General features: G+C 68.9%; 52 protein-coding genes and 1 pseudogene (2 of these 53 running past the window's edge). 17 read left to right on the forward strand and 36 right to left on the reverse strand.

What is annotated here, in order from left to right; genetic code table 11:
- The 3 genes in view from ESP70_RS01790 to ESP70_RS01800 are tightly spaced (each overlapping or abutting the next) and all read left to right on the forward strand, a layout consistent with a single transcriptional unit that may run on beyond the window.
- Window positions 1-698, forward strand: partial view of an ABC transporter ATP-binding protein gene (locus ESP70_RS01790; RefSeq protein WP_246161750.1) — the 3' portion only. It extends 238 nt beyond the left edge of the window; 698 of the gene's 936 nt are visible here — the last part of the coding sequence; the start codon falls outside the window, past its left edge; its stop codon occupies window positions 696-698.
- A complete protein-coding gene (locus ESP70_RS01795; RefSeq protein WP_149687663.1) occupies window positions 695-1,471 on the forward strand; it encodes an ABC transporter permease in 777 nt (258 codons plus the stop codon). The genes ESP70_RS01790 and ESP70_RS01795 overlap by 4 nt, the downstream gene beginning before the upstream one ends.
- Window positions 1,468-2,388 (forward strand): COX15/CtaA family protein, encoded by a 921-nt coding sequence (locus tag ESP70_RS01800; RefSeq protein WP_246161751.1) that lies wholly within the window; start codon window positions 1,468-1,470, stop codon window positions 2,386-2,388. Before ESP70_RS01795 ends, ESP70_RS01800 begins: the two co-directional genes overlap by 4 nt.
- Here the strand turns inward: ESP70_RS01800 and ESP70_RS01805 are convergent.
- From ESP70_RS01805 to ESP70_RS01820, 4 genes are read right to left on the reverse strand one after another with little or no spacing between them, the layout of a single operon-like run.
- The gene (locus ESP70_RS01805; RefSeq protein ID WP_149687665.1) at window positions 2,324-3,127 is read right to left on the reverse strand and encodes a hypothetical protein; all 804 of its coding nucleotides are present in this window, start codon (window positions 3,125-3,127) and stop codon (window positions 2,324-2,326) included. The two genes, ESP70_RS01800 and ESP70_RS01805, sit on opposite strands and share 65 nt — an antisense overlap.
- 27 nt (window positions 3,128-3,154) lie before the next feature.
- Window positions 3,155-4,225, reverse strand: coding sequence for a glycosyltransferase family protein (locus tag ESP70_RS01810; RefSeq protein ID WP_149687666.1), 1,071 nt, complete (start codon window positions 4,223-4,225; stop codon window positions 3,155-3,157).
- Window positions 4,226-4,242: 17 nt separating this feature from the next.
- Complete coding sequence (locus tag ESP70_RS01815; protein ID WP_223148581.1) at window positions 4,243-4,698, reverse strand: GNAT family N-acetyltransferase; 456 nt, start codon at window positions 4,696-4,698, stop codon at window positions 4,243-4,245.
- A gap of 4 nt (window positions 4,699-4,702) precedes the next feature.
- Window positions 4,703-5,641 carry a heme o synthase gene (locus ESP70_RS01820; protein WP_223148582.1) on the reverse strand — a complete coding sequence of 313 codons (939 nt, stop codon included), beginning with the start codon at window positions 5,639-5,641 and terminating at the stop codon, window positions 4,703-4,705.
- A 93-nt stretch (window positions 5,642-5,734) separates the two neighbouring features.
- Between ESP70_RS01820 and tkt the strand changes: the two genes are divergently transcribed.
- The 6 genes from tkt to pgl are packed head-to-tail and all read left to right on the forward strand — an operon-like array spanning window position 5,735 to window position 13,734.
- Window positions 5,735-7,909, forward strand: a complete 2,175-nt coding sequence (gene tkt / locus ESP70_RS01825) for a transketolase (protein WP_149687668.1) — start codon at window positions 5,735-5,737, stop codon at window positions 7,907-7,909.
- A gap of 29 nt (window positions 7,910-7,938) precedes the next feature.
- Entirely contained in the window at window positions 7,939-9,027 is a 1,089-nt protein-coding gene (tal, locus tag ESP70_RS01830; RefSeq protein ID WP_149687669.1) for a transaldolase, read from the forward strand.
- Between the two features lie 3 nt (window positions 9,028-9,030).
- Complete coding sequence (locus tag ESP70_RS01835; RefSeq protein ID WP_149687670.1) at window positions 9,031-10,611, forward strand: glucose-6-phosphate isomerase; 1,581 nt, start codon at window positions 9,031-9,033, stop codon at window positions 10,609-10,611.
- The gene (zwf, locus tag ESP70_RS01840; protein WP_149687671.1) at window positions 10,608-12,131 is read left to right on the forward strand and encodes a glucose-6-phosphate dehydrogenase; all 1,524 of its coding nucleotides are present in this window, start codon (window positions 10,608-10,610) and stop codon (window positions 12,129-12,131) included. The genes ESP70_RS01835 and zwf overlap by 4 nt, the downstream gene beginning before the upstream one ends.
- Window positions 12,131-13,036 carry a glucose-6-phosphate dehydrogenase assembly protein OpcA gene (locus ESP70_RS01845; protein ID WP_149687672.1) on the forward strand — a complete coding sequence of 302 codons (906 nt, stop codon included), beginning with the start codon at window positions 12,131-12,133 and terminating at the stop codon, window positions 13,034-13,036. Before zwf ends, ESP70_RS01845 begins: the two co-directional genes overlap by 1 nt.
- Window positions 13,033-13,734 (forward strand): 6-phosphogluconolactonase, encoded by a 702-nt coding sequence (gene pgl, locus ESP70_RS01850; protein ID WP_149687673.1) that lies wholly within the window; start codon window positions 13,033-13,035, stop codon window positions 13,732-13,734. The genes ESP70_RS01845 and pgl overlap by 4 nt, the downstream gene beginning before the upstream one ends.
- Before the next feature lie 111 nt (window positions 13,735-13,845).
- Here pgl and ESP70_RS01855 read toward each other — a convergent pair whose 3' ends face one another.
- The 10 genes from ESP70_RS01855 to uvrA form a co-directional block, all read right to left on the reverse strand.
- The gene (locus tag ESP70_RS01855) at window positions 13,846-14,199 is read right to left on the reverse strand and encodes an RNA polymerase-binding protein RbpA (RefSeq protein WP_082530724.1); all 354 of its coding nucleotides are present in this window, start codon (window positions 14,197-14,199) and stop codon (window positions 13,846-13,848) included.
- Window positions 14,199-14,435 (reverse strand): preprotein translocase subunit SecG, encoded by a 237-nt coding sequence (gene secG / locus ESP70_RS01860; RefSeq protein ID WP_082582024.1) that lies wholly within the window; start codon window positions 14,433-14,435, stop codon window positions 14,199-14,201. The genes ESP70_RS01855 and secG overlap by 1 nt, the downstream gene beginning before the upstream one ends.
- Before the next feature lie 18 nt (window positions 14,436-14,453).
- Window positions 14,454-15,254 (reverse strand): triose-phosphate isomerase, encoded by an 801-nt coding sequence (gene tpiA / locus ESP70_RS01865; RefSeq protein WP_149687674.1) that lies wholly within the window; start codon window positions 15,252-15,254, stop codon window positions 14,454-14,456.
- Window positions 15,251-16,450, reverse strand: coding sequence for a phosphoglycerate kinase (locus tag ESP70_RS01870; RefSeq protein WP_149687675.1), 1,200 nt, complete (start codon window positions 16,448-16,450; stop codon window positions 15,251-15,253). Before ESP70_RS01870 ends, tpiA begins: the two co-directional genes overlap by 4 nt.
- Window positions 16,451-16,453: 3 nt before the next feature.
- A complete protein-coding gene (gene gap / locus ESP70_RS01875; protein ID WP_149687676.1) occupies window positions 16,454-17,458 on the reverse strand; it encodes a type I glyceraldehyde-3-phosphate dehydrogenase in 1,005 nt (334 codons plus the stop codon).
- A gap of 95 nt (window positions 17,459-17,553) precedes the next feature.
- Window positions 17,554-18,537, reverse strand: coding sequence for a DNA-binding protein WhiA (gene whiA / locus ESP70_RS01880; protein ID WP_149687677.1), 984 nt, complete (start codon window positions 18,535-18,537; stop codon window positions 17,554-17,556).
- 51 nt (window positions 18,538-18,588) lie between these two features.
- Window positions 18,589-19,566, reverse strand: a complete 978-nt coding sequence (locus tag ESP70_RS01885) for a gluconeogenesis factor YvcK family protein (RefSeq protein WP_149687678.1) — start codon at window positions 19,564-19,566, stop codon at window positions 18,589-18,591.
- Window positions 19,563-20,426, reverse strand: a complete 864-nt coding sequence (rapZ, locus tag ESP70_RS01890; RefSeq protein ID WP_056213615.1) for an RNase adapter RapZ — start codon at window positions 20,424-20,426, stop codon at window positions 19,563-19,565. Before rapZ ends, ESP70_RS01885 begins: the two co-directional genes overlap by 4 nt.
- Window positions 20,423-22,366 (reverse strand): excinuclease ABC subunit UvrC, encoded by a 1,944-nt coding sequence (gene uvrC / locus ESP70_RS01895; protein WP_149687679.1) that lies wholly within the window; start codon window positions 22,364-22,366, stop codon window positions 20,423-20,425. Before uvrC ends, rapZ begins: the two co-directional genes overlap by 4 nt.
- 9 nt (window positions 22,367-22,375) lie before the next feature.
- Window positions 22,376-25,240, reverse strand: a complete 2,865-nt coding sequence (gene uvrA, locus ESP70_RS01900; RefSeq protein WP_149687680.1) for an excinuclease ABC subunit UvrA — start codon at window positions 25,238-25,240, stop codon at window positions 22,376-22,378.
- Window positions 25,241-25,437: 197 nt separating this feature from the next.
- Between uvrA and ESP70_RS01905 the strand changes: the two genes are divergently transcribed.
- The 3 genes and pseudogenes from ESP70_RS01905 to ESP70_RS01915 form a co-directional block, all read left to right on the forward strand.
- Window positions 25,438-26,091, forward strand: a complete 654-nt coding sequence (locus ESP70_RS01905; RefSeq protein ID WP_149687681.1) for an MBL fold metallo-hydrolase — start codon at window positions 25,438-25,440, stop codon at window positions 26,089-26,091.
- Window positions 26,092-26,144: 53 nt separating this feature from the next.
- A complete protein-coding gene (locus ESP70_RS01910; RefSeq protein WP_188110437.1) occupies window positions 26,145-26,594 on the forward strand; it encodes an Imm26 family immunity protein in 450 nt (149 codons plus the stop codon).
- Window positions 26,594-26,791: pseudogene (locus ESP70_RS01915) on the forward strand (MBL fold metallo-hydrolase); the annotation flags it as partial. The gene ESP70_RS01910 and the pseudogene ESP70_RS01915, both read left to right, overlap by 1 nt.
- Before the next feature lie 10 nt (window positions 26,792-26,801).
- On the opposite strand, the gene ESP70_RS01920 reads toward ESP70_RS01915, so the two are convergent.
- The 6 genes from ESP70_RS01920 to ESP70_RS01945 form a co-directional block, all read right to left on the reverse strand.
- Entirely contained in the window at window positions 26,802-27,041 is a 240-nt protein-coding gene (locus ESP70_RS01920; RefSeq protein WP_149687683.1) for a hypothetical protein, read from the reverse strand.
- Window positions 27,042-27,105: 64 nt separating this feature from the next.
- A complete protein-coding gene (locus ESP70_RS01925; RefSeq protein ID WP_149687684.1) occupies window positions 27,106-27,294 on the reverse strand; it encodes a hypothetical protein in 189 nt (62 codons plus the stop codon).
- 129 nt (window positions 27,295-27,423) lie between these two features.
- Entirely contained in the window at window positions 27,424-27,720 is a 297-nt protein-coding gene (locus tag ESP70_RS01930; RefSeq protein ID WP_149687685.1) for a hypothetical protein, read from the reverse strand.
- Between the two features lie 19 nt (window positions 27,721-27,739).
- The gene (locus ESP70_RS01935; RefSeq protein ID WP_149687686.1) at window positions 27,740-27,976 is read right to left on the reverse strand and encodes a hypothetical protein; all 237 of its coding nucleotides are present in this window, start codon (window positions 27,974-27,976) and stop codon (window positions 27,740-27,742) included.
- A gap of 38 nt (window positions 27,977-28,014) precedes the next feature.
- Window positions 28,015-28,998, reverse strand: a complete 984-nt coding sequence (locus tag ESP70_RS01940) for a hypothetical protein (protein WP_149687687.1) — start codon at window positions 28,996-28,998, stop codon at window positions 28,015-28,017.
- A 1-nt stretch (window position 28,999) separates the two neighbouring features.
- Window positions 29,000-30,280 (reverse strand): cytochrome P450, encoded by a 1,281-nt coding sequence (locus tag ESP70_RS01945; protein ID WP_149687688.1) that lies wholly within the window; start codon window positions 30,278-30,280, stop codon window positions 29,000-29,002.
- Between the two features lie 97 nt (window positions 30,281-30,377).
- Here ESP70_RS01945 and ESP70_RS01950 point away from each other — a divergent pair, with 97 nt between their 5' ends.
- Window positions 30,378-31,802 carry an APC family permease gene (locus ESP70_RS01950; protein ID WP_149687689.1) on the forward strand — a complete coding sequence of 475 codons (1,425 nt, stop codon included), beginning with the start codon at window positions 30,378-30,380 and terminating at the stop codon, window positions 31,800-31,802.
- A gap of 7 nt (window positions 31,803-31,809) precedes the next feature.
- On the opposite strand, the gene ESP70_RS01955 is transcribed toward ESP70_RS01950, so the two are convergent.
- From ESP70_RS01955 to uvrB, 4 genes are all read right to left on the reverse strand, one after another.
- Window positions 31,810-32,796: a TerC family protein gene (locus ESP70_RS01955; RefSeq protein ID WP_149688533.1), complete on the reverse strand. Its 987-nt coding sequence runs from the start codon at window positions 32,794-32,796 to the stop codon at window positions 31,810-31,812.
- A 223-nt stretch (window positions 32,797-33,019) separates the two neighbouring features.
- Window positions 33,020-33,505 (reverse strand): beta-class carbonic anhydrase, encoded by a 486-nt coding sequence (locus tag ESP70_RS01960; protein ID WP_149687690.1) that lies wholly within the window; start codon window positions 33,503-33,505, stop codon window positions 33,020-33,022.
- A 107-nt stretch (window positions 33,506-33,612) separates the two neighbouring features.
- Window positions 33,613-34,398, reverse strand: coding sequence for an aldose 1-epimerase (locus ESP70_RS01965; RefSeq protein WP_149687691.1), 786 nt, complete (start codon window positions 34,396-34,398; stop codon window positions 33,613-33,615).
- A gap of 85 nt (window positions 34,399-34,483) precedes the next feature.
- On the reverse strand, window positions 34,484-36,565 hold the full coding sequence (gene uvrB, locus ESP70_RS01970; protein ID WP_149687692.1) for an excinuclease ABC subunit UvrB: 2,082 nt from the start codon (window positions 36,563-36,565) through the stop codon (window positions 34,484-34,486).
- 50 nt (window positions 36,566-36,615) lie between these two features.
- On the opposite strand from uvrB, the gene ESP70_RS01975 reads away from it, so the two are divergent.
- Window positions 36,616-37,275: a TetR/AcrR family transcriptional regulator gene (locus ESP70_RS01975; RefSeq protein ID WP_149687693.1), complete on the forward strand. Its 660-nt coding sequence runs from the start codon at window positions 36,616-36,618 to the stop codon at window positions 37,273-37,275.
- Here ESP70_RS01975 and ESP70_RS01980 read toward each other — a convergent pair.
- The 3 genes from ESP70_RS01980 to ESP70_RS01990 all read right to left on the reverse strand — a co-directional run bounded on the left by ESP70_RS01980 (window position 37,267) and on the right by ESP70_RS01990 (window position 41,259).
- Window positions 37,267-38,652, reverse strand: coding sequence for a pyridoxal phosphate-dependent decarboxylase family protein (locus ESP70_RS01980; protein WP_149687694.1), 1,386 nt, complete (start codon window positions 38,650-38,652; stop codon window positions 37,267-37,269). The two genes, ESP70_RS01975 and ESP70_RS01980, sit on opposite strands and share 9 nt — an antisense overlap.
- A 66-nt stretch (window positions 38,653-38,718) precedes the next feature.
- Window positions 38,719-39,684, reverse strand: coding sequence for an SDR family NAD(P)-dependent oxidoreductase (locus ESP70_RS01985; protein ID WP_149687695.1), 966 nt, complete (start codon window positions 39,682-39,684; stop codon window positions 38,719-38,721).
- 168 nt (window positions 39,685-39,852) lie between these two features.
- Window positions 39,853-41,259: an acetyl-CoA C-acetyltransferase gene (locus ESP70_RS01990; protein ID WP_149687696.1), complete on the reverse strand. Its 1,407-nt coding sequence runs from the start codon at window positions 41,257-41,259 to the stop codon at window positions 39,853-39,855.
- A 147-nt stretch (window positions 41,260-41,406) separates the two neighbouring features.
- On the opposite strand from ESP70_RS01990, the gene ESP70_RS01995 reads away from it, so the two are divergent.
- Genes ESP70_RS01995 through ESP70_RS02005 form a run of 3 tightly spaced genes read left to right on the forward strand, consistent with a single transcriptional unit; the run spans window position 41,407 to window position 45,577 of the window.
- Window positions 41,407-42,756, forward strand: coding sequence for a 3-oxoacyl-ACP reductase (locus tag ESP70_RS01995; RefSeq protein ID WP_149687697.1), 1,350 nt, complete (start codon window positions 41,407-41,409; stop codon window positions 42,754-42,756).
- A 1-nt stretch (window position 42,757) separates the two neighbouring features.
- Complete coding sequence (locus tag ESP70_RS02000) at window positions 42,758-43,639, forward strand: MaoC family dehydratase (protein WP_149687698.1); 882 nt, start codon at window positions 42,758-42,760, stop codon at window positions 43,637-43,639.
- 51 nt (window positions 43,640-43,690) lie between these two features.
- A complete protein-coding gene (locus tag ESP70_RS02005) occupies window positions 43,691-45,577 on the forward strand; it encodes a CocE/NonD family hydrolase (RefSeq protein ID WP_149687699.1) in 1,887 nt (628 codons plus the stop codon).
- A gap of 56 nt (window positions 45,578-45,633) precedes the next feature.
- Here ESP70_RS02005 and ESP70_RS02010 read toward each other — a convergent pair whose 3' ends face one another.
- The 9 genes from ESP70_RS02010 to ESP70_RS02050 form a co-directional block, all read right to left on the reverse strand.
- Window positions 45,634-46,506: an acyl-CoA thioesterase gene (locus ESP70_RS02010; RefSeq protein WP_149687700.1), complete on the reverse strand. Its 873-nt coding sequence runs from the start codon at window positions 46,504-46,506 to the stop codon at window positions 45,634-45,636.
- A 77-nt stretch (window positions 46,507-46,583) separates the two neighbouring features.
- On the reverse strand, window positions 46,584-47,480 hold the full coding sequence (locus ESP70_RS02015; protein WP_149687701.1) for a proteasome assembly chaperone family protein: 897 nt from the start codon (window positions 47,478-47,480) through the stop codon (window positions 46,584-46,586).
- A gap of 16 nt (window positions 47,481-47,496) precedes the next feature.
- Window positions 47,497-49,377: a 1-deoxy-D-xylulose-5-phosphate synthase gene (gene dxs, locus ESP70_RS02020; RefSeq protein WP_149687702.1), complete on the reverse strand. Its 1,881-nt coding sequence runs from the start codon at window positions 49,375-49,377 to the stop codon at window positions 47,497-47,499.
- Between the two features lie 74 nt (window positions 49,378-49,451).
- The gene (locus ESP70_RS02025) at window positions 49,452-49,970 is read right to left on the reverse strand and encodes a flavin reductase family protein (protein ID WP_149687703.1); all 519 of its coding nucleotides are present in this window, start codon (window positions 49,968-49,970) and stop codon (window positions 49,452-49,454) included.
- Between the two features lie 30 nt (window positions 49,971-50,000).
- Window positions 50,001-50,660, reverse strand: coding sequence for a TetR/AcrR family transcriptional regulator (locus tag ESP70_RS02030; RefSeq protein ID WP_149687704.1), 660 nt, complete (start codon window positions 50,658-50,660; stop codon window positions 50,001-50,003).
- On the reverse strand, window positions 50,657-52,339 hold the full coding sequence (locus tag ESP70_RS02035; RefSeq protein WP_149687705.1) for an allophanate hydrolase: 1,683 nt from the start codon (window positions 52,337-52,339) through the stop codon (window positions 50,657-50,659). Before ESP70_RS02035 ends, ESP70_RS02030 begins: the two co-directional genes overlap by 4 nt.
- Window positions 52,336-55,989, reverse strand: a complete 3,654-nt coding sequence (gene uca / locus ESP70_RS02040; protein ID WP_149687706.1) for an urea carboxylase — start codon at window positions 55,987-55,989, stop codon at window positions 52,336-52,338. Before uca ends, ESP70_RS02035 begins: the two co-directional genes overlap by 4 nt.
- Complete coding sequence (locus ESP70_RS02045; RefSeq protein ID WP_149687707.1) at window positions 55,986-56,705, reverse strand: urea amidolyase associated protein UAAP2; 720 nt, start codon at window positions 56,703-56,705, stop codon at window positions 55,986-55,988. Before ESP70_RS02045 ends, uca begins: the two co-directional genes overlap by 4 nt.
- Window positions 56,702-57,339, reverse strand: partial view of an urea amidolyase associated protein UAAP1 gene (locus tag ESP70_RS02050; RefSeq protein WP_149687708.1) — the 3' portion only. Its footprint extends 202 nt past the window's final position; only the last 638 of its 840 coding nucleotides appear in the window; the start codon falls outside the window, past its right edge; the stop codon is at window positions 56,702-56,704. Before ESP70_RS02050 ends, ESP70_RS02045 begins: the two co-directional genes overlap by 4 nt.

The following is a 57,339-nucleotide window of genomic DNA, read 5'->3' on the forward strand; positions in this document are numbered from 1 at the left end:
AGCTCAAGCCGCGCGTCGGCGTCATGCTCCAGTCCGGCGGCGCCTGGTCCGGCGCCCGGGCGTACGAGATGCTGCGCCACATCGCCTCTTTGCACGCCAACCCGCTGGATGTCGACGCGTTGATCGAGCGGCTCGGCATGCAGGGCTACGGCACGACACCGTTCCGCAGGCTCTCCGGCGGCCAACAGCAGCGCCTCAGCCTCGCGATGGCGATCGTCGGCCGCCCCGAGCTCGTGTTCCTCGACGAACCGACCGCAGGGCTCGACCCGCAGGCCCGACACGCCACCTGGGACCTGGTCTCGGAGCTGCGCGACAGCGGCGTCACCACCGTGCTGACGACGCACTTCATGGACGAGGCCGAGACGCTGTCCGACCAGGTCCACATCGTCGACGCCGGCCAGGTCATCGCCTCCGGCACACCCCAGGCGCTCGCGTCCTCAGGCGCCAAGAACACCGTGCGTTTCACCGCTCGTCCCGGCCTCGACGTCGTGAAGCTCATGCATGCGCTTCCCCACGACACCAAGGTCGACGAGGTGTCCCCCGGCGCGTACGTCATCGCCGGCGATGTCGACCCCGCACTGTTGGCGACCCTGTCCGCGTGGTGCGCCGGCGAGGGCGTGCTGACCGAGTCGGTGCTCGTCGAGCGGCAGACCCTCGAGGACCGGTTCCTCGAGCTCACCGGCAAGGCGCTGCGATGACGAAGCTGGACCTCTCCCCCAGCCCGGGCGCCGCGGCGACCCCGGCGATGCTGCGCTCGCAGGTCGCGATGGAGCTGCGCCTGCTGTCGCGCAACGGCGAGCAGCTGCTCCTGACCCTCGTCATCCCGCTCATGCTGCTCGTCCTCGGCACCCATTCCAACGACGTCGTCGACCTCGGCAAGGGCCGGTCCATCGACATCATCACGCCCGGCATCCTCGCTCTCGCGGTCCTGTCGACGTCGTTCACGTCCCTCGCCATCGCCACGGGATTCGAGCGTCGCTACGGCGTCATCAAGCGGCTCGGCGCCTCGCCGCTCCCCCGCTGGGGCCTGATGCTCGGCAAGATCGGCGCGATCGCCGCCGTCGAGATCGCCCAGCTGACACTGCTGTCGGTCGTCGGCCTGCTGCTCGGCTGGGAGCCGCACGGCGGTGCGACGGCATTCGCCCAGATGATCGTGCTGGCGGTGCTCGGCACGGCGGCATTCGGCTCGCTCGGGCTGCTGATCGCCGGCACACTCCGGGCCGAGGCAACACTCGCCGTCGCCAACCTCGTGTACGTCCTGCTGCTCGTCGGTGGCGGCCTCCTCGTGCCGCTCAGCCGCTATCCCGAAGCCGCGCGGCACGTCCTCGAGCTGCTGCCGTCCGGCGCGCTGGGCCAAGGCCTGCGCGACACCTTCGCCGGTCAGGGACCCGGCGCCTTCTCCATCGTGGTGCTGATCGTGTGGGCCGTCTGCTGCGGCCTCGGAGTCGCAAGGACGTTCAAGTGGGAATGACAGCAAGCCTTCGGGCGCCCGTCCAGTCATCCGTCGAGAAGTGGGCGTGGGCGGCCGTCGTCGCCAACACCGTGATCGTCCTGACCGGTGGGCTCGTACGCCTGACCGGCTCGGGACTCGGCTGCCCGACGTGGCCACGATGCACCGACAATTCGTTCGTGCCCCATCGCGAGCTCGGCAGCCACGGCGTCATCGAGTTCGGCAACCGCATGCTGACGTACGTCCTCGTCGCTGTCGTCGTGGGCACGTTCATCGCCGTCCGGCGCTGGTCGGGCTCCACCCGCGAGCAGCGCCGCCTGGCCCTGGTCATCGCGCTCGGTGTGCCGTTCCAGGCGGTCATCGGCGGCATCAGCGTGCTGACCGATCTCAACCCGTGGGTCGTGTCGCTGCACCTGATCCTGTCGATGCTGCTGGTCGCCACGTCGATCCTGCTGGTGTTCCGCGTACGCGGTGTCGCCTCCGGCGGTCTGGTCCGGGCCGCGACCGGTCGCGTGATCTCGATGTACGTCGTCCTGTGGGTCGTGGTCTACCTCGGCACCGTCGTGACGGGCAGCGGCCCTCATGCTGGCGACGCCAAGGCACCTCGCAACGGGCTCGACCCCCACGTCATGAGCCACGTGCACGCGGCCAGCGTCTATGTCCTGGTCGTCCTGACGGCGTTGCTCTGCTTCGAGCTCCGCAAGTTCCCGGAGGGCCGGCTGGCATTGCTGCTGCTCGGGGTCGAGCTCGCCCAAGGCACGATCGGATTCGTGCAGTACTTCACCGACCTCCCGATCGCGCTCGTCGCTGCCCACCTGGTCGGCGGGGCGGTGCTGATCGCCACCGGCACGTTCGTGCTGCTGGCCGTGGTGTCTAGCTCACTCGCCCCGGGAACCGGGGAGACTTCTCGGCCGGCGCGACCGACCCGATCTCGCTGAGGTCGATCGGCTCGAGCTGATAGCCGAACGTGTAGCGGTTCGCCGGGTCCAGCTCGCGGATCAGGTCGACCAGCGCGCGCTGGATCTCGATGAGCCGGCGGTTGTCACCCTCGGACACCTTGCCCATGCCTGCATCGACCGGAGCGAACCAGGCCCTGAAGTCCTCGTCGCTGCGGTATCGCTTGACGAACGCGGCGTAGCCGTCGACATGCGGCAGGCGGGTCGTGGAGTCGGGGATGAACTCCCACGACACCATGAGCTCGCCGATCGCCCGCTGCTCGGCGGCGAAGAACAAGAAGCCGTCGCCGGACTCGCTGCGGCGCAGCGTCGCGGTGACGCCGTCGATCAGCTGCTGCACCGACTCGTCGCGCCGGCCCTTGCCGCTCGACGACAACACCGCCTCACGCCGAGCCTCGATCCAGCCGAAGTAGTGCGCGAACAGGAACGCGGTGCTGGTCACGGCATAGTCGCCGTGACTCTCGTAGCGCTTGACCAGAGGGACCCAGCCGGTCTCCACGATGTTGTAGATGCGGGACTGCAGCTCCGCGGCAGCCTGGGCGAGCGGTTCGTAGACCTTCTCGGCCGCCTTGATCGCGGTCTCCTCCTCCTTGCGCCGCTCGGCCTCGATGCGCAGCTTGTGGCCCATCTTGGCCGTACGCACGGAGAACCAGCCGGAGAGCACCACACTCACGAGGCTGAACAGCAGGCCGATCACGGCAACCGTCTGTTGGCTCGTCATGCCCGGCATCCTAGGGCGGAACAGGCGTCAGGACGGGTCGTTTGGCGCAGACCGCCAGCGGTCGGCGTCGATCGCGTAGACCCAGCGCCGACCCGGCCACTCCGTCAACGACCACAGCCAGCGGCGCTGCGGCAGGTAGGTGATGTCCTCCGGTCCGGTCGGCAGGACGCCCTGGTGCCGCGTGTAGTTGCCGGGCGTGCCGACCCACAGGTCACCGGGATTGCCCTCGCCGTTGCTCGACGTGATGGCCCACGTGCCCTCGAACACGACGGCGCCCTGCATCCGGGCGATCTGCCGGTCGTGCAGCTCCGTGGCGACCGCCCAGCCCCGGTCGTCGCTCCGAAGCAGCTGGGTGTCCCGGTCGATCGCGTAGCGGATCAGCCGGTGACTGCCGCCCTTGCGGCCGTACTCCCCTGCCACGAGATGGTCCTCGTCGCCGGCCCGGTCGAGCGACATGAACGAGTACGTCATGCGGTCGCCGTCGTCGTCGTGTTCGGCGGCGTAGAACGAGTACTGCGGCAGGACGTAGCGATAGCCCTTGGTCCGCAGCCGGTTGCGCACCCGCACGATGTCGTCGAGACGGAACACCCGCACGCCCGACGAGCTGCCGGCGACGAACAGGTGGTCGCCGTACCAGACAATGCCGCCGGCATGCACGCGTACGGGCCGCAGCCGGTGGAAGAAGCCGAACCGTTTGGGCGCGGTGAGCAGGACGTGCCGATAGCGCGGCGGGTCGTCGTCGCTCCAGTCGATGACCGAGATCCGCGAGCCGAGCTGCAGCCAGCCGCGCCACCCATGGGCGTACCAGCTCGCGATGACGACGTCGTGCCCCTCGAACATGCCGCCGCTCGGGTCGGCGCCGTATGCATCGGCGGACGTCGTGATGCCTTGCGGGTACCAGCGCTCGGTGTCGCGGTCGTCGTCCTGCCACGTCATCCCGGCGATCGCCGCCTCACCGGGTACGTCCGCGTGGGCGCCGGTGCGGTTGAGGTCGGCGAGCACACCGCGCAGGCCGACTCGACGGAATCTGCGGAAGAACCCGTCCGAGAGATTGAGCTCGCGTGCGGCGGCGACGAGACGGTACCCCGGTGAGCTCACCGGGCCAGCGTACGCATTCAGGCCGGGCGCAGCATCCGGCGACAGCCCTCGCCGTCGATGTCGTCCTGCAGCACGAAGCCCTGTCGCTCGTACGCCGTGACCGCCGGCGCGTTGCCGTCCATGACCCGCAGGCTCAGTGGGCGTCCGTCAGCCCAGGCGACGACCCGCTCGATCAACGTCCGTCCGATGCCACGACGACGCGCCTCTGGGGCGACCCACATCGAGATCAGCTCCGCGGCACCGCCGACGACACGGCCGGCGACCATGCCGACGGGCCGCTCGTCGTCGTAGGCGATGAAGCACGGTCCGTCGGCCAGCCGGGCCCGCCAGCGCTCCTCGGTGTCGTTGGCTCCGGTCCACATCGCCGTCGACGACGAGAATGCGTCCGGGTCCTCGCTCAGCGATCGCTGCCGCAGCTCGCGCCAGTCGGCCCAGTCGTCGGGACCCGCGAGGCGGACCGTCACTCCGGCCACAGGACTAGCGCAGGAAGGGGTCGACCGCAGCGGCCACGAACAGCAGCGCCAGATAGGCGTTGGAGTAGTGGAACAGCCGCATGGGCTTGAGGATCGCGAGGTCCTCGGTGTCCATCGCACGGGACTTCAGGTCGTAGGCCTCGACGAGGAACACGATGCCGAGCGTGATCGCGACCGCCGGGTAGAACCAGCCGGTCGGGGTGATCGGCCACAGCAGCAGCGACGTGCCGACCATGACCCAGGAGTAGGCGACGATCTGCTTGGCGACCTCGGCAGAGGTGGCGACCGACGGCAGCATCGGCACGCTGGCCGCCGAATAGTCCTCGCGGTAGCGCATCGCGAGCGACCAGAAGTGCGGCGGCGTCCAGAAGAACACGACCATGAACAGCACGACCGGTGCCCACGCCAGCTCGTTGGTGATCGCGGTCCAGCCGATCAACGCCGGGAAGCAACCGGCCGCGCCGCCCCAGACGATGTTCTGGGTCGTGCGGCGCTTGAGGATCATGGTGTAGCCGACGACATAGAAGACGTTGGCGGCCAGGGCCAGCATCGACGACAACGGGTTGACGAGCATCCACAGCCAGACCGTCGACACGACGCCGAGGGCGAGGCCGAACCAGAGCGCGCCACGGGTGCCGACCTGATGACGTGGCAGCGGCCGGCGGGACGTGCGGCGCATGAGCTGGTCGATGTCGGCGTCGACGACGCAGTTGAGCGCGTTGGCGCTGCCGGCCGACAGGGTTCCGCCGACGACCGTGGCGACGACGAGCCAAGCCGAGGGCACGCCCCGCTCGGCCAGGAACATGACCGGAACGGTCGTGAGCAGCAGCAGCTCGATGATGCGCGGCTTGGTCAGCGCGACGTACGACTTGAGGACGTCGGTGTAACTCGGCGTTGTGGGTACGTCAGCGCCATTGGCTCGTCTCACGTCCACGGCGGTCACGTGCAGCAGTCTAAAGGACGCGAGTAGGCTCGACGTGACGGCCTACGAAGCCGCCCGACCCAGACCCTCGTTCGAACAACAGGAGCCAGAGCTGTGACGTCCGGAACCCCCTCGCTGGAGTGGACAGACCTCGACAAGAAGGCCGTGGACACCGTCCGTCTCCTGGCCGCCGACGCAGTGCAGAAGGTCGGCAACGGCCATCCCGGCACCGCCATGAGCCTGGCCCCCGTCGCCTACCTGCACTACCAGCGATTGCTGCGCCACGACCCCACCGATCCGCACTGGGCCGGTCGCGATCGCTTCATCCTCTCGTGCGGCCACTCGAGCCTCACGCAGTACATCCAGCTCTACCTCGCCGGCTACCCGATGACGCTCGACGACCTCAAGAGCCTGCGCACCTGGGGCAGCCAGACGCCCGGTCACCCCGAGTACAACCACACCCCCGGTGTCGAGGTCACCACCGGTCCGCTGGGCCAGGGCGTCGCCAACGCCGTGGGCATGGCCATGGCCGCCCGTCGCGAGCGTGGCCTGCTGGATCCCAGCACCGCCAACGGCGAGAGCCCGTTCGACCACCGCGTCTACGCCATCGCGTCCGACGGCGACCTGCAGGAGGGCGTCTCGGGTGAGGCGTCGTCGCTGGCCGGAGTCCAGAAGCTCGGCAACCTGACGCTGCTGTGGGACGACAACAAGATCTCGATCGAGGACGACACCAACGTCGCGTTCACCGAGGACGTCGCCGCGCGCTACGCCGCTTACGGCTGGCACGTGCAGACCGTCGACTGGACCAACGGCGGCACCGGGTACGTCGAGGACGTCCAGGCTCTCTGGGAGGCCTACCAGGCCGCCGAGGCCGTCACGGACAAGCCGAGCTTCATCCAGCTCCGCACGATCATCGCCTGGCCCGCTCCGACGGCCCAGGGCACCGGCGGCTCGCATGGCTCGGCTCTCGGCGCCGACGAGATCGCGGCGACCAAGGAGCTCCTCGGCTTCGACCCCGACAAGTCGTTCATCGTCGACGACGACGTCATCGAGCACACCCGCAAGGCTCGCGACCGTGGCGTCGCCGAGCACGAGGCGTGGCAGAAGACGTTCGACGCGTGGGCCACTGCTTCGCCCGACGGTGCTGCTCTCCTCGAGCGGCTGACCAAGCGCCAGCTGCCTGACGGCTGGGACGCCGACCTGCCGACCTACCCGGAGGACGCCAAGGGCGTTGCGACGCGAGTCGCCTCCGGTGAGTTCCTGTCGGCCGCGGCACCCCAGCTCCCCGAGCTGTGGGGCGGCTCGGCCGACCTCGCGGGCTCCAACAACACGACGCCCAAGGGCGAGCCGTCGTTCCTGCCGCCCGAGCACTCCACCGCCAAGTTCCAGGGCGACTGGTACGGCCGCGTGCTGCACTTCGGCATCCGCGAGCACGCCATGGGCGCGATCATGAACGGGATGGTCCAGCACGGGCTGACCCGGCCGTACGGCGGCACGTTCCTGGTGTTCAGCGACTACATGCGGCCGGCCGTGCGCCTGGCCGCCCTGCAGGAGCTGCCCGTCACGTATGTGTGGACGCATGACTCGATCGGCCTCGGCGAGGACGGACCGACGCACCAGCCGGTCGAGCACCTCGCGGCCCTGCGCGCGATCCCTGGCCTCGACGTCATCCGGCCCGCCGACGCCAACGAGACCATCGCCGCATGGCGCACCGTGCTCGGTCACACCGATCGACCCTCCGCACTGGCGCTCAGCCGGCAGAACCTGCCGACGTTCCCGCGCGGCACCGACGGCTGGGCGCCCGCGTCCGACGTCGCCAAGGGCGCCTACACGCTGATCGATGCCGACGGTGAGCCCGACGTGATCCTCGTGTCGACGGGCTCCGAGGTGCAGATCGCGGTCAAGGCCCGCGAGCAGCTCGCCGCCGAGGGCATCTCGGCGCGAGTCGTCTCGATGCCGTGCCGTGAGTGGTTCGAGCAGCAGGACAGCTCCTACCGCGACAGCGTCATCCCGCCGCAGCTTCGCGCCCGGGTGTCGGTCGAGGCCGGCGTGGCGTTCGGCTGGCGCGACGTGGTCGGCGACGCCGGCCGCATCGTGAGCCTCGAGCACTACGGCGCCTCGGCTGACTACGAGACGCTCTACGACAAGTTCGGCATCACCGCCGACGCTGTCGTCGCCGCCGCCAAGGACTCGATCGCGGCTGCCGCGGGCGAGCCGTCGGCGCCGTTCCACGCCCGGCCGGCCGGACCTGTCGGTCCCGGCGACAACGCCGACGTCCACTCCCACTGACCTGCACAACTGAATTCCAAGGAGACATCATGAACGACCGTCTGAAGGCTCTCGCCGACGCGGGAGTATCGATCTGGCTCGACGACCTCTCGCGCGAACGCATCGAGACTGGCAACCTCGCCGCGCTCGTCGCCGAGTCCGGTGTCGTCGGCGTCACCACCAACCCCACGATCTTCGCCGCCGCCATCTCCAAGGGTGAGCGCTACGCCGCCCAGGTCAAGGAGCTCAAGGCATCGGGCGCCGACGTCAAGACCACGGTGTTCGAGCTCACCACGACCGACGTCCAGAACGGTTGCGACATCATGCGGCCGGTCTACGACGCCACGGGCGGCGTCGACGGCCGCGTCTCGATCGAGGTCGACCCCGACCTCGCCAAGGACACCGACGGCACCGTCGAGCTCGCCAAGCGACTGTGGGAGCGCGTCGACCGGCCCAACACGCTGATCAAGATCCCGGCCACGGTCGAGGGCCTCCCGGCCATCGCCGCGACGATCTCCGAGGGCATCAGCGTCAACGTCACGTTGATCTTCTCGCTCGAGCGCTACCGCGGCGTCATGGACGCCTACCTCTACGGTCTCGAGCAGGCCGCGGCCAACGGCAAGGACCTCTCGTCGATCTACTCGGTCGCGTCGTTCTTCGTCAGCCGCGTCGACTCCGAGGTCGACAAGCGTCTCGCCGACGACAGCCCGCTGCGCGGCAAGGCCGCCATCGCCAACGCGCGCCTGGCCTACGAGGCGTACGAGGAGGTCTTCGGCTCCGACCGTTTCAAGGCGCTCGCCGCCAAGGGCGCCAACACACAGCGTCCACTGTGGGCCTCGACCGGCGTCAAGGACCCGGCCTACCCCGACACGATGTACGTCAGCGAGCTTGTTGTCGCCGACACCGTCAACACGATGCCGGAGAAGACGCTCGAGGCGTTCGCCGATCACGGTGAGGTCCGCGGCGACACCGTGCACGGCACGTACGACGAGGCGCGTCAGGTCATCGCCGACCTCGAGGCGCAGGGCATCGGCTACGACGAGGTGGTCGAGCTGCTCGAGGTCGAGGGCCTCGACAAGTTCGAGGCTTCCTGGACCGAGCTCCTCGAGACGGTCCAGACCGAGCTCGACAAGGCCTGAACCGTGGTGCAGATCGCGCTCACGGTCCCTGTCCAGCACGAGTTCGAGACGGCCCTCCGCGAAGCCATCGAGCAACGCGTGGCGTCCCGCATCGCCGCTCAGGACGCCACGCTGTGGGGTCCTGATGCGGAGCCCGAGGCGAGCATCCGGCTCAGCTGGACGCAGCTCGCCGACGCCTCCCGCCCTCTCGTCGCCGAGATCATCGAGCTGCGTGAGCAGCTCGCGAGCAAGGGTCTCGACCGGGTCGTCCTGTGCGGCATGGGCGGGTCCTCGCTCGCGCCCGAGGTCATCTGCGACACCGCAGGCGTCCCACTGACGGTGCTCGACTCGTCGCAGCCCGACATGGTTCGGGCCGCGATCGCCGACGGCCTCGAGCGCACGATCGTCGTGGTGTCGAGCAAGTCCGGCGGGACGGTCGAGACCGACAGCCAGCGCCGGGCGTACGAGCAGGCGTTCACCGACTCCGGGCTCGACCCCGTCGACCACATCGTCGTGGTCACCGATCCCGGCTCGCCGCTCGACGACGAGGCGACCAAGGCCGGCTACCGCGTGTTCCGCGCCGACCCGCACGTGGGCGGCCGCTACTCGGCGCTGACGGCGTTCGGGCTGGTCCCGAGCGGTCTGGCCGGTGCCGACATCGGCGGACTCCTCGACCAGGCGGCCGGCGCCCAGGCGGCGCTCTATGCCGACGACGCCGACAATCCCGCGTTGCGACTCGGCGTGCTGATCGGGGTCGCCAATCGGCACCGCGTCGACAAGCTCGTGCTCGCCGACCAGACCCGGCACGGTGTCGGCGACTGGATCGAGCAGCTCGTGGCCGAGTCGACGGGCAAGCTCGGCAAGGGCGTCCTCCCGGTCGTCGTGCCGTTCGAGAACGCGGTCAACTTCAACCCCAGCACGGCCGACTCGATCCTCGTGTCGATCGGTGGCACGGACGCTCCCGAGGCGCAGTCCGGCTACGCCGCGGCGCTCGACGTCGACCTCGGCGCGCAGATGCTGCTGTGGGAGGTCGCCGTCGTGGTGGCCGGCCGGATCATCGGCATCAACCCGTTCGACCAGCCCGATGTCGAGAGCGCCAAGCAGGCCGCTCGCGAGCTGCTGTCCGGCGGCGGCGAGGTCCCGACGCCTGATGCCAGTGACAACGGCATCGACATCTACGGCGACGGCTCGACGGTCGATGACGCCGTCACGGCGCTGCTCGGCAAGCTCGACCTGCAGCACGGCTATCTCGCGGTGCAGGTCTACCTCGACCGCATCGCCTACGCCGACTTCGCCGGTGTGCGCGAGGTCCTCGCGCAACGGCTCGGCCGGCCGGTGACGTTCGGCTGGGGGCCGAGGTTCCTGCACTCGACGGGCCAGTACCACAAGGGCGGCACCCCCAACGGAGTGTTCCTGCAGGTCACGGGCACGCCGGCCGAGGATCTCGCGGTCCCGGGCCGCGACTTCACGTTCGGCTCGTTCATCGACTCGCAGGCCGCCGGTGACGCCGCCGTGCTGCGCGACCACGGCCGGCCCGTGCTGCGGTTGCACCTCAGCGACATCGGGCCGGGCCTGCAGCGCGTACGGGCGGTGCTGGGCCAATGAGCTTGGTGGACAACCCGCTGAGGGACCCCAAGGATCGCCGGCTCCCCCGCATCGCAGGTCCCTGCAGCCTGATCCTGTTCGGCGTCACGGGCGACCTCGCCAAGAAGAAGCTCGTCCCGGCGATCTACGACCTCGCCAACCGCGGCCTGCTGCCACCCGGTTTCGCCCTGGTCGGTTTCGCCCGGCACGACTTCGGCACCGCCAAGTTCGCCAACATGATCAAGCAGGCGGCCAAGGACGGTGCGCGTACGCCGTGGAGCGAGACGGTCTGGAAGCAGCTCGCCGCCGGCATCCGGTTCGTACCCGGAGAGTTCGATGACGACGAGGCGTGGGAGCAGCTCGGCAAGACCATGGCCGAGCTCGACGAGCAGCAGGGCACGGGCGGCAACCACGCGTTCTACCTGTCGATCCCGCCGGGCCTGTTCCCCGTCGTGGTGTCGCAGATCAAGAAGCACGGGCTCGCCGAGTCGTCCGAGGGCTGGCGCCGCGTCGTCATCGAGAAGCCCTTCGGCCACGACCTCAAGTCCGCCGAGGAGCTCAACCGCATCGTCGGCGAGGTCTTCCCGCGCCGCTCGGTCTTCCGCATCGACCACTACCTCGGCAAGGAGACGGTCCAGAACATCCTGGCGTTCCGCTTCGCCAACGGCATGTTCGAGCCGATCTGGAACAACCACTACGTCGACCACGTGCAGATCACGATGGCCGAGGACATCGGCATCGGCTCCCGCGCCGGCTACTACGACGGCATCGGCGCCGCGCGCGACGTCATCCAGAACCACCTGCTGCAGCTCATGGCGCTCATCGCGATGGAGGAGCCGGTCTCGTTCAACGCGTCCTCGCTGCGCATCGAGAAGCAGAAGATCCTCGCCAACGCCCGTCCTCCGGCGCGCATGGACCTGCACACCGCCCGCGCGCAGTACGTCGGCGGCTGGGCCGGTGGCGAGCAGGTGCTGGGCTACAAGGAGGAACAGGGCATCCCGCAGTCGTCGATGACCGAGACCTACGCGGCGATGCGCATCGACGTCCTGACCCGGCGCTGGGCCGGCACCCCGTTCTACCTGCGGGCCGGCAAGCGCCTCGGCCGCCGTGTCACCGAGGTCGCCGTGGTGTTCAAGCGGGCCCCGCACCAGCCGTTCAACAAGAACGACATCGAGGAGCTCGGCCAGAACGCCTTGGTCATGCGCATCCAGCCCGACGAGGGCGTCACGCTGCGCTTCGGCGCCAAGGTGCCCGGCACGACGATGGAGATCCGCGACGTCAACATGGACTTCGCCTATGGCGGCGCGTTCGTCGAGAGCAGCCCCGAGGCGTACGAGCGACTGATCCTCGACGTGCTGCTGGGCGATCCGCCGCTGTTCCCGCAGCACGAGGAGGTCGAGCTGTCGTGGAAGATCCTCGATCCCGTCATCGCGCACTGGGACAAGCAGAAGGACATCGACACCTATTCGTCCGGCACCTGGGGCCCTGAGTCGGCCGACAAGATGCTGGCCCGTGACGGCCGTACGTGGAGGCGTCCCTGATGGAGATCGCACTCGAGAAGACCAACTCGTCCCGCATCGCGCGGGCGATGGTGAAGGCCCGTGTGGCTGCGGGCAGCCCCGCGATGGACATGGTGCTGACGCTGCTCGTCGTCACTGACGACGAGAACGTCAGCGAAGCGCTCAAGACCGCGACCACACTGTCGCGCGAGCACCCGTCGCGCGTGATCGGCGTCATCCTGGGCGACGGTCGCGGAGCGCCCGAGCTCAACGCCAAGGTGCGAGTCGGCGAGAACTCCAGCGGAGAGTCGATCCTGCTGCGCATCTCCGGCGAGCTCACCAAGCACGCGGAGTCCGTCGTGCTGCCGCTGCTGCTGCCCGACTCCCCCGTCGTCGTGTGGTGGCCCGGGAAACCGCCCACGGACCCGTCCCAGGACGCGATCGGCCAGCTGGCTCGTCGCCGCCTGACCGACGCGGAGGCCACCGACTCGCCGATCCGTTCGCTCAAGAACGTCGCCCGGCACTACGTCGCCGGAGACACCGACCTGTCGTGGACCCGGCTGACGCCGTGGCGCGCCCTGCTGGCAGCGGCGCTGGACCAGTCCTCCGGCAAGGTCACCGGTGGCACGGTCATCGCAGGCAGCGGCAACCCGGCGGCCACCCTGCTGGTGGCGTGGCTGGAGAGCCGGCTCAAGGTCGACATCAAGACGCGCAAGAGCGACACCGGGGCGCAGATCATGTCGGTCGTCCTTCATACGCCCGACGGTGACGTGCTGATCGAGCGGATCACGGACCACTCGTGCCACTTCAGCGTGCCTGGGTCGTCCCCGCGCGAAGTGCCGCTCGGCCCCCGTACGCTCGCCGAGCTGCTCGCGGAGGACCTGCGCCGCCTCGACGCCGACGACGTCTACGAAGCGACGATCAAGCACATGCTGGCTGAGGCATGACGGTGACCCAGGAGGTCTACCCTGACGCGCCGGCGCTGGCGGCGGCGATCGCGGAGCGCCTCACCGGCCGGATCGCCCTGATCCAGGCCGAGGGGCGCCGTCCCAAGGTCGTGCTGACCGGCGGGACGATCGCCATTGACGCCTACGAGCTCATCCAGAGCGGGCTCGTCGACTGGACCGAGGTCGACTTCTACTGGGGCGACGAGCGCTTCGTCCCCGAGGGTCACGCCGACCGCAACGACCAGCAGGCGCGAGACGCGTTCCTGGACCGCCTGGGCGTACCCGCGTCGAGCATCCACGCCATGCCGGCGCACGGCTGCGACGTGAGCACGGCCGAGGCGGCCGACCAGTACGCCGCTGCACTGCCGTCCGAGCCCTTCGACGTGACGCTGCTGGGTGTCGGCCCTGACGGGCACGTGGCGTCGCTGTTCCCCGGTTTCGCGCAGCTGCACGAGTCGGAGCGCCGAGCCGTCGAGGTGTTCGACTCCCCCAAGCCGCCGCCCGTACGCATCTCGCTGACGTTCCCGGCGATCAACCACTCCGACGCCGTGTGGTTCATCGTCGCCGGCGAGGGCAAGGCCGAAGCCGTCGCTCGCGCGCTCGGCAACGGCACGCTCGAGGACACCCCTGCGCGCGGCGCCCACGGCATCAGCGAGACGACGTGGCTCCTCGACGAGTCCGCCGCCTCCCATCTCTGAGCCCGACGCTGACGAGAGGGTTGTGACGCAGCGACGAGAGGGTTATGACGTACCGGGACGAGTCACAAGCCTCTCGTCGGCAGGTCATAACCCTCTCGTCAGCGAAGACTTTCAGAAGATGACTTCGCCGGTCTTGCGCTTGGTGCGCAGGAGCTCGATGGCTTCCTTGAGGATCTCGTCGGCCTCGGTCTCGGAGCGACGCTCCTTCACGTAGGCGAGGTGCGTCTTGTAGGGCTCGATCTTCTTGGCGGTCGGCCGGTTGTCGGCGTCGACACTGGACGGCATGCCACAGCGCGGGCAGTCCCACGACTCGGGCACTTCGGCCTCGATCGCGAACTGCAGCTCCGTCGTGTGGTTGTTGATGCAGAAGAACGTCACGAACTGCCGCGGTGCGGCCTCGCCACGCTCTGCCTCACCCATGGGGCCCGAGCCGATGCGGCTGCCCCGGATAGCACCTGCTGCCACTAGTTGCTCACCTTCAGTAGCAGGCCGAGCGCGAAGATGCACACGACCCAGACGACTGCGATACCGACCGTGATCCGGTCGAGGTTGCGTTCGGCGACCGAAGAGCCGCCGAGCGAGCTGGAGACGCCGCCACCGAACATGTCGGAGAGACCGCCCCCGCGTCCCTTGTGCATGAGAACCAGGACGATCATCAGCACGCTGCTGATCGCCAGGATTACGGAGAACGTCAAAATCACGAGTTGGGGCCTTCGTTGTCAGGCGCCGGACAGATCCGGCATGGCATAGAACCGAGCGATCCCGGCAAACTCCTCCGCTTGGAGGCTTGCTCCGCCGACCAAGGCTCCGTCGACGTCCGACTTCGCCATGATGGCGGCGATGTTCGCCGCTTTCACTGATCCGCCGTAAAGGATACGCAATGATGCTGCGACTTCGGGCGACCAGGTCTCTTCAACACGCGAACGAATCGCTGCGCAGACTTCCTGGGCGTCCTCCGGCGTCGCGACCTCACCGGTGCCAATCGCCCACACGGGCTCGTACGCGATGACGACCGAGGCCATCTGCTCGGCGGTGAAGCCGGCCAGTGAGCCGTCGATCTGCGCCAGCGTGTAGGACACGTGGTCGCCGGCCTGACGGATCTCGAGCCCTTCGCCGACGCAGACGATCGGGCTCATGCCCGCCGCGAGCGACTTGAGCGCCTTGATGTTGACGACCTGGTCGCTCTCGGCGTGGTACTCGCGCCGCTCCGAGTGACCGACGACGACGTAGGAGCAGCCAAGCTTGGCCAGCATCGACGCGGCGATCTCGCCGGTGTAGGCGCCGCCGTCGTGCTCGGAGACGTCCTGTGCGCCGTAGCCGATCGCCAGGTGGTCACCGTCAACCAGCGTCTGCACGCTGCGGATGTCGGTGAACGGCGGGATCACGACGACCTCGGCCTTGTCGAAGTCGTGCTTCTTGTCCTGCAGGGTCCAGGCGAGCTTCTGGACGAGGACCACGGCTTCCTGGTGGTTGAGGTTGGACTTCCAGTTGCCGGCCATGAGCGGCTTGCGGTCGGTCATGCATCGTCCCTTTCGAGGATGTCGAGGCCGGGCAGCGTCTTGCCCTCGAGGTATTCGAGGCTCGCGCCTCCCCCGGTGGAGATGTGTCCGAAGTCGCTGTCGGCGAAGCCCAGCTGGCGTACGGCCGCGGCCGAGTCACCGCCGCCGACGACCGACAGGCCGTCGACCTCAGTGAGCGCCTGGGCGACGGCCTTGGTGCCGGCTGCGAACGCCGCCATCTCGAACACGCCCATCGGCCCGTTCCAGAACACGGTCTTGGAGCCACGGATGATCTCGGCGAACGCTGCCGCCGAGTCCGGACCGATGTCGAGCCCGAGCTGATCGCTCGGCATGGCATCGGCCGCGACCGTCGTGGCGGGCGAGTCGGCCCTGAACTCCGGTGCGACGACGATGTCAGTCGGCAGCACCAGGCGTACGCCCTGCTTGGCTGCCTGCTCGATGTAGCCGCGCGCGATGTCGAGCTGGTCCTCCTCGAGGAGCGACTTGCCGACCTCGTGACCCTGCGCCTTGAGGAACGTGAAGACCATGCCCCCGCCGATCAGCAGGTTGTCGGCCTTGTCGAGCAGGTTGTCGATGACACCGAGCTTGTCGGAGACCTTGGATCCGCCGAGCACGACGGTGTAGGGCCGCTCGGGGCTCTCGGTCAGGCGCTTGAGCACGTCGACCTCGGCCTCGACCAGTCCACCGACGGCGGCCGGCAGCTCGCGGGCGATGTCGTAGACGCTCGCCTGCTTGCGGTGCACGACGCCGAAGCCGTCGGACACGAACACGTCGGCGAGGTCGGCGAGCTTGCCGGCGAACTCCCGGCGCTCGTCCTCGTCCTTGCTCGTCTCCTCGGCGTTGAACCGTACGTTCTGCAGCACCGCGACCTGGCCGTCCTGGAGCGCCGATGCGATGCGGTGGGCCTCGGGACCGACCGTGTCGTTGGCGAACAGGACCGGTGCGCCGAGCAGCTCCGAGAGCCGCTCGGCGACCGGCGCCAGGGAGAACTTCGGGTTGGCGACGCCATCGGGACGACCCAGGTGGGCCGTCACGAGGACGCGGGCCCCTGCGTCGGCAAGACGCTTGATCGTCGGCACGCTCGCGCGGACGCGACCGTCGTCGGTGATCTTGGTGCCGTCGAGCGGCACGTTGAGGTCACTGCGGACGAGAACGCGCTTGCCGCGCAGGTCTCCCAGGTCCGAAACCGTCTTCACAGGTCAGAGCGACGATCCGACGTGGACGACCAGGTCGGCGAGGCGGTTGGAGTAGCCCCACTCGTTGTCGTACCAACCGACGACCTTGACCTGGTCACCGATGACCTTGGTCAGGCCCGAGTCGAAGATGCACGACGCGGGATCGGTGACGATGTCGGCCGAGACGATCTCGTCCTCGGTGTAGACCAGGAAGCCCTTCATGGCGCCCTCGGCAGCATCCTTGACGATCTGGTTGACCTCTTCGACCGTGGTCTCGCGCGAGGCGGTGAACGTCAGGTCGGTCGCCGAGCCCGTGGGCACCGGCACGCGGAGCGCGTATCCGTCGAGCTTGCCCTTGAGCTCCGGCAGCACGAGGCTGACGGCCTTGGCGGCGCCGGTCGACGTCGGGATGATGCTCAGGTTGGCGGCGCGGGCCCGGCGCAGGTCGCTGTGCGGCGCGTCCTGCAGGTTCTGGTCCTGCGTGTAGGCGTGGATCGTCGTCATGAGGCCACGCTCGATGCCGAGCGCGTCGTTGAGCGCCTTGGCCATCGGCGCGAGGCAGTTGGTCGTGCACGACGCGTTGGAGATCACGCTGTGCGCGGCCGGGTCGTAGAGCTCGTGGTTGACGCCCATGACGATCGTGACGTCTTCGTTCTTGGCCGGGGCCGAGATGATGACCTTCTTGGCGCCGCCGTCGATGTGGGCCTTGGCCTTGGTCGCATCGGTGAAGAATCCGGTCGACTCGATGACGATGTCGGCGCCGACGCTGGCCCAGTCGAGCTTGGCCGGGTCGCGCTCCTCGAACGCGGCGATCTTCTGATCACCGACGTAGATGTAGCCCTCGTCGTAGGTGACGTCGGCGTCGAGACGGCCGAGGATCGAGTCGTACTTGAGGAGGTGGGCGAGCGTCTTGTTGTCCGTCAGGTCGTTGACGGCGACGATCTCGATGTCTGCACCGGCGGCACGAGCCGCGCGGAAGAAGTTACGGCCGATACGGCCAAATCCATTGATGCCTACGCGTACGGTCACGGGGAACGTGTCTCCTGCGGGTCGGTGTGGGTGACATGCGTAACCCTACCGAGTTGCCTTCACTACCGGCGAGTCACCTCAGCCCGATGAGACGGTCAGCCTTCGGCGAGTCGCTCATCGCCGAGCGTGGACTCGGTGTCCGGCACGCCGAGCTCTTCGGCCCGCTTGTCGGCCATCGCGAGCAGCCTGCGGATGCGGCCGGCGATCGCGTCCTTGGTCAGCGCCGGGTCGTGGAGCTGGCCGAGCTCCTCGAGGCTGGCCTGGCGGTGCTCGACACGCAGCGTGCCAGCCATCTTGAGGTGGTCGGGGACCTCCTCGCCGAGGATCTCCAGAGCCCGCTGGGCCCGCGCACCGGCGGCCACGGCGGCGCGTGCGGAGCGGCGGAGGTTGGCGTCGTCGAAGTTGGCGAGCCGGTTGGCCGTCGCTCGTACCTCACGACGCATGCGGCGCTCTTCCCACGCGAGCAGGGACTCATGCGCACCCAGGCGCGTCAGCAGCGCACCGATGGCCTCGCCGTCGCGGATGACGACACGGTCAACGCCACGGACCTCACGGGCCTTGGCACTGATGCCGAGCCGACGAGCGGCGCCGACGAGGGCGAGGGCTGCCTCGGGCCCGGGGCAGCTGACCTCGAGCGCCGACGAGCGGCCGGGCTCGGTCAGCGAGCCGTGGGCGAGGAACGTGCCACGCCACGCGGCGACGGCGTCGCACGACGAGCCGGACACGACCTGCGGAGGCAGTCCGCGGATCGGCCGGCCACTGCCGTCGATGAGGCCGGTCTGGCGGGCCAGGGCCTCGCCGTCCTTGGAGACGCGTACGACGTAGTGGGTGTCCTTGCGGATGCCGGCGTTCTGCATCACCAGCACCTCGCTGTCGTGACCGTAGATCTCCGCGATGTCCTTGCGGAGGCGGCGAGCCGCGGCGCCGGTGTCGAGCTCGGCCTCGACGACGATGCGTCCGGAGACGATGTGCAGGCCGCCCGCGAAACGCAGGATCGACGAGACCTCGGCCTTGCGGCAGCACGACTTCGTGATCGTGGTGTTGGCGAGCTCCGCCTTCACCTGAGCCGTCATTGCCATGCGGCCGAACCCCTGTCTGTCGATGTCACTGTCGTGGAGAAGAGTGTCACTCTATGCCGTCCTCATGACCCTGCCGAACGCGGCTGCGAGGCGTCCTGGGTCGTGCTGATCCGATCCCGGGCTGGCCGCCACGTCCGCGACGTACAAGCGCGCACCGAGCGACCGGGCCGTCGACTCCAGCGTGCCACGCGTGTCAACGAGGCTGGTGTCGGCGATGACAGCATCCAACCCCAACTCGGGCGCGTGTGCGGCCAGAACCTCGAGATGATCCGTCGGCGTGAGTCCTTCGGTCTCGCCCTCCTGCTCGTGGAGGTTGAGCACCAGGATGCGCTTGCCCTTGGTCTTGGTCAGGGCGTCGCGGAGGCCGGGCACGAGCAGCGTCGGCATGACGCTGGTGAACCACGAGCCCGGCCCGACGACGACCCAGTCGGCGGCCTCGACCGCGGCGACCGCCTCGGGACACGCCGGTGGGTCACTGGGGTCGAGCCGGACGCTGACGACCTGGCCGTCGGTGGACGACACCTCGACCTGCCCGCGTACGAGCGTCAAGCGGTCGGGAGCCGAGCGCAGGTGCACGTCGGCCTCGATGTCGAGCGGGACCGCCGCCATCGGCAGGACCCGGCCCTGAGCACCCAGCAGCTCGCCGACGAGGTCCAGGCCGGCGACGTGGTCGCCGACCTGGTCCCAGATCGCGGCGATCAGCAGGTTGCCGACGGCGTGGTCCTTGAGTGGGCCGTCGCCGGAGAAGCGGTGCTGCAGCACGGCCGCCCACGTGCGGCCCCAGTCGTCGTCGCCGCACAGGGCGGCGAGGGCCATGCGCAGGTCGCCCGGCGGCAACCCGCCGAGCTCGGCACGGATGCGGCCCGACGACCCGCCGTTGTCGGCCACCGTGACGACGCCCGTGAGGTCGGTCGTCAGGCGGCGAAGCGCGGAGAGGCTCGCGGCGAGGCCGTGCCCTCCCCCGAGCGAGACGACCTTGAGGTCGCCCTCGGCACGGCCCGCAACGTGCGCAGGACGCGTCGTGCTCACTCGCGCCCCAGGTCGCGGTGGACCACGAGCGTACGGACGCCGTGGGCCCGCAGTCGTTCGGCGAACGCTTCAGACATCGCGACGCTGCGGTGGCGGCCCCCGGTGCAGCCGATCGCGATCGTCAGGAAGTGCTTGTCCTCGCGGAGGTAGCCGTCGGTGAGCAGCGCGACGAGGCCTTCGTACTGCTCGAGGAACTCCGTCGAGCGGGGCTGGCGCAGGACGTAGTCACGCACCGGCTCGTCGAGACCACTCAACGGGCGCAGCTCGTCGACCCAGAACGGGTTGGGCAGGAAGCGCAGGTCGGCGACCATGTCGGCGTCGATCGGCAGGCCGTACTTGAAGCCGAACGACATCACGGAGGCACGTAGTCCGCCGGAGTCGGGGTCCTCGAACGCCGCGCGGACGCGTTGACCGAGCTGGTGGACGTTGAGGTTGGACGTGTCGACCACGATGTCGGCCCGGCCCCGGATGCGCCTCAGCAGCTCGCGTTCGCGCTCCAGGCCGTCCATCAGGCGGCCCTCGAGGCTCAGTGGGTGCGGGCGTCGCGCGGCCTCCTGACGGCGTACGAGGACCTCGTCGGCCGCCTCGAGGTAGAGGATCTTGGTGTGGATGCCGTCGTCGCGCAGCGCCTCGAGCGCCTCGACCAGGCCGCCGAAGAACTGGCGTGAGCGGGCGTCGACGACCACGGCGAGGCGGTCGATGTCCTTCGACTCCTGGATCGTCGTCACGGCCTGGGCCAGCAGATCGGGCGGCAGGTTGTCGATGACGTAGTAGCCGAGCTTCTCCAACACCTTGGCGGCCGAGCCGCGCCCCGCCCCGGTCATGCCGGTGATGAGCACGAACTGCGTCAAGGTCGTCAACTGTCCTCCAGGATTTCGCCGGTTGCGGTGTTGATGGCCGGTGCGTGCTCGCCGGTCGCGAGCGCCTCCACGATGGATTGTGCCGTAGCCGCGCCGATGCCGGGCACGGTTGCGATCTCTTCTGCTGTCGCGGCGCGCAGCTTCTTGACCGAGCCGAACGTCTTGAGCAGCGCCTTGCGCCGGGTCGGGCCGAGACCGGCGACCGGATCGAGGACGCTCTCGATCATCGACTTGCTGCGCCGGCCGCGGTGGTGGGTGATCGCGAAGCGGTGTGCCTCGTCACGCAGGCGCTGCAGCAGGTAGAGGCCCTCGCTCGTGCGGGGCAGGATCACGGGGTCCTCGTCGTCGGGGAGCCAGACCTCCTCGAGCCGCTTGGCCAGGCCCACAAGCGCGACGTCCTTGATGCCGAGCTCCTGCATCGCCGCATGCGCCGCGGCGACCTGCGGCGGGCCACCGTCGACGACCACGAGGGCCGGTGTGTAGGCGAACTTGCGAGGCTTGCCGGTCTCGGGGTCGATGCCGGGACCGTCCTCGTCGTTGCCCTCACGTGCCCGCAGCAGCTGGGTGAAGCGACGGGTGATGACCTCGTGCATCGCCGCGACATCACTCTGGCCCTCGTTGCGGATCGTGAAGCGGCGGTATTCGGACTTGCGGGGCAGCCCGTCCTCGAACACGACCATCGACGCCACGGTCTCGGTCGCGCCGAGGTTGGAGATGTCGTAGCACTCGATGCGCAGCGGCGCGGTCTCGAGGTCGAGCGCCTCCTGGAGCTCCTCGAGCGCCTTGCTGCGGGCGGTGAGGTCACCGGAACGCTTGAGCTTGTGGCGTACGAGTGACTGCTTGGCGTTCTGCTCGACGGTCGCCATGAGGGCGCGCTTGTCGCCGCGCTTGGGGACCCTGATGTGGACGGGGCCCTCGCGGCGTTCGCTGAGCAGCTCGGCGACCGCGTTGGCATCAGCCGGCAGGGTCGGCACGAGCACCTCGCGCGGGATCGCCGACGGCGCGGCGTCCTCGTAGAGCGTCATGAGGGCGGCCTGCACGAGCTCGGGGAACGGCGCCTCGTCGGCCTTGTCGGCGACCCAGCCGCGCTGACCACGGATGCGGCCGCCGCGCACGGAGAAGATCTGCACCGCGACCTCGAGCGGATCGTCGACAAACCCCAACACATCCGCATCGGTGCCGTCGCCGAACACCACGGTCTGCTTCTCGAGCACCCGGTGGAGCGCGCCCAGGTCGTCGCGAAGCTTGGCGGCGAGCTCGTACTCCTCGTTGTCGGACGCCTCGCGCATGCGCTGCTCGATGCGTTTGGTGAAGCCCGCGGTCTGCCCACCCATGAACGCCAGGAAGTCGTTGACGATCGCGCGGTGCTCGTCGGCGTCGACGCGGCCCACGCACGGCGCGGCGCACTTGCCGATGTCGCCCAGCAGGCACGGCCGGCCGATCGCCTTGGACCGGCGGAACACCCCGGCCGAGCACGACCGCATCGGGAACACCCGCAGCAGCGTGTCGACGGTGTCGCGGATCGCCCACGCGTGGCCGTAGGGACCGAAGTAGCGCACGCCCTTGCGCTGGGCACCGCGCATGACGGTGACGCGCGGGAACTCTTCGCTGACCGTGACCGCGAGCCACGGGTATGACTTGTCGTCGCGGTACTTGACGTTGAAACGCGGGTCGAACTCCTTGATCCAGGAGTACTCCAGGGCCAGCGCCTCGACCTCGGTGCTGACCACGGTCCACTCGACGGAGCTCGCGGTCAGGACCATCTGCTGCGTGCGCTGGTGCAGGTTGGTGATGTCCTGGAAGTACGAGCTCAGGCGCGGCCGCAGCGACTTGGCCTTGCCGACGTAGATGACCCGGCGCTCGGCGTCACGGAACCGGTAGACGCCCGGCTCGACCGGGATCTCACCGGGTGCGGGTCGATAGCTTGCGGGATCTGCCACCGACCCAGCCTACGAGGTGACGAGGAGCGGCTTGAGGAACGTGCCGGTGTGGCTGTCAGGGCTGTTGGCGATGTCCTCCGGGGTGCCCTCGGCGATCAGCAACCCGCCGCCGCTGCCGCCCTCGGGGCCCATGTCGATGACCCAGTCGGCGGTCTTGATGACGTCGAGGTTGTGCTCGATGACGATGACCGAGTTGCCGGTGTCGACGATGCGCTGGAGCACGCCCAGCAGCTTGCGGATGTCCTCGAAGTGCAGGCCGGTCGTCGGCTCGTCGAGCACGTAGACCGTGCGTCCGGTGGACCGCTTCTGGAGCTCGGCCGAGAGCTTGACGCGCTGCGCCTCGCCGCCGGACAGCGTCGGGGCGGACTGCCCGAGGCGTACGTAGCCCAGGCCGACGTCGACGAGGGTGCGCAGGTGGCGCGCGATCGCAGGGATCGCCTCGAAGAACTCGACGGCCTCCTCGATCGGCATCTCGAGGACCTCGGCGATCGTCTTGCCCTTGTAGTGGACCTCGAGCGTCTCGCGGTTGTAGCGGGCGCCGTGGCAGACCTCGCACGCGACGTAGACGTCGGGCAGGAAGTTCATCTCGATCTTGATCGTCCCGTCGCCGGAGCACGCCTCGCAGCGGCCGCCCTTGACGTTGAACGAGAATCGACCCTGCTGGTAGCCGCGCATCTTGGCCTCGGGCGTCTGCGCGAACAGCTTGCGGACGTGGTCGAACACGCCGGTGTAGGTCGCCGGGTTGGACCGCGGGGTGCGGCCGATCGGCGACTGGTCAACGTGGATGACCTTGTCGACCTCGTCGAGCCCGGTGATGCTGCGGTGGCGGCCCGGGATCGTGCGGGCGCCGTAGACCGTACGGGCGAGCTGCGTGTAGAGGATGTCGTTGACCAACGTCGACTTGCCCGAGCCGGAGACGCCCGTGACAGCCACGAACATGCCGAGCGGGAACGTCACGTCGATGTCGCGGAGGTTGTGCTCCTTGGCGCCGTGCACCGTGAGCTCGCGGCCCTTGACCCGCTTGCGGCGCTTGTCGGGCAGCGGGATCGACTTGCGGCCCGAGAGGTATTGGCCGGTGAGCGAGTCCTTGCTGGCGTAGAGCTCGTCGACCGGACCCGAGACGATGACCTGTCCCCCGTGCTCGCCGGCACCGGGGCCGATGTCGACGGCCCAGTCGGCGGCCCGGATCGTGTCCTCGTCGTGCTCGACGACAATCAACGTGTTGCCGAGGTCGCGCAGGCGCAGCAGCGTCTCGATCAGGCGGTGGTTGTCGCGCTGGTGCAGGCCGATCGACGGCTCGTCGAGGACGTAGAGCACGCCGACGAGTCCCGCGCCGATCTGGGTCGCGAGCCGGATGCGCTGGGCCTCGCCGCCCGACAGCGAGCCGGCGGCCCGGTCGAGCGCGAGGTAGTCGAGGCCGACGTCGAGCAGGAACCGCAGCCGCTCGTTGATCTCCTTGAGCACGCGTTCGCCGATCTGGCGCTCGCGGTCGCTCATCTCGAGCGTCTGGAGGTAGTCGGACGCCTCGCTGATCGACAGGGCGCAGACCTCGGCGATGTTCTTGGCACCGAACTTCTCCGACTCGAGCGTCACGGCCAGGATGACCGGCTTGAGGCGGGTGCCGTTGCAGACCCGGCACGGTACCTCGCGCATGAAGCCCTCGAGGCGTTCGCGGTTGGTCTCGGAGTCGGTCTCGTCGTGCCGGCGCTCGAGATAGGTGATCGCGCCCTCGAACTCGGTGTAGTAGGACCGGACGCGGCCGTAGCGGTTCTTGTACTTGACGTGCACCTTGGTCGGGTGGCCGCGCAGGATCGCCTCGCGTACGTCCTCAGGGAGGTCGCCCCAGGGAGTGTCGGCGCTGAAGCCCAGCTCGTCGGCGAGCGCGCCGATCAACCGGGAGAAGTAGTCGGCGACATGGGCCGACGACCACGGCGCGACCGCGCCCTCGTTGAGCGACTTGGCGTCGTCGGGAACGACCAGCTCGGGGTCGACCTCCATGCGGGTGCCGAGGCCGTGGCACTCGGGGCAGGCGCCGAACGGGGCGTTGAACGAGAACGAGCGCGGCTCGAGCTCGTCAACCTCGAGGGGGTGGTCGTTGGGGCACGCGAGCTTCTCGGAGAACCGGCGCGTGCGGTGCTCGTCGTCCTCGGGCAGGTCGACGTAGTCGATGATGACCAGGCCGTCGGCCAGCCCGAGTGCCGTCTCGACCGACTCGGTGAGGCGCTGCTTCTGGTTGCCCTTGACCTGCAGGCGGTCGACGACGACGTCGATCGTGTGCTTCTTCTGCTTCTCGAGCTTGGGCGGCTCGTCGGCGAGCATGTGGGTCTCGCCGTCGACGATCGTCCGGCTGAAGCCCTGCGACTGCAGCTGGCGGAACAGCTCGCCGTACTCGCCCTTGCGGCCGCGGATGATCGGCGCGAGCACCTGGAACCGCGTGCCCTCGTCGCCGGCCATGATGCGGTCGACGATCTGCTGCGGGGTCTGGCGCGCGATCGCCTCGCCGCAGACCGGGCAGTGCGGCCGGCCGGCGCGGGCGTAGAGCAGACGGAGGTAGTCGTAGACCTCGGTGATCGTGCCGACGGTCGACCGCGGGTTGCGGCTCGTGGACTTCTGGTCGATCGAGACCGCCGGCGACAGACCCTCGATGAAGTCGACGTCGGGCTTGTCCATCTGGCCGAGGAACTGGCGGGCGTACGCCGACAGCGACTCGACGTAGCGACGCTGGCCCTCGGCGAAGATCGTGTCGAAGGCCAAGGACGACTTGCCGGACCCCGAGAGTCCCGTGAACACGATCAGCGAGTCTCGTGGGAGGTCGAGCGAGACGTCCTTGAGATTGTGCTCTCGTGCGCCGCGGATGACGAGGCGGTCGGTCACTGGCTCCCCTGAAATGATTGGTGGTTGCGGGCAGAATCTTGGCCCACTCCATTGTATGGAGCGGGTCCGACAGAAACCTGCCGAGCGACCGTACGTTCGCTCACAGCGTTGCCGTCCGGGCGGTGACCTGGCGTCCAGCAGCAGTGCTCCGGTGGACGCCAGGTCACCGCTACCGGCGGATCTGGCACGCTGAACCCATGACGTACACGGGAGAGGTCGAGGTCGGCGGTCCGGCCGACGTACAGGTCGCGGGTGACCTGATGATCACCAAGGTCGCGGTCGGCGAGATGAACAACAACGCCTACCTGCTGCGCTGCGTCCTCACCGGCGAGCAGGTCCTGATCGATGCCGCCAACGAGTACGAGACGCTCCTCGGCCTGATCGGCAGCGACGGGCTGGCCCGAGTCGTCACGACACACCGCCACGGCGACCACTGGCAAGCCCTCGCGACGATCGTCGAGCGCACCGGTGCCGAGACCGTCGCCGGTGAGGACGACGCCGACGAGCTGCCCGTGCCCGTCACGACCCGCGTACGTACGGGAGCCCGCGTGCGCGTCGGATCGTGCGAGCTCGAGGTCATCGAGATCGTCGGTCATACGCCCGGCTCGATAGTGCTGGCGTACGACGATCCCGACGGCGTCGTGCACCTGTTCACCGGCGACTCGCTGTTCCCCGGCGGGGTCGGCAAGACCTGGTCACCGGAGGACTTCGCGACGCTGATCGACGACGTCGAGACGAAGATCTTCGGTCGGTTCCCGGATGACACCTGGGTCTACCCGGGTCACGGCCACGACACGACCCTGGGCGTCGAGCGCCCGCACCTCAGCGAGTGGCGCGAGCGCGGATGGTAGGCGAGGTGCGAGAACCGACGACGTCTCGGCGGAATCGAGAGCCGGGACGAGTCGTGCGAATTCCCTTAGGTGACGGATCGGCCGGTTTTGGCCGCCAGCTCAATGGGGTGCTTGTCGGGTTCTACGATTACTTCGCACCTGACAGCGAGTATCCAGATCTCTTGCGTCTCGTTGCGAACGACTTTGCCTTTCGGGTTCCAGTGATGGACTACGCATTCAAGCGCACCGGGCAATGGGACCTTCTCGACGTGGTGCCCCTCTCCGTGGATGAGGCGAGTGAGATCTATCGGGCGTTCAAGCAGGACCCGATCAGTGGCAAACTCAGCATCTATTGGTCGGGTCCGGCGAAGGGGGCGTGGGGTGAGGACGATGCCACGCGAACCGAGTGCGACGGCCTCGAACGGGCGGCCGTCTGGGATCCCGAGCACGTGGAAGACAGGCTTCGCGATCACCGAGAAGGCCGCCCAAACAAGTGGGTCGAATCACTTCGGCTTCGAGATTGAGCGGTGACTCGCTGTTCCCCGGTGGCGTCGGCAAGACCTGGTCATCGGAGGACTTCGCCACGCTGATCGACGAGGTGGAGACCAAGATCTTCAGCCGCTTCCCGGACGACACCTGGGTCTACCCGGGTCACGGCCACGACACGACCCTGGGCGTTGAGCGCCCGCACCTCAGTGAGTGGCGCGAGCGCGGCTGGTGAAGGGCGCCTCTTAAGCCTCAGGCACGTCGCCGTCACCGCTCTCGGCGACGTCCTTCTTGCGCTGGATCTCCATCTTGACGATGTTCGCGTCGTGGGCGGCGGGATGGAAGATCTCCTCCATGATCCCGAACGCACCTGAGGTGCCAGACGCACCGGTGGCCGAGCTGTGCTCTGCCCGGCCCGCGACGAACGGGATGCCGAAGACGACAGCAACGATCAGGACGACGACGATGATCGCGGCGGTGAGCATCCGGTCAGCGTACGCGCCACAGTCACAACGTTGAGCCAGCGAGAGCTGGGCATCTCCCCGCACGTCAGTCCGGCAAGGCGATGCCGTTGCCGATCTCGGCGACCGTCGATGTGGAGTGGTTGGCGCAACCTTGGCCAAGCACAGCCGCGAAGTCCTGAATCGACGCCAGACTCGGCCGCTCGTCTCCGCCGTTACGCTTGAGGTGTGCCCGCAACAGGTCGCCCGCAGCGGCGAACTGCTGCTCGTCGCTCATCGTGCGCTGCCACTCCGCACACGTCGTCCTCTCGTAGGACTTTGGCCACGTCTGCTCGTACGAAACCGGGCCCGAGCAGCCCGAGAGCGCGACCACCGCGACCAGAACAGCGAGGAACGGGCGCATCGATCAGCCGGCGACGAAAGCGTCAGTGTCCAGGTCAACGCCGAGCGCTCGGAACAGCTCGCCGACGAAGCCCCGGGCGATCGACGGCATGGCGACGGGTGCCGGCAGAGGCGGATGCGGGTCGGCCCATGGCCCGTCCGGGATGATGACCCGCGGCACCGGCAGCGGCTTGAGATGCGCGACCGACGCCGGACGACTCACGCCCGTACGTTCATCAGCACCGCTCGCGACCCAGCCCACACCGAACGACACCGCTGCCACCGCAACGGCCGTCACGGCTGCGAGGAGCACACGGCGCATGCTCCGGATCATAACTGGCTCAGCGGTGGTGACCCTGGCTCTCGTACGCCGCCTGGGCGAACGCCAGCACCAGGCCTGCGACCGCCGACAGGATCGCCACCGCGACCGCGACGTAGCCCCATGGCTCGCGGTCGATCTCGCCGTCACGCGCGATGGCGATGATGATCGCCGCGCCCGCCGCGATGAAGACGACGAGTGCGGTGTAGATGCCCCACCGCCGGTGATGCTCGTGGAGCGTCAGCTTCCTGCGCGCCATGCCTTCATCGTGCGCTCGCGATGCGATGCGCGCAACAGCTATTCGTCCTTGGGCAGCGAGACGTAGACGGCGTTGACCGCCACCGCCTGCTCGAGCTCGGTCGAGAGGCCCTCGAAGAACTGCGAGCGGTACGTCTCATCGGTGACCGCGTAGACCGTGAAGTAGAGGCCCGCGAACGACGCGAGGAAGACAGCGACCTGGAAGAGCTCGTTCGTCACCGGCAGGTGCTTGCCGAACTGCGACGGCAGATCGGTGACGTGGTCCTGCTGCGTCCACGACATCACTGTGTCGTTGGAGATCGTGAGGTGGCCGAAGACGACGAAGAAGACGAACAAGCCGAGGCTCAGCAGCAACACCTGGATCGCCTGGTTGAACAACAGGACGAGAACGAGGTTGACCCTGGCCACGCGCGGCAGCTCAGCCGGTGCAGCCGTGATCGAGCGAGCCGCCTCGGCGGCGGGTGTGCCCACGCAGCAGTCGGCGAGCCGCTCGCCGGCGACCTCACGCTCGACGCGACGCACCTCCTCCGGCAGACGTACGAGCAGGAACACCGTCGCGATCACCGCGAAGAACGCCACCGCCGACCACAGCACGTTGCGCGACATCAGCGCGGCGACCTGCCAGACCTCGGCGTTGATGAACAGGAATGTCACCGCGAGGAGCAGCAGCGGCAAGGCCCGGGTCAGCAGCGGGAACATCAGCCCCAGGGACCCGAACGTACGTCGTGCGGCCCAGCGAAGCATCGTGCCCATCCGGAGCAGCCGTCCGGCGAACAGCCCGAGGGACGCCAGGAACAGGGCGATGCCGGCGGCCGGTCCCCACTTGGGGTCGTCGGCAAGCACTCCCACCGCGACCGCGACGCCGATCGACGTCGCCACGATCAACGCGATGACGGCGGTGATGCGTTTGCGCGAGAGCCACTTCTCGATCTGGTCCGCGTGATCACCCGTGAAGTACGGCAGCCCGTGGTCGTCGAACCAGTCCTCGATCTCCGCGGCGGTACGCGCGTGGGTGGCGGCCACGTCAGAAGGTGACGGGCAGCTCGTCGACGCCGTAGACGAAGGACAGCTGGCGGAAGCTCAGCTCTTCCTGCGGCTTGGCGAGCGCGAGGTCCGGGAACCGCTGGAACAGCTTGGGCAGCGCGATGCGCAGCTCCATGCGGGCGAGCTCGGCGCCGATGCACCGGTGGATGCCGTGGCCGAACGCGAGATGACCGCTCGACGGCGTGCGGTAGGGATCGAACTCATCGGGCCGCTCCCCTGCTGAACTCGGGTCGCGGTTGGCTCCGCTCAGCGAGGCCAGGACGACGTCACCGGCCCTGAGCTGCTGGCCGAAGAGCATCATGTCCTGCTTGGCGAAGCGCGGGAACGCGACCTGCACGACCGCGAGATAGCGCAGCAGCTCCTCGACGACGCGGTCGACATCGTCGGGATCACCCTTGCGAATCAGCTCGGCGTAGGCGGGATCGCGCAGCAGGACGATCGTGCCGAGCGCGATCATGCCGGCAGTCGTCTCGAACCCGCCGGTGAACACCCCGTCGGCCAGACCCGCGAGATCGACGTCGGAGATCGTGTCGCCCTCGTCGCGCAGGATCTGCCCGATCAGGCCCGGTCCGGGCTCCTTGCGCTGCTTGGCGACGGCCTCGAACAGGAACTCGCGCTGCTCCGACACCGCACCGAACGCAGCGGCGCCGCCGTTCGTGGCGTCAAACCGGGCGCTGCCGAGCTTCTCGAACGCGTCGCGGTCCTCGTAGTCGAGGCCCAACAGGGCGCAGATGGTCTGGAACGGCACGGGGAATGCGACGTGTTTGGCCAGGTCGGCGCCCGAACCCTCGCTCGAGAGATTGTCGAGCTGCCGGTCGACGATCTCACTGATCATCGGCTCGAGCCGCGCCAGCCGGCGCATCGTGAACTCAGGCGTCACGATCTTGCGCAGCCGCGTGTGCAGCGGCGGATCGGTGAACCCGAGCCCGCCGATGTCGTCGGAGGTGGCCGGTCCGTCGCCGTGGAACATGTGCCGGATGTCGTTGGAGTACGAGTCGCGGTCCGTGAGGATGCGGCGCGACTCCTCGTAACCGGTGACCAGGAAGGCCCGGAAGTTGAAGGGCAGGTCGAGCTGGTGCATCGGCTCGGTGGCGCGGATCTCGGCGATCCTCGGGACCGGGTCGAGGCCGTTGCGCTGCAGCGGGACCTTGGTCGGCTCAGGGATGAAGGAGATGCGTGAGAGGTCGATGCCCTTCTTCTGGATGCGTCGCACGACCAGCTTGCCGATCCATCCGGAGACTCTTCCCCTTACGTCAACCACGGGTCGAAACTACACTGCCCGGTTGCGGCCACGGGTCACTCGGGGAAGGCTGAGACCCAGGTCGCGTCCGACCGGGCGCGGGCACAAGGGGGCCACCATGAGCACTGACACGTCGAATCCGAGACCCGAGACCGAGCTCCGAAGGGTCATGGGACCCAAGCTCCTGTTGCTCTTCATCGTGGGCGACATCCTCGGCACGGGCATCTATGCACTCACCGGCCAGGTCGCCGCCGAGGTGGGTGGTGCTGCCTGGTTGCCGTTCCTCGTGGCGTTCTTCGTCGCCCTCCTGACCGCGTTCTCCTACCTCGAGCTCGTGACGAAGTATCCCCAGGCCGCCGGCGCGGCCCTGTATGTCCACAAGGCCTTCGGCGTCCACTTCTTCACCTTCATCGTGGCGTTCGCGGTCATGTGCTCGGGCATCACGTCGGCCTCGACGGCATCGAACGCATTTGCGGACAACCTCGCCAGCGGCGTCAACTGGGATGCCAGCGACTCCGAGATCATGCTCATGGCGATGGCGTTCATGCTGCTCGTGGCAGTGGTCAACTTCCGTGGCGCCAGCGAGAGCGTCAAGGCCAACGTCGTCCTGACCCTCATCGAGCTGTCGGGCCTGGTGCTCGTCATCCTGCTCGGGTTCTATGCCTTGGCGGGAGGTGACGGTGACTGGTCGCGCGTCGTCGCCTTCGACACCCCGGACGACAAGAACGTCTTCCTGGCCGTCACCACGGCGACGTCGTTGGCGTTCTTCGCGATGGTCGGTTTCGAGGACTCCGTCAACATGGCTGAGGAGTGCCACGAGCCCAGCAGGATCTTCCCGCGCATGATGCTCACCGGCCTCGGCATCACCGCCGTCATCTACGTGCTCGTGTCGATCTGCGCGGTGGCGCTGGTGCCTGTCGGCGCCCTCTCCGACCCGGGCAAGGCTCCCCCGCTGGTCCAGGTCGTCACGGCCGCGGCACCGAGCCTCCCGGCCGACGACATCCTGCCGTTCATCTCGATGTTCGCGGTCGCCAACTCAGCTCTGATCAACATGATGATGGCCAGCCGGCTGCTCTACGGCATGTCCCGCCAGGGCGTCCTGCCCAAGGGCCTGGCGAAGGTGCACAGCAAGAACCAGACCCCCTGGGCAGCGATCATCTTCACCACTGCACTGTCACTGGCCCTCATCGCGTACGTTGCCAACGCCAGCGACGACGCGGTCGCGGTGCTCGGCGGCACCACAGCACTGCTGCTGTTGGGGGTCTTTGCCGTGGTCAATGTCGCGGTGCTGGTCCTGCGTCACGACCGGGTCGAGCACGAGCACTTCCGCACCAAGACGGCGGTAGCGCTCGTCGGATCCGCGGCATGCCTCTACCTCGTGACGCCGTTGTCAGGGCGCGACGGCGACCAGTACGTCGTCGCCGGGCTGCTGCTGGCGCTCGGCCTCATCCTGTCGGTGCCGATCTACCTGCACCGCCGAGCGCAGGGCGAGGACCTCGAGATCACCGATCCCGAGGACATCCCGCCCCACGAGCTGCCGTGACGCTGGGTCAGCCCTGACGCTCTCGTCGCGACGAGACCGTCAGGCTGACCACCGCGGTGATCGACAGGATTGCGACGATCACACCGAGGCTCAGCAGCGTCGGGATCTCCGGTACGTCGAAGTGCTCGCCACCGTTGATGAACGGCAGCTCGTTGGTGTGCAGGGCGTGCAGCACGAGCTTGACGCCGATGAACGCCAGCAGCAGCGCGAGGCCCTGCGACAGGTAGATCAGACGCTTGAGCAGGTCGCCGAGCAGGAAGTAGAGCTGGCGCAGGCCCATCAATGCGAACACGTTGGCGGTGAAGACGAGGTAGGGCTCCTTGGTCAGACCGTAGATCGCCGGGATCGAGTCGAGCGCGAACAGCAGATCGGTCGTGCCGAGCGACAGGATGACCAGGAACATCGGCGTGATGAAGGTCTTCTTGTTCTCCTTGATGAACAGCTTGAGCCCGTGCCACTCGTTCTTGGTGTTGAAGTAGCGGCGGGCGAAGCGGACGACGCCGTTCTCGCCGTCGTCGTCGTGGTCGGTGTCCTTGACCAGCGTGTAGGCGGTCCACAGCAGGAATGCGCCGAAGATGTAGAAGATCCACGAGAAGTTCTCGATCGCGACCGCGCCGAGTGCGATGAAGATGCCGCGGAACACCAGCGCGATGATGATGCCGACCAGCAGCGCCTCCTGCTGCAGCTTCCTGGGCACCTTGAAGCTCGCCATGATGATCAAGAAGATGAACAGGTTGTCGATCGAGAGGCTGTACTCGGTCAACCAGCCGGCGAAGAACTGCAGGCCGAAGTCGCCGCCCTTCTCAGGGACGTTGTGGTGGACCGTCACCCAGATGCCGAACGCGACCGCGAGGCCGATGTAGCCGGCGAGATAGATCGCGCACTCCTTGAGCGTCGGCTCGTGCGGCTTGCGCGCCACGATGATGACGTCGAACAGCAGCACGGCGACCGTCACGCCGATCGTCACGAACCACTCGGTCTGGGAGACCGACATGCCTACGGTGTCGGCGGAGCTCTCGGCAAAGGGCAGGATCACAGGGGGTACCTCCGGTCGTCAGGACGCCGGAGGTCTCTTCCGCCGCGCGATGCGGCCCGCAACACCGGGCGACTGCTGGGAGTCTCCGTGATGACGACGTTGCGATCGGGGAATACTCCCCTCCACGCAACATTCTTGCAGACGCTGGAGGGTGCTCGAACCATGCGTCGTGCCGCGGAGCTCAGACCTCGTCGATCGAGCCAGTGGCGACGTCGAACACGAAACCCCGGATGTTGTCCTTGTGGGGGATGAACGGGTTGGACCTGATCCGGTTGATGCCCTGCTTGACGTCCTCTGCGGCGTCCGGGAACGCCTCCGCCGCCCAGGTCGGCCGGATCCCGGTGTCCTTCTCGATGTCCTGGCGGAAGCCGTCATCGGTGAACGTGACCATGCCGCAGTCCGTGTGGTGCACCAGGACGATCTCCTCGGTGCCCAGGAGCCGCTGGCTGATCGCCAGCGAACGCAGCGCGTCCTCCGTCACGACGCCTCCGGCGTTGCGGATCACGTGGGCGTCACCCTCGTTGATGCCGAGGACCTTCGCAGGGTCGAGCCGAGCGTCCATGCACGCGACGACGGCGACCTTGCGCGCCGGCGGCAGCGGGAGCGGCCCGTTGAAGCCCTCCTGGTACGACTTGTTGGCCTCGATGAACTCGTCGGTGACGGTCATGGGATGTCTCCTTGGTGGTCGGGGTGTCCTCCCACGATGACCCGATTCCGTCGCCCACCGGCGGCGTACCACGAGGTGACACGCCGGGCAGGATCTGCCGAACGTTGCTATAGGGCGCGGCCGCGCATCTCGAGCCAGACGCCGCGCGGCCACGGACCGTCGGGCTGCAGCGCTCGGTGACCGAACGCGTCGGGCGGGGCGGTCTGCGGCTCGACGCAGACGGTGTCGCGGGGTTCGTCGTAGACGACCCACCAGGCAGCCGAGGACTCGAGCGTCAGCTCCAACGCTCCGGGCCACGTCAGCACGGGCGACGAGGCAAGACGGAAGCAGTCGTCCCACGGTCCTGACGTCGGGTCGACGAGCGCTCCGGTCGGCAGCCCATCGGCGCCGCGCTCCACCATGACCTCGGGCTGCAGCGACGCCATGAGCTCGCCGCCGGTGTCGAGCCGGCGCCTGAACCACGGGTGGAGGCCGATCGAGCACGGCGCCTCGGTGTCGTCGTCCCACGACAGCTCGATGCGGACGCCGTCGTCGAGCAGCTCGTAGGTCAGCGTGGCGACACCCTCGGTCGGCCAAGGGTCTCCGATCCCCCGCTCGTACGCCCCTTGCGCCACGCGCTCCCACGCCGCCACATGGCCGAGTCCGTGCAGGGCGTGGGTCCCGTCGGTATGCGGCAGCTCGTACGTCGTGCCGTCCAGCGCGATCAGGCCGTCGCGGACCCGGCCGGCCCACGGGACCATCGGGAAGCAGCCGTCGGCGATCGCCGGGTCGATGGCGGAGCTGGTCGCCCGGCCCAGCACCTCATGACCGTCGATGGCCAGACTCGTGAGCCGGGCACCCCTGGTGGGGTCGATGACGGCACGGACACGCTCGTTGAGCAGGACATCGGTCACGAGGTCATTGTGCCCGTACCAGCCACTTACGTGAGGCGCTGGTCGAGTGCTCGCGAGGGACGAGCGGGTGTATCGAGACCCAGCCTCAGACGCCGGCCTGGAGCATGCTGCGGAGCTCCTTCTTGAGGTCGCCGATCTCGTCGCGCAGGCGCGCCGCGACTTCGAACTGCAGCTCGGCCGCCGCGGCCCGCATCTGCTCGCTGAGCTGCTCGATCAGATCCGCGAGCTCACCCGACGGCAGGTTGGCGAGGTCGGCGGTGTGTCCGAGCGGGACCGGAGCACCCTTGCGCCGCTTGTCGCCGGTCGCGGCCAGCAGCGTCGCGGTGTCGGCGTCCTCACGGGCCAGCATGTCCGTGATGTCGCCGATCTTCTTGCGCAACGGCGTCGGGTCGATGCCGTTGGCCGTGTTGTAGGCGACCTGCTTCTCGCGGCGCCGGTTGGTCTCCTCGATCGCCCAGCCCATCGAGTCGGTGATCGTGTCGGCGTACATGATGACCTGGCCCGACACGTTGCGCGCCGCACGACCGATCGTCTGGATGAGAGACCGGCCCGAGCGCAGGAAGCCCTCCTTGTCGGCGTCGAGGATCGCGACGAGGCTCACCTCGGGCAGGTCGAGTCCCTCACGGAGCAGGTTGATGCCGACCAGCACGTCGTACTCCCCCATGCGCAGCTCGCGCAGCAGCTCGACGCGACGCAGCGTGTCGACCTCACTGTGGAGATAGCGGGTGCGGATGCCGGCCTCGAGGAGGTAGTCGGTGAGGTCCTCGGACATCTTCTTGGTCAGCGTCGTGACGAGCACGCGCTCCTCGCGGTCGGTGCGCAGCCGGATCTGGGTGATCAGGTCGTCGATCTGGCCCTTGGTCGGCTTGACGATGACTTCGGGGTCGATCAGGCCGGTCGGGCGGATGATCTGCTCGACGACATCGCCCTGGACCTTCTCCATCTCGTAATTGCCCGGGGTCGCCGAGAGGTAGACCGTCTGGCCGATGCGCTCGAGGAACTCGGCCCACTTGAGCGGCCGGTTGTCCATCGCGCTCGGCAGGCGGAAGCCGTGCTCGACGAGCGAGCGCTTGCGGGACATGTCGCCTTCGTACATCGCACCGATCTGCGGGATCGTCACGTGGGACTCGTCGACGACCAGGACGAAGTCGTCGGGGAAGTAGTCGAGCAGGCAGTGACCCGGCGTGCCCGGACCGCGACCGTCCATGTGGCGTGAGTAGTTCTCGATGCCGGCGCACGTGCCGACCTGCTGCATCATCTCGAGGTCATAGGTCGTGCGCATGCGCAGCCGCTGGGCCTCGAGCAGCTTGCCCTCGCCCTCGAGCTCGGCGAGCCGCTCCTCGAGCTCGACCTCGATCGTGCGCATCGCCCGGTTCATGGTCTCCTGGCCGGCGGCGTAGTGCGTCGCAGCGCCGACATAGAGCTCCTGGTCGTCGCTGAGCACCTCGCCGGTCAGCGGGTGCAACGTCATGAGCCGCTCGATCTCGTCGCCGAAGAACTCCACCCGTACGGCATGCTCCTGGTAGACCGGGAAGATCTCGACCGTGTCGCCCTTGACCCGGAACGTGCCACGCGTCGAGGCGACGTCGTTGCGGACGTATTGGGCCTGCACGAGGGTGCGCAGCAGCTGCTCGCGCGGCAGCTCTTCGCCGACCTTGAAGCCGATCATGCGCTCGAGGTATTCCTGCGCCGAGCCGAGACCGTAGATGCAGGACACCGTGGCCACCACGATGACGTCGCGACGGGTCAGCAGCGACCACGTCGCCGAGTGGCGCAGACGCTCGACCTCTTCGTTGACCGAGGAGTCCTTCTCGATGTAGGTGTCGCTCTGCGCGATGTAGGCCTCGGGTTGGTAGTAGTCGTAGTAGGAGACGAAGTATTCGACCGCGTTGTTGGGCAGCAGCTCACGCAGCTCGTTGGCGAACTGGGCCGCAAGCAGCTTGTTGGGCATCATCACGAGCATCGGCCGCTGCAGCCGCTCGGCCAACCACGCGGTCGTCGCGGTCTTGCCGGTGCCGGTCGCGCCGAGCAGCACGTTGTCCTTGATGCCGGCGTTGATCCGGCGTTCGAGCTCGGCGATCGCCGCCGGCTGGTCACCGGCGGGCTGGTAGTCGGAGACGACCTCGATGGGCGCCACCTGGCGCTGGAGCTCTGACACGGAACGCATACCTACGAGCCTACGTCTCGCCACCGACAAAGCCCTCTAAAGTGACTGTCATGCCCGTCTCGGAACGCCGCGCTGAGCGCAAGAGGGAGATCCTCGACGCCACGCGCGCGCTCTTCGACGAACGAGGCGTCCGCGACGCGCAGATCGAGGACATCGCCCGGGCCGTCGGCATCAACCGGGCGATCATCTACCGGCACTTCTCCGGCAAGGAGGAGCTGTTCGCCGAGACCCTCGTCGGCTACCTCGACGAGCTCGCCAAGACGCTCCAGACCTCTGACGACGAGACGCTCGAGCCCGTCGCCCGCCTCGAGCACCTCGTCGTGGTGTTCCTCGACTTCGGGTCGACCTATCCGGCGTTCGTCGACTGCGCCCAGACTCTCCTGCGTCGCCGCGGCGACGAGCTCATGGAGGAGGTCAGCGAGCGGGTCATGTTCGACCTCGGCAGGGCGATGGCGGCGTGCCTCAACCACGTCGTCGACGTGCTCGAGGCCGGGGTCAAGGCCGGCGAGTTCCACGTACGCGATCCCAACCTGCTGGCCAACATCTTTTACACGCAGGCCCTCGGCGTCATGAACCTCACGACGCTCCAGCTGTCCGTCCGCGAGCAGAACCCCGGCCTGCCGGCTGTCGACGCCGTACCGTTCGACGAGGTCAAGACCTATCTGCAGCACGCCGCGGTCGCGATGGCCCGCGCCGAGCCGTCACGCTGACACAGCGGCCCGCACGGCGTCGACCGACAGCCGTACGTCCTCGGCATCCGTCGACCAGTTGCTGACCGAGATCCGCAGCACGTCCCGATCGTGCCAGCGCGAGCCCGACATCCACGTCGTGCCGTCGGCGATCAGTCGCGCCGTGACCTCCCGCGTACGTTCGTCGCTGCCGAACGACACGCAGATCTGGGTGTAGACGACGTCGTTGAGCACCTCGACCCCGTCGATCTCGGCGAGCCCGGCGGCAATGGCGCGGGCATTCGTCGTCAGACCGTCGACCAGGTCGACCACTCCCCTGCGCCCCAGCGACCGCAGGACCGCCCAGACCGGCACGCCACGCGCCCGGCGCGACAGCTCCGGCACCTTCTCATACGGATCGCCGGGACCCGTCTCGTCGGGCACCAGATAGCTCGCGTGCACGCCCATCGCCGCCCGCATCGAGGCCGAGTCGGCGACGATCGCGAGCCCACAGTCGTACGGGACGTTGAGCGTCTTGTGCGCGTCCGTCGTCCACGAGTCGGCAACGGCGAGCCCCTCGACCAGATGACTCAGTGCCGGTGTTGCCGCAGCCCAGAGCCCGAACGCGCCGTCGACGTGCACCCACGCGCCGCGTGCATGGGCGAGGCGGACTGCCTCGGCGAACGGGTCGAACGCGCCGGAGTGCACGTTGCCGGCCTGCAGGCACAGGACGATCGGGGCGCCATCCGGGATCGCCGCCAGCGCCTCGGCGAGGGCATCGACGCGGATGCGTCCCTCCTCGTCGGCGGCGACGGGCGACGGCTGTCCGAGTCCGAGATAGCGCAAGGCCAGGTCGATCGTGTCGTGTCGTTCCGCGCCGACGAGGACGTGCACCTGTGGTGCGCCGGTCAGTCCGTCGCGCTCGACATCCCAGCCCGCCGTGGCCAGCGCGGCATGCCGAGCCGCGGCGAGACACGTGAAGTTGGCCATCGTCGCGCCGGTGACGAAGCCGACATCGGCCGTCGGCGGCAGGCGCAACAGCTCGAGAAGCCAGCTCGCGGCCGCCTCCTCGAGCGCGGCGGTGGCCGGCGTCGAGTAGCGCATGCCGGCGTTCTGGTCCCAGCCGCTGACGAGCCAGTCGGCCGCAAGCCCGGCCGGCAGCGTCCCGCCCATGACCCAGCCGAAGAATCGCCCAGAAGCGATCGCCATGAGCCCTGGGTCGGCCTTGGCGGCGAGCTCGTCGACCACACCGGCGGGATCCAGGCCGCCGTCAGGCAGCGGCCCGCCGACACTGGCGAGCAGCTCGCCGGCGGTGACCCGCGGCCCGATCGGCCGGTCGTCGATCGAGGACAGCCAGCGGCGTACGTGCTCGTGCGCCTTGGCGAGCGACTCGTCGTACGTCTCACTGCGTGCCGTCATGGGCTCGGCTCCCTGGGTGATTCCCCGTTGCGACACCTTAGGCCGCCGCCGGGAGCATTCGCCAGATCAGGCGAAGGCGTCGACTCCGGTCAGCTCGGCCGACCAGGTCCAGAGTCGCTCGGCTTCACCCTCGTCGATCGCCCAGTCCTTGACGCCCGTGTAGACCTGATCCTCCGTCCAGGGCGCGGCGATGTCGACGTCCTCGAGGTACAGCCCTCCCCTGTCGTCGAGCTGCTGCGAAGTCGCCGCCCACACCTGCGTCGCGGCACCTGCCTCCGGCGACTTGAACCGTGGATCGATCAGGTTGCCCTGCTCGTCGAGATAGCCGGCCTCGACCTGCTCGGCCATCGACATGTGGCGGACCAGCCCCGTGAGGATGGCGCCCGGGTGCACCGCGAACGCACGCACGCCGGAGTCACGGCCCAATGCGTCGAGCTGGACGGCGAACAGCGAGTTCGCGGTCTTGGACTGGCCGTACGCGAGCCACTTGTCGTAGCCCTGCTGGAAGTGTGGATCGTCCCACCGGATCGGCGAGAAGTGGTGCCCGCGCGAGCTCACCGAGACGACGCGCGCGCCGTCCGGCTCGATCGCGGGCCAGAGGCGGTTGACGAGCGCGAAGTGACCGAGGTGGTTGGTGGCGAGCTGAGACTCCCAGCCCGGGCCGACTCGCGTCTCGGGTGCGGCCATGATGCCGGCGCTGTCGACCAGGATGTCGAGGGTTCGGTTCGTTGCCAGGAAGCGCTCGGCAAACGTTCGTACGCTTTCGAGATCGCCGAGATCGAGTGCGTCGACGGCCACCCGGTCAAGGCCAGCCAGCTGCTCGAGAGCCGTCTCGACCCGGCGCGCCGGCACGATCACCTCCGCGCCGGCATCGACGAGCGCTCGGGTCGTCTCGATCCCGATGCCGGAGTAGCCCCCGGTCACGAGGGCGAGCCGACCCGTGAGGTCGACGCCCTTGAGCACGTCGTCGGTGGTCGTGGTGGCGTCGAAGCCGGAGGGAAGTGGTTGCTGAGCGGTGGTCGATGTCGTCATGCGATCGACGCTAGGCGCTGGAGCGCGCTCCAACGCAACCCCGAAGAACGAAGAACGCCACCCACCCCGAAGGGTGAGTGGCGTCCTTTCGACAAGCTCAAGGAGCAGAGGGCCGCTCAAGGAGCAGAGGGCCGTTCAAGGAGCACGAGGCAGCTCTAGGAGCGAGGATCAGGCCTCGAGGATCGCGACGACTCCCTGGCCGCCTGCGGCGCAGATCGAGATCAGGCCACGGCCCGAGCCCTTCTCGTGCAGCAGCTTGGCGAGGTTGGCGACGATACGCCCGCCGGTCGCTGCGAACGGGTGCGCCGTCGCGAGCGACGAGCCCTTGACGTTGAGCTTGCTGCGGTCGATCGAGCCGAGCGGGGCGTCGAGGCCGAGGCGCTCCTTGCAGAAGATCGGGTCCTCCCACGCCGCGAGCGTCGTGAGCACCTGGCTCGCGAACGCCTCGTGGATCTCGTAGAAGTCGAAGTCTTGCAGCGTCAGGCCCTGACGGGCGAGCATGCGCGGCACGGCGTAGACGGGAGCCATCAGGAGGCCCTCGGCACCCGACACGTAGTCGACAGCGGCGGTCTCGTAGTCGACGAAGTAGGCCAGCGGGGTCCAGCCGTGCTTCGCGGCCTCGTCCTCCGACGCCAGCAGCACCGTCGAGGCGCCGTCTGACAGCGGCGTCGAGTTGGCCGCGGTCATCGTGGCGCCCTCACCCTTGCCGAACACCGGCTTGAGCTTGGCGAGCTTGTCGAGCGCCGAGTCGGGGCGAAGGTTGTTGTCCTTGGTGACCCCGAGGAACGGCGTGATCAGGTCGTCCTGCCAGCCCTCGTCGTAGGACTTGGCGAGGTTGTGGTGCGACGCGACCGCGAGCTCGTCCTGAGCCTCGCGGGTGATGCCCCACTCCTTGGTCGTGATGGCCTGGCTGTCACCCATCGACAGCCCGGTGCGCGGCTCGGAGTTGCGCGGCTGGTCGGGCGCCAGATAGGCCGGGCGGATCTTGGCGAGAGCGGCAAGGCGGCCCTTGTTGTCCTTGGCCCGGTTGGCCTCCAGCAGGATCTTGCGGAGCTTGTCGCCGACGGCCAGCGGGGCGTCCGACGTCGTGTCGGCGCCACCGGCGATGCCGGACTCGATCTTGCCGAGCGCGATCTTGTTGGCGACCAGCACGGCGGCCTGAATGCCGGTGTCACAGGCCTGCTGCACGTCGTACGCAGGGGTGTCGGGCGACAGCTTGGAGCCGAGGACCGTCTCGCGGGCGAGGTTGAAGTCGCGGCTGTGCTTGAGGACGGCGCCGGCGGCGAACTCGCCGACCCGCTCACCCTCGAGGCCGAACCGCTCGACGAGGCCGTCGAGGGCCGCGGTGAGCATGTCCTGGTTGGAGGCGTTGGTGTAGACGGTGTTGGAGCGCGCGAACGGGATGCGGTTGCCGCCGATGACGGCGACGCGGCGTACGGTCTGGGCTCCGGCGGCGGCAGAGGCGACGCTCGACACGGTCTCGGCGGCCTTGGTCGCGGCCGACTTCTTCGCGGGTGCCTTCTTGGCCGGAGCCTTGGTGGCCGGCGCCTTCTTGGCTGGTGTCGTGTCCGCCATGGCGGTCTCCTCGATCTTCGTGAACGATGGTTCTGGAACGTGATGAGCGCCGCATCCACGCTGGTGGACGGGGCTGTTTCATGAGGTTACAGTTTCAGGAGCATTCCAGATACCAATGGTATCCGAGAGATAGGACACACCCAAGTCATGGCCGACCGCTATCAGTCCCTTGCTCACAACCCGATCGGCAAGTTCATCGTCAAGAACCTGGGTCTGCCCAATCCCCCGGTGCTCGAGCGCTGGTCAGAGGGCTCTCCGCTCGTCAAGGGCACCGTCCTGATTGGCGCCGCTCCCGGCAGCCGGCTCGGCAAGAAGCTCGCCGCGACGCTCAAGTCCAGCGGCATCACCTCGGTGGGTGTACGCGCCGACAGCAAGACGTACAAGGGCCTCGTGTTCGACGCCACCGGCATCACCGACACTGCAGGACTTGCCGACCTGCAGCAGTTCTTCACCCCGGCGCTCCGCAGCCTCGCCAGCTCCGGCCGGCTCGTCGTGATCGGCACGCTGCCTGAGCAGGCCGGGTCCGAGACCGCCGCGATCGCGCAGCGCGCCCTCGAAGGGTTCGTACGCTCCGCGGGCAAGGAGGTCGGCGGCAACGGCAGCACGGCCAACCTCGTCTACGCCGGCATCGGCGCCGAGGACGCCCTCGGTTCGACGCTGGAGTTCCTGCTCTCCCCCAAGTCGGCGTTCGTCGACGGCCAGGTCATCCGCCTCGGGCTCACCGAGCTCGTCGACGCCGACCCCGTCGCCGATCCCGCCAAGCCGCTCGCCGGCAAGGTCGCTCTGATCACCGGCGCCTCGCGCGGACTCGGCGAGGCCATGGCTCGTACGCTCCACCGCGACGGCGCCCAGATCGTCGGCCTCGACGTGCCACAGCTGTCCGCCGAGCTGGAGGCCGTCATGGCCGAGCTCGGCGGCACCGCGATAGCCGAGGACATCACCGCTCCTGATGCGCCCAAGGTCATCGCCGACGCCGTCAAGAAGGCACACGGCGGCGTCGACATCGTCGTGCACAACGCTGGCATCACCCGCGACAAGCGGCTCAAGAACATGAAGACCGAGAACTGGAACCTCGTCATCGACATCAGCGTCGGCGCGCCGCAGCGCATCACCGCGGAGCTGCTGGAGCGCAAGCTCATCCGCCCCGGCGGCCGCGTCATCGGCATCTCGTCGATCGCCGGCATCGCGGGCAACAACGGCCAGACGAGCTACGGCACGGCCAAGGCCGGCGTCATCGGCTTCGTCAACGACCTGTCGAAGCGGGTCGCCAAGGACGGCATCACGGTCAACGCGATCGCCCCCGGGTTCATCGAGACCGACATGGTCAAGACCATGCCCCTCGGCATCCGCGAGGCGGGCCGCCGGCTCAGCTCGCTGTCGCAGGGCGGCCAGCCGATCGACGTCGCCGAGGCCATCGCCTGGTACGCCAACCCGGGATCGTCGGCGATCTCCGGCAACGTCGTCCGGGTCTGCGGCCAGGCACTGATCGGAGCCTGACATGGTCACGCGTACGTTCGACAAGGCGCCCTCGACCGCGCCGCTGATGCTCAAGGCGGTGCTGCCCGCGCTCCCCGTGATCGGCGGGCTGCCCGGCATCAAGCACGCCAAGGGCTCCGTGCCGGAGATCGTCCTGGAGCGCAAGGGCGTCGTGACCGACCTCAAGCACCTGGAGGCCTACAACGAGGTCTGCGGGTTCCCTCGCGGCGACCACCTCCCGGCGACCTATCCGCACATGGCGGCGTTCGGCCTGCACATGGCGCTGATGACCGACACGGCGTTTCCGTTCGCACCGATGGGCCTCGTGCACCTGCGCAACACGATCCGCCAGCATCGCCCGCTCGGTGTTGCGGAGACGTTCGACGTGTCCGTACGCGCTGCCGACCTGCGGCCGCACCCCAAGGGCTCGCTCGTTGACCTCATCACCGAGATCTCGGTCGAGGGCGAGCTCGTCTGGGACGAGGTGACGACCCTGTTCTCGCGCCACAAGGGCGGCTCGGCAGAGACCTCGCCCGCTCCCCTGGCTGGAGTCGAGGCACCTGACGGCGTCGTCCACTGGAAGCTCGCGGGCGACCTCGGCCGCCGCTACGGCTCGGTGTCGGGTGACCGCAACCCGATCCACCTCTACCCGCTGACCGCCAAGGCGTTCGGCTTCCCGACCAACATCGCCCACGGCATGTGGACTCTGGCGCGCAGCCTGTCGGCCCTGCAGAACAAGCTGCCCGACGCGTTCGCCGTCGACGTCGAGTTCCGCAAGCCGATCCTGCTGCCGGGCACCGTCGTGTTCGGGTCGCGGTCCGAGGGCACCGACCTGGAGTTCGGCGTCAAGGGCGCCAAGAAGCCCGTGACCCACCTGGTCGGAAGGGTTGTTACCGAAGCGTAACTCCGATTTACTCTGTGTCGTTGATCACGGCAACGACACTGGGAGTTCTTCGTGCACGCTCGTACATCGGTTCATCGTCTGCTGGCCATCGTCGGGCTCGCGCTCGGGCTGATCGCCGCCTCGCTCACGCTCAGCACCACCGCGGCCACGGCCGCGACGACCTGGACGCCGCGGGCCGAGCAGTATCCCAAGACCGTGACCGAGCGGGACGTGGCGATCCCGATGTCCGACGGCACGATCCTGCGCGGTGATGTCGTACGCCCGGCCGGCGCCGACGGCAAGGCGATCGCCAAACGGTTCCCGGTCATCGTGACCATCACGGCGTACAACAAGGCGGTCATCGCCTCGGCGGGTGGGTTCTTGGGCGGTGGGTCGGACTACCTGGTCAAGCGTGGCTACGTGCAGCTCACCGTCGACGCTCGTGGCACCGGCAGCTCCGAAGGCATCTGGAGGGCCTTCGACGCGCGGGAGAACAAGGACGGCGGCGAGATCATGACCTGGGCGCACTCGTCGGCGCGCCCGTGGAGCAACGGCATCACCGGCATGACCGGCCCGTCCTACATGGGCATCAGCCAGCTGTGGGCCGCCGCCGCACAGCCACCGGGGCTCAAGGCGATCTTCCCGCAGGTGCCCGGCGCCGACGTCTATCGCGACGTCGTCGCCTCCGGTGGCCAGCTCGACGTCGGCTTCATCCCGCTGTGGCTCGGACTCGTCACGTCCACCGGCCTGATCCCGCCGTCAGTGCTGGCGACCAGCCCGGACTCGGCGATCAAGGAGCTCCTCGACCACCTCACGGGCGCCGGCACGTTCACGGTCCCGCTGCTGCTCAGCGCGTTCCTCGGCGGCGATCCGGCGTACGACGGCGCGTTCTACAAGGAGCGCTCGGTCATCAACGTCATCGACAAGGTCAAGGTGCCGGCATTCTTCGTGTCCGGCGAGTACGACCTGTTCCAGCGCGGCACGCCGCTGCTGTTCGAGAACCTCAACAAGCGCGGCATCCCGACCAAGATGATCGTCGGCCCGTGGGACCATCTGCAGGCCTCGAGCGGCGCCGACATCGGCAAGGCCGGCTACGGCTCGTTGGGTGAGCTCCAGCTGCGCTGGTTCGACCACTACCTCAAGGGCGTCAGCGACCCGACGCTCAACAGCGACATCGCCAACCTGACGTACTACGAGCAGGGCACCGGCGCGTGGCGCAAGAGCACGAAGTGGATCGGGCCGTCGCTGACCGGCGCCAAGCTCAGGCTCTCCGGCACGTCGGCGCTGCTCGGCGCTCCCGGCGGACTCACGTCCGGCACGCCAACCGCCGGCACGTCGAGCATCCTGCCGATCCCGGCGGCCGGACTGTGCACACGGTCGGCCAACCAGTGGACCGCCGGGGTGCCCAATCTGCTGATCCCACAGCTGCCCTGCTTCTCCGACAACCAGCTGAACGACAGGACCGGCGCGGTGTTCTCGACCAAGCCCCTGACCCAGTCGATCACGCTGCAGGGTCCGATCAACGCTCACCTGTACGCCTCCAGCGCCGGCGGCGACGGCATGCTGTCGGTCGCGCTGGAGGACGAGGCACCCGACGGCACCGTCAAGCGCCTGACCGGCGGCTGGCAGGTCATCTCGCACCGCGCGCTCGACACCAGCAAGTCCCGCTACCTCGACGGCGTGCTGATCCAGCCGTTCCACCCGTTCACCAAGGCGGCGCAGAAGAAGCTGGCGCCGGGCGAGGTCGCCCCGATCGACGTCGAGATCTTCCCGACGCGGGCCAAGATCCTGCCCGGTCACAAGCTGCGGATCGCGGTGCAGGCGTTCGACGTCCCGCACCTGCTGCCGACGTTGCCGGAGCTGCTCGGCACGCTGACGGTGCTCACGATCCACAACTCGGCAACGTACCCGTCGACGATCAACTTCCCCAGCGTCGGGACGCTGCCGACTGTCAAGTGACGCTCGTTCCTTGACCTTGTCGAGAGGACGTCCTTTCGACACGCTCAAGGAACCAGTCAGGTGCGCGGGGTGACCCGGCGGATCAGGCCTTCCTGGGCGACGGTCGCGACGAGCGTGCCGTCCTCGGTGAAGACCCGTGCCGTGCTCAGCCCGCGTGCCCCGGACGCCGACGGCGACGTCTGGTCGTACAGGAGCCACTGGTCGGCCGCGATCGGCCGGTGGAACCAGATGACGTGGTCGAGCGAGGCGGCCTGGACGTCGGGCGCTCCGATGAAGGTGCTGTGCGGCACGAGGCTCGCGCCGAGCAGGCTCAGGTCGCTGATGTAGGTGAACGCCGCGTTGTGGACGATCCGCGAGTCCGGGAGCGTGCCGTCGGCACGGAACCACAGCCGCTGCACGACCGGCACGAGCTGGCGCTGCGGGTCGTCCTCGGCCCGGTTGTCGCCGATGTAGCGCATGTCGAACGACGACCACTCGCGGTTCCAGAACTCTGCGGCCTCGGAACCGCGGCCGCCGATGACGTCGGTCAGCGGCATGGACTCGTCCGGTGACGGGACGTCGGGCATCGCGTCCTGGTGGTCCCAGCCGTCCTCGACGACCTGGAACGACGCGGTCATGTAGAAGATGATCTCGCCGTGCTGACGGGCCGCGACGCGCCTCGTGGTGAACGAGCGACCGTCGCGGACGTTCTCGACGTCGTAGACGATCGGGATGCTCGGGTCGCCGCCGAGGATGAAGTAGAGGTGCAACGAGTGCACGTGGCGCTCCTCGGGCACGGTGAGCTGCGCCGCCATCAGCGCCTGCGCGGCGACCTGGCCGCCGAACACCCGCGGCAGCTCCGACGCCTCGGGCTGGGAGCCCCGGTAGAGGCCCACCTCGAGCTGCTCGAGATTGAGGAGGCCGACGACGTCTTCCAGGGATGCAGGCACACCGCAACCCTATCGGTGGTCGCGTTGCGTAGGGCTCCCGCGTTTGTGACGTCAGCCCTATGACCTCGAGGCGAGTCCTAGCCTTGTTCGTTCTTGCGCTGCCTCGCGAGGAACTGCTCGAACTGGTCGGCCAGCTCGTCGCCGCTCGGGAGGTCCTCGTCGCTGGCGAGCAGCGACTGGGCCGCGCCCCGGGTGAACGCGTCGTACTGCTCCTCGAGGCCGCCGAGCAGGCTCTGCCCGCCCTGCTCCTCGATCTGCTGCTCGATCTCGGCGAGCGCAGCCTCCTGGCGGGCCTTGAGTGAGTCGACGTTGATGCTGAGGCCCGTGCGGTCGACCAACGCGTCGATCAGCGCGAGCGACGCCGTCGGGTAGTCGATCTGCGCGAGATAGTGCGGCACGTGCACGACGTAGCCCGCGGCGTCGTGGCCCCACTGGCCGAGGCGATATTCCAGCAGCGACTGCGCCGACGACGGCACCATGACCTGCGCGGACCAGAGGTTCTGGCGGTCGACGAGGTCAGGACGCGTGCCGTGCGCGGTGATCATGGCCGGACGGGTGTGGGGCACGCCCATGGGCACGGCGCCGAGCCCCAGCGTCAGAGGCACGTCGTGCTCCTCGATGAAGCCGTGGACCTCGGCGATGAACTGCTCCCAGTGGAAGTCCGGCTCCGGGCCGGCCAGCAGGAAGTAGGGCATGCCGTTGTCGTCATGCTCGAGGACGACCTGCAGCTTCGGGTCGTCGTACTCCGCGTAGTGGTCCTCGCGGAACGCGATCATGGGGCGCCGCGCGCGGTAGTCGAGCATCGCGTCGATGTCGAACTCGTAGACGACCTCGCCGTGGCCTGAACGCAGCTGCTCTGCGGCCATGCGCGCGGCCGAACCGGCACCCAGGAACCCGTCGAGGGCATGGATGAGGATCGGACCGTCGCCTTCGCGGGGGGTCTCGTCAGGTTCGCGTCGCGGTAGCCATTTCATCGCCATGGTCAACCACTCACCCGTCGGTGCTATTCCGCGACAGCGCGGCGAGCGTGTCGTCAGCGACGGCCTGCGGCGTGAGGCCGAGCCGCTCGAGGATGACGTCGCGCTTGGCGTGGTCGAGGAACTCCTGCTCGACGCCGTGCACGCGGATCGGCACGTCGTGGCCCGCATCGCGTACGGCCTGGGTGAACGCGGCGCCGACACCACCGTGACGGCCGTTGTCCTCCACCGTGACGACGAGGCCGTAGCCGGAGGCCAGCTCGACCAAGGCTGGGTCGATCGGCTTGACCCAGCGCGGGTCGACGACGGTCACGCCGTGGCCGGCAGCGCGTACGATCTCGGCCGCGTCGGCGCCGAGGTGGCCGAACGAGCCGATCGCGACGATCAGGACGTCCTTGGCCTCGTCGCGCGAGAGGACGTCAGTCGTGCCGATGCGTTCGATCGCCGGCAGGTCGTCGCAGACCGCGCCCTTGGCGAAGCGGATGACGGTCGGTGCGTCGTCGACCTCGACAGCCTCGCGGAGCAGCTCACGCAGCTGGGCGCCGTCGCGCGGAGCCGCGAGCCGCAGGCGCGGCACGATCTGCAGCAGGGACATGTCCCACATGCCGTTGTGACTGGCACCGTCGTCACCCGTGACGCCGGCGCGGTCGAGCACGAACGTCACGCCGCACTGGTGCAGCGCCACGTCGAGCAGCACCTGGTCGAACGCGCGGTTGATGAACGTCGCATAGACCGCGACGACGGGGTGCAGGCCGCCCATCGCGAGCCCGGCGGCGCTGGTGACGGCGTGCTGCTCGGCGATGCCGACGTCGAACACGCGGTCGGGGAACTTGTCGGCGAACGCGTCGAGGCCCACCGGATAGAGCATCGCGGCGGTGATCGCCACGATGTCGGGGCGCTCGTCGGCGATGCGGACGATCTCGTCGCGGAACACCGAGGTCCAGCCAGCCGGTGCGACGTTGACCGCCTCGCCGGTGGCCCGGTCGAACGGGTTGGCCTGATGCATCTGGTCGTTCTCGTTGGCGACCGCGATGTCGTAGCCCTGGCCCTTGGTCGTCAGCACGTGCACGAGCACGGGGCCGCCGAACTTCTTGGCCTGCGTCAGCGCGCGCTCGACGGCGGGCCGGTCGTGGCCGTCGACGGGGCCGATGTACTTGAGCCCGAGGTCCTCGAACATGCCCTGCGGCGCCAGAGCATCCTTGACGCCCTTCTTGATCGCGTGCAGTGCCTCGTACGCTGCGGGGCCCACGATGCGGGAGCGGTTGAGCCGCTCCTTGATCGCGCCGAGCGCGGGTTCGTACTTGGGATTGGTGCGAATCTCGGTGAGCCGGTTGGCGAGCCCGCCGACGGTCGGGGTGTAGGAGCGGCCGTTGTCGTTGACGACCACGACAAGGCGGCGGTCGTTGTCGGCGGCGATGTTGTTGAGCGCCTCCCAGGCCATGCCGCCGGTCAGCGCGCCGTCGCCGATGACCGCGACGACGTGGTCGTCCTTGCCCAGCAGCAGGTTGGCCTTGGCCATGCCGTCGGCGTACGACAGGCTCGTCGACGCGTGCGAGTTCTCGACCCAGTCGTGCTCGGACTCGGAGCGGCTCGGGTATCCCGACAGCCCACCCTCCTTGCGCAGCGTCCCGAACTGCCCAGCGCGGCCGGTCAGCATCTTGTGGACGTACGCCTGGTGGCCGGTGTCCCAGACGACCCGGTCGCGGGGTGAGTCGAACACCCGGTGGATCGCCATGCCGAGCTCGACGACGCCGAGGTTGGGTCCGAGGTGTCCGCCGTTGGAGGCGACCGACGTGATCAGCAGCTCGCGGATCTCGGTCGCCAGCGCGGCCAGGTCGTCGTCGCTCATGCCGCGCAGGTCGGAGGGTCCGGTCAGGTTCGCGAGAACGCTCATCGATGTCTCCTCCCCGCTCTCAGCCATAGCGGTCAGTCTATCGACGTGGGCCATCTGCGCCGAGTCGGCAGGCCTCAGTCGCTTGCGTCGAGGTCGCGGTAGCGGCCGCGCAGGTGCACCAGCGCGGCGGCGTCGCCGACGCTCACGGATTCGACGATGCCCTCGACCAGCAGCCCCCAGCCGACCTGACGGGGTTCGGACTCGTCCCGGCGTACGCCGATCCAGCCTGCGGTGCCGGTCAGCACGGGACCCCACTCGCCGTCCGTCCAGTCCCCCAGCGTGAACGGTCCTCCGGGGGCCGGTGCGGTGCCGGCGAACGCGTCGGCGAGGAACCGGTGCTCGGCGCCGAGCACGTTGACGGTCCAGGTCGCCGGCTCGGACTCCCAGAAGTCGGAGTCCGGGTCGATCAGGCCCAGAACCCGGTCCGGCTCCCCCGCCGCGAGCAGCAGCGACGACACGGTCAGCCCGCGCCGCTGGGCGCCATCGCCGGTCGCCCACACCGTGACGGGTGCCGGCATCCGCCCGCGTACGCGGCGCAGCTGGTCGCGGTCGCCCTCAGCGGGTACGAACGGGTGGTCCGAGTGGATCGTCACGCCTTCATTGTGCGGCACCGGCGCGGCGCGTCAGTCCGCCAGCGCCGCCAACAAGCGCTCACCGGCGCTGACGCCCCTGGTCACCTCGTCCTCGGGCAGCCCGAGCAGTCGCAGGCATGCCGTGGCGATCGCGGGCGCCGTCGACGCGTCCGGCTCGCCGTCGCGGCGCAGCGTGATGACCATCTCGACGAGCTGCATGCAGCACGCCCCGATGAACTGCGGATCATCGACCAGGCCCTCGACCAGGCGCTTGTAGGCCGAAGCCAGCTCGTCGCGATGCGCACGGAACGTGTCGAAGCGCGGCTGCTGCACCTCGTGCGACAGATAGAGGACGCCGACGTTGTGCGGTGTCGCCATCAGGGTCTCGACATCGATCAGCGCGAGGGCGTAGAGCGCGGCCGGTCGATCCGGCTCCGCGAGGAGCGGTGTGACGTACGCGAGGCTGGGTCGCACCGAGATCTCGAGCAGCTCCAGAAGGATCTCGTCCTTGCCGGCGAAGTAGTAGTAGAGCGAGGCCTGACGAATGCCGACGCGTTCGGCGATCGCCCGCGTGGTCGTCCCCGCATAACCGTGCTCGGCGAACAGGGCAGCCGCCGCACCGAGGATCTGGTCCCTCGGCGCGAGGTCGGAGCTGCCCTGCGGCTTCGCGCGCGGCCGGCCGACCTTCTGCGTGCCCGAGTCGGTGCTCATGCACCGGATCCTGTCACGGCCGAGACGTACGCGCGCCAGCCACCGAGGTCACTGATGTCGCGGGCGCCATCCAGCGCGTACGGCTCACACAGGAATCCCGTGACCGAGGTGCCGTCGTCGAGGTCGACCGTCCCGATCGCCATCGGCGCAGGCAGCGCACCCACGAACCGGCCGAAGCCCGCAGCGGGGATGCGCCAGACCTCGCCCGGGACGCTGACGCCGCCGTCTGCGACACGTACGAGGCCGGGCTTGGGCGGCTGGGTGTCCAGGGCGTGGAGCCGGTACGTCGCCGCAGTCCGTACGTCCGCGACCAGCGTCCCGCCCGCCGACACCAGCTGGTGGTTGAGCGGCTGACCGCTGAGGTGCGCGCCGACGACGAGCAGGTCGACCGTCACGCCCGGCACCGAGGCGGCGATCTCGGCGAGCAACCGGTCGTCGAACGCCCGACCGGTGAGCATCACGCCGAACGGCAGTCCGTCGACGCTGCCGGCTGGCACGGCCAGCGACGACATGTCGAGCAGGTTGGCGAAGTTGGTGTAGCGGCCCATGCGGCTGTTGGCGCCCACCGGATCGGCCGCGACCTCCGCCAGCGTCGGATGCCACGTCGTCGTCGGCGTCAGCAACGCGGCGAACCCGTCGAGCAGCGCGTGGCCCTCGGCGCCGAGCTGGTCCAACTGCTCGAGGTCGTGGAAGTAGTCGACCGCCGTCGCGTCGGCGCCGCCCTGCACGATGGCCGCGACGGTCGGGTCGAGGTCGGTGCCGATGAGATCGGCGTGCTTCGTGATGTGATCGCCGACGGCCGCCGTGCGTTCGGCCACGAACGCTCCGCCGTACAGCAGCTCGGCGGCCCGCAGCAGCGGCGTGATGTCGACGGCCACCACCTCGGCGCCGGCGTCCACGAGCCGCTCGACGACGACACCGAATGCCTCAGCCCAGCCATCGGCCAGTCCCTCCAGGTTGTGCGGCGCAGGCACCGCGATCCGCAGTGGCGTCGCCGCGAGCCGACCTGGACGGTCGTCGCGTGCCCGGGTGTCGAACCCGTCGGGTCCGCTCAGCAGCTCGACCGTCATACGCGCCAGACCCAGCTCGCGGGCGAAGACCGTCACGCAGTCAAGGCTGCGGCACGCCGGTACGACCCCCGTGGTGGGGATGAGACCTTTGGTCGGCTTGACCCCGACGATGCCGTTGAGGGCAGCCGGAACGCGTCCGGAGCCGGCGGTGTCGGTCCCGAGCGCGATGTCGGCAACGCCGAGCGCCACCATGACCGCCGAGCCGGAGCTCGACCCGCCGGAGATGCGGCTCGGGTCCCAGGCGTTGCGGACCGCGCCGTACGGGCTGCGAGTGCCGACGAGCCCGGTCGCGAACTGGTCGAGGTTGGTCTTGCCCAGCACGACAGCACCCGCCGCTCGCAGCCGCGCCACAGCGGTGGAGTCGGCGTCCGGCAGGTAGGCGTACGACGCCGCGCCTGCGGTCGTCGGCATGCCCGCGACGTCGATGTTGTCCTTGACCGCCGCGGTGAGCCCGGCCAGCGGGAGCGACTCCCCCGCCGCGACCCGCGCATCGACGGCCGCGGCGTCGGCCAGCGCGTCGTCCAGCGGCCGCAGGTGAATCCACGCCTCGGGCCGGTCGATCGTCGAGATCCGCTCGTACGCCGCGGTGACCCGCTCGGTCGCTGTCATGCCTCCTCCTTGATCGCCATCAGTACCTGTCCGGGGGTGACCTGCTCGCCGGGCGCGACATAGATCTCGACGACCTCACCGTCGACCGGAGAGGTCATGGGGGTCTCCATCTTCATCGCCTCGAGCGCAACGACCCGGTCGCCTGCTCGCACCTCGGCGCCGAGCTCGACCGCGACCTGCCAGACGCTGGACACGAACGGCGCCAGCACCGGGGTGCTGCCCGGCGGGATGTCCACCGGGGCTCCAGCAACCGCAGCCGGTGGCTCCGGCTTGACGTCGAACTCTCCCGACGCGCGCCAGCGGTCCTTCTCGGCCTCGAACGCCTCGGCCTGCTGCGCCCGGAACTTGGCGATCGACTCCGCGTTGTCGGCGAGGAAGCGCTCGTGGTCGGCCAGCGCGAACAGGCCGTCCTCGGTGTCGACGGGTCCACGCCCGGCTGCGGTCTCGGCGCGCAGCTCGAGCAGCTCCTCGGCCGAGACCGGGTACCACTCGATGCGGTCGAAGAACCGCAACGCCCACGGCTGCTCGTCCGACAAACCGCCGCGGCGGAAGCTGTTCCACACCTGGGTCGTGCGCCCGACGAGCTGGTAGCCGCCGGGACCCTCCATGCCGTAGATGCACAGGTACGCCCCGCCGATCCCGACCGAGTTCTCCGCGGTCCACGTACGCGCCGGGTTGTACTTCGTCGTGACGAGGCGGTGCCGCGGGTCGAGCGGCGTGGCCACCGGCGCACCGAGATAGACGTCGCCGAGGCCCAGCACGAGGTAGCTCGCGCCGAAGACCGTGCTGTGCACGTCATCGACCGACTCCAGGCCGTTGATGCGACGGATGAACTCGATGTTCCACGGCGTCCAGGGCGCGTCGTCGCGTACGCCGGCCATGTAGCGCTCGGTCGCCAGCCGGGTCGCCGGGTCGTCCCACGACAGTGGCAGCCGGACCCGCCGCGACGGCACGACGAGCTCGTTGGTGGCCGGCAGGTCGTGCTCGATCTCCTGCATGAGACCGGCGAGCCTGGCGGCGCCGATCACCGTGGCGTCGGTGTGCACCTGCAGCGAGCGGATGCCGGGCGTGATGTCGAGGATGCCGGCCGGTGCCACCTCCTGCAGTCGGGTCATCAACGCATGGACCCGCATGCGCAGACCGAGGTCGAGCACCTGCGTGCCGTACTCGACGAGCAGGTTGTCGTCGCCGTCACGGCGATACGTCACGGCGGGTCGTCCGCCCGCGCCACCGGTCGGGTCGAGCCGGGCGATGACGCCGTCGTCACCGTCACCGCCACGCGTCGGCACGCTGGCCGCACCCCGGTGCGCGTCGAGCGCCGCGGCGTCAGCCTCACGCACCGGGACGAACCGCACGGTGTCGCCCGGGCGCAGCTGGCCGAGCTTCCACAGCTCACCGCTCGCGACGACCGCGGGGCACACGAAACCGCCGAGCGAGGGCCCGTCAGGTCCCAGGATGATCGGGGTGTCGCCGGTGAAGTCGAGGGCGCCGACCGCGTACGGCGTGTCGTGGATGTTGGACGGGTGCAGCCCCGCCTCGCCGCCGTCGCTGCGCGCCCACGTCGGCCGCGGACCCACGAGACGTACCCCCGTACGCGCGGAGTTGAAGTGCACCTCGTAGTCGGTCGCATACAGCGTGTCGATGTCGGCGCGGGTGAAGAACTCGGGCGCTGCGTGCGGGCCCTCCGTGACTCCGACCTGCCACGACGACGTCAGGTGCGGCCGGCGCTCCGGCGGAGTCGGGCCACCTATGCGGGTCAGCGTCTCCCCCTCGGCGAACGCCGGGTGATCAGCCTCCGCGTCCTGCGATCCAGGGCGCAACACGTCACCGGGTACGAGCGCCCGACCACCATGGCCGCCGAAGCCGCCGAGCGTGAACGTCGAGGCACTGCCGAGGTATGTCGGCACGTCGATGCCACCGCGCACGGCTACCGCCAGCCTGAGGCCGGGCCCCCGTGCCGTGCCGATCGCGAGCACGGAGCCGGCGCCGACGTCGATGGGCTCCCACATCGGTGCCGCCTCGCCATCGATCGTGACCTCGGCCGGCGCGCCGGTCACGCACACCACCGCCGGGTAGGAGAACCGCAGGCTGGGGCCGGTCGCGGTGACCTCGAGCCCCGGAGCACCCTCGGGGTTGCCGACGGCGAGGTTGGCCTCGCGCAACGAGACCGGATCCATCGGTCCCGACGGCGGCACCCCGACCTGCCAGTGGCCGACGCGGCCGGGTAGGTCCTGCACCGTGGTCATGGCGCCCGCTTCGAGCACATCGATCCGCGGGTCCGGGTCCTCCGTCGTCGACAGCGTCGAGGTGGAGTGCGTCGCGCTGCGGAGCGCGTCGCCGACCGTGAGGTCACGCAGCAGCCCGAGGTTGGTGACGACCCCGTCGATCCGGCTGGTGGCGAGGCCCTCGCCGAGGAGGTCGAGTGCCGCGTCTCTTGACGGTGCCAGGGCGATGACCTTGGCCAGCATCGGGTCGTAGAACGGCGAGACCTCGAGACCGGTCTCGATCCAGCTGTCGACGCGTACGTCCGGCAGTGCGGGAGCATCCTGACCGGGGAACACCGCGCGGGTCACGAGCCCGCTCGACGGTGCGCTGTCCTTCGCGGGGTCCTCGGCATACACGCGAGCCTCCACCGCGACACCGTCCGCCGACCACGTGCGGTCGAAGACCTCGGCACCGAGATGCTCAGCACCGTCGCGCGCCAGCCGGAGCATCAGCTCGACGAGGTCGACGCCGTAGACCATCTCGGTCACCGGGTGCTCGACCTGGAGCCGGGTGTTGACCTCGAGGAACGCCGCCTCCTCGCGCACCGGGTCGTAGACGAACTCGACGGTGCCGGCGGAGCGATAGTCGACCGACGCAGCCAGCGAAGCGGCCGCCTCGTGCATCGCCGTGCGTACGTGGTGGGGCAACGCGGGTGCTGGTGCCTCCTCGATGACCTTCTGGTTGCGGCGCTGCAGCGAGCAGTCCCGGTCGCCGATCACGGCGATCCGGCCGTCGCCGTCGCCGAACACCTGCACCTCGACGTGCCGCGCGGGGCGTACGAGGCGCTCGAGGAACACGCCGGACGAGCCGAACGACGCCTCGGCCTGACGGACCACCCGTTCGTACGCCGATCGCACCTCCTCGACCGTGGCGCAGGCCTGCATCCCGATGCCGCCTCCGCCACCGGTCGCCTTGAGCATCACCGGCAGGCCGACCCGCTGTGCCTCGCGTACGGCGTCCTCCGCCGAGTCGAGCAGCCCGGTGCCGACGAGCATCGGCACGCCGGCCTTCTCGGCCAGCTCGCGCGCCGTGTGCTTGCTGCCGAACCACTCGATCTGGCGCGGCGTCGGCCCGACGAACGCCATGCCGGCGTCCTCCACGGCCCGCGCGAAGTCGGCGCTCTCGGACAGGAAGCCGTAGCCGGGATGGATCGCGCCGGCGCCCGTACGCGCTGCCGCCTCGAGGACGGCCTCGATCCGGAGGTACGAGTCCCGCGCCGGGGCCGGCCCGAGCAGCACCGCCTCGTCCGCCTCACGCACGTGCGGCGCGGCGCGGTCGGCCTCGGAGAAGACCGCGACCGTGCGCAGGCCGAGGTCCTTCGCCGAGCGCACGATGCGGCGGGCGATCTCCCCGCGGTTGGCGATCAGCAGGGTGTCGAAGCTCATCGGACGGTGTCCTCGTTCCGGGTCACGATCATGCGCAACGGGGTGGGGTTGAACTCGTTGCACGGGTTGTTCATCTGCGGGCAGTTGGAGACGATCACGAGCACGTCCATGTCGGCGCGGATCGCGACTCGGCGGCCCGGTGCCGACAGTCCGTCGACGATCCCGAGGGCACCGTCGGCCTCGACCGGGACGTTCATGAACCAGTTGAGGTTGGACACCAGGTCGCGCGACGTCAGCCCGTGCCGGCTCGCCTCGGCGAGGAAGTTCTCTCGGCACCCGTGCTGATATGCCGTGTGGTGGCCGTAGCGGAGGGTGTTGGACTCCTTGCTGCAGGCGCCGCCGATCGTGTCCTGTCGGTCGATCTCGTTGCCGACGACGGTCATGAGCGGACGACCGAGCCCGGACCTGAGCACCGTGCCCTCCCGGACGTACGCATTGCCCTGCCACGTGAGGGTGTCGGGCACGCTGTAGCGCTCTGAGGTGTCGTGCGCGTTGAACATCAGACAGTCGGCGGACTGGTTGCCCCCGACGTCAACGATCGTCAGCACGTCGCCGGCGCGGACGACTGCGGACCACGGCGCGTTGGGCGCCACGCGCTCGTCGAGCACGATGTCGCCGGGCACCAGCGCCTCGCTCCAGTCCAGCAGCGAGCCCGGCGCATACTGCGCGCCGACCGGCACGGTGGTGCGGATCGTTTCGACGGTGTCGGTGCTCACAGGCCCCTCGCCTCCAGGTAGTCGGTCGTGTTCAGATAGGCGCGCTCCCGCTCGGGCGACGCGCTGTAGTGCTCGTCGGCCGGGCCGCTGGGATCGCCGCGCCAGGCGTGCACGCGCAACGGCCCGACGACGTAGTCCGTACGCGGGTCGAGCGGGTGCGGGACGTTGGCGACCAGCACGATGAGCGGCATCTCGGCGACCAGGTCGACGTACGTGCCCGGCCCTGCGGAGCCCTGCCACGCCAGCGCGCCGTCATCCTCGACGCGTACGCCTTGGAAGAACGACACCGACGGCGGCAGGTCGCGCGGGGTGAGCCCGTGCTTGACCCCGGCGAGGGTCAACAACGCCCGGCCCGACGGGCTCGGGCCTTGCGGAGCGGCGTCGCCGTACTTGACGACGTTCCACTCGTCCGACGACGTGCCGCAGAACGCGTCGTGGTGCGCGGACGTGTCCGCGACGACGGTCGCCAGCACCCGACCCTCGCCCGACAGCAACGGGTGGCCGGCGCCGAGATAGGCCTGCCACGGGATCTTCTGCGTGTCCGCGACGTTGAGCCGCTCCCACGGCTCGAGCGCGTTGAACACCAGCACGTGCGCGCACGCGTCACCGGTGACGTCCTCGAGCCGCAGCCGGG

It is taken from the genome of Aeromicrobium ginsengisoli (assembly GCF_004134905.2).
GTDB lineage: Bacteria > Actinomycetota > Actinomycetes > Propionibacteriales > Nocardioidaceae > Aeromicrobium > Aeromicrobium ginsengisoli.

What these genes read in the sequence shown, in the direction of transcription:
- ESP70_RS01925 (WP_149687684.1), bottom strand. Translation starts at nt 27,294, where the DNA reads ATGAGCGACGAGCAGCAGTTCGCCGCTGCGGGCGACCTGTTGCGGGCA.
- ESP70_RS01955 (WP_149688533.1), bottom strand. Translation starts at nt 32,796, where the DNA reads ATGTCGGTCTCCCAGACCGAGTGGTTCGTGACGATCGGCGTGACGGTC.
- ESP70_RS02035 (WP_149687705.1), bottom strand. Translation starts at nt 52,339, where the DNA reads ATGACAGCGACCGAGCGGGTCACCGCGGCGTACGAGCGGATCTCGACG.
- ESP70_RS01805 (WP_149687665.1), bottom strand. Translation starts at nt 3,127, where the DNA reads ATGACGAGCCAACAGACGGTTGCCGTGATCGGCCTGCTGTTCAGCCTC.
- ESP70_RS02000 (WP_149687698.1), top strand. Translation starts at nt 42,758, where the DNA reads ATGGTCACGCGTACGTTCGACAAGGCGCCCTCGACCGCGCCGCTGATG.
- uca (WP_149687706.1), bottom strand. Translation starts at nt 55,989, where the DNA reads ATGAGCTTCGACACCCTGCTGATCGCCAACCGCGGGGAGATCGCCCGC.
- ESP70_RS01795 (WP_149687663.1), top strand. Translation starts at nt 695, where the DNA reads ATGACGAAGCTGGACCTCTCCCCCAGCCCGGGCGCCGCGGCGACCCCG.
- tpiA (WP_149687674.1), bottom strand. Translation starts at nt 15,254, where the DNA reads ATGACCGACCGCAAGCCGCTCATGGCCGGCAACTGGAAGTCCAACCTC.
- ESP70_RS01935 (WP_149687686.1), bottom strand. Translation starts at nt 27,976, where the DNA reads ATGGCGCGCAGGAAGCTGACGCTCCACGAGCATCACCGGCGGTGGGGC.
- pgl (WP_149687673.1), top strand. Translation starts at nt 13,033, where the DNA reads ATGACGGTGACCCAGGAGGTCTACCCTGACGCGCCGGCGCTGGCGGCG.
- ESP70_RS02030 (WP_149687704.1), bottom strand. Translation starts at nt 50,660, where the DNA reads ATGAGCACCGACTCGGGCACGCAGAAGGTCGGCCGGCCGCGCGCGAAG.
- ESP70_RS01905 (WP_149687681.1), top strand. Translation starts at nt 25,438, where the DNA reads ATGACGTACACGGGAGAGGTCGAGGTCGGCGGTCCGGCCGACGTACAG.
- ESP70_RS01980 (WP_149687694.1), bottom strand. Translation starts at nt 38,652, where the DNA reads ATGACGGCACGCAGTGAGACGTACGACGAGTCGCTCGCCAAGGCGCAC.
- ESP70_RS01800 (WP_246161751.1), top strand. Translation starts at nt 1,468, where the DNA reads ATGACAGCAAGCCTTCGGGCGCCCGTCCAGTCATCCGTCGAGAAGTGG.
- ESP70_RS01950 (WP_149687689.1), top strand. Translation starts at nt 30,378, where the DNA reads ATGAGCACTGACACGTCGAATCCGAGACCCGAGACCGAGCTCCGAAGG.
- zwf (WP_149687671.1), top strand. Translation starts at nt 10,608, where the DNA reads ATGAGCTTGGTGGACAACCCGCTGAGGGACCCCAAGGATCGCCGGCTC.
- ESP70_RS01960 (WP_149687690.1), bottom strand. Translation starts at nt 33,505, where the DNA reads ATGACCGTCACCGACGAGTTCATCGAGGCCAACAAGTCGTACCAGGAG.
- ESP70_RS01975 (WP_149687693.1), top strand. Translation starts at nt 36,616, where the DNA reads ATGCCCGTCTCGGAACGCCGCGCTGAGCGCAAGAGGGAGATCCTCGAC.
- ESP70_RS01985 (WP_149687695.1), bottom strand. Translation starts at nt 39,684, where the DNA reads ATGACGACATCGACCACCGCTCAGCAACCACTTCCCTCCGGCTTCGAC.
- dxs (WP_149687702.1), bottom strand. Translation starts at nt 49,377, where the DNA reads ATGAGCGTTCTCGCGAACCTGACCGGACCCTCCGACCTGCGCGGCATG.
- tal (WP_149687669.1), top strand. Translation starts at nt 7,939, where the DNA reads ATGAACGACCGTCTGAAGGCTCTCGCCGACGCGGGAGTATCGATCTGG.
- ESP70_RS01920 (WP_149687683.1), bottom strand. Translation starts at nt 27,041, where the DNA reads ATGCTCACCGCCGCGATCATCGTCGTCGTCCTGATCGTTGCTGTCGTC.
- ESP70_RS02015 (WP_149687701.1), bottom strand. Translation starts at nt 47,480, where the DNA reads ATGAAATGGCTACCGCGACGCGAACCTGACGAGACCCCCCGCGAAGGC.
- ESP70_RS01990 (WP_149687696.1), bottom strand. Translation starts at nt 41,259, where the DNA reads ATGGCGGACACGACACCAGCCAAGAAGGCGCCGGCCACCAAGGCTCCG.
- uvrB (WP_149687692.1), bottom strand. Translation starts at nt 36,565, where the DNA reads ATGCGTTCCGTGTCAGAGCTCCAGCGCCAGGTGGCGCCCATCGAGGTC.
- ESP70_RS01930 (WP_149687685.1), bottom strand. Translation starts at nt 27,720, where the DNA reads ATGCGCCGTGTGCTCCTCGCAGCCGTGACGGCCGTTGCGGTGGCAGCG.
- whiA (WP_149687677.1), bottom strand. Translation starts at nt 18,537, where the DNA reads ATGGCAATGACGGCTCAGGTGAAGGCGGAGCTCGCCAACACCACGATC.
- ESP70_RS01845 (WP_149687672.1), top strand. Translation starts at nt 12,131, where the DNA reads ATGGAGATCGCACTCGAGAAGACCAACTCGTCCCGCATCGCGCGGGCG.
- ESP70_RS01995 (WP_149687697.1), top strand. Translation starts at nt 41,407, where the DNA reads ATGGCCGACCGCTATCAGTCCCTTGCTCACAACCCGATCGGCAAGTTC.